General features: G+C 38.4%; 58 protein-coding genes, 6 tRNA genes, 2 rRNA genes and 1 other annotated feature (1 of these 67 running past the window's edge). Of the genes, 61 read left to right on the plus strand and 5 right to left on the minus strand.

Annotation, left to right across the window (positions count from 1 at the left end):
- The 12 genes from FFM62_RS03425 to FFM62_RS03480 form a co-directional block, all read left to right on the plus strand.
- A 23S ribosomal RNA gene (locus FFM62_RS03425) occupies positions 1-151 on the plus strand; the annotation flags it as partial.
- Between the two features lie 78 nt (positions 152-229).
- Positions 230-346 (plus strand): 5S ribosomal RNA (gene rrf / locus FFM62_RS03430).
- Positions 347-352: 6 nt separating this feature from the next.
- A tRNA-Val gene (locus FFM62_RS03435) sits at positions 353-425 on the plus strand.
- 2 nt (positions 426-427) lie between these two features.
- Positions 428-500, plus strand: a tRNA-Lys gene (locus FFM62_RS03440).
- A gap of 12 nt (positions 501-512) precedes the next feature.
- Positions 513-586 (plus strand) — tRNA-Arg (locus tag FFM62_RS03445).
- Between the two features lie 28 nt (positions 587-614).
- Positions 615-688: transfer RNA gene (locus FFM62_RS03450), tRNA-Pro, on the plus strand.
- Between the two features lie 8 nt (positions 689-696).
- Positions 697-770: transfer RNA gene (locus tag FFM62_RS03455), tRNA-Met, on the plus strand.
- 10 nt (positions 771-780) lie between these two features.
- Positions 781-852, plus strand: a tRNA-Gly gene (locus FFM62_RS03460).
- 177 nt (positions 853-1,029) lie between these two features.
- On the plus strand, positions 1,030-1,659 hold the full coding sequence (locus FFM62_RS03465) for an HAD family hydrolase (RefSeq protein WP_115470762.1): 630 nt from the start codon (positions 1,030-1,032) through the stop codon (positions 1,657-1,659).
- A 63-nt stretch (positions 1,660-1,722) separates the two neighbouring features.
- The gene (gene murI / locus FFM62_RS03470; protein WP_115470763.1) at positions 1,723-2,556 is read left to right on the plus strand and encodes a glutamate racemase; all 834 of its coding nucleotides are present in this window, start codon (positions 1,723-1,725) and stop codon (positions 2,554-2,556) included.
- A 24-nt stretch (positions 2,557-2,580) separates the two neighbouring features.
- Entirely contained in the window at positions 2,581-3,177 is a 597-nt protein-coding gene (locus FFM62_RS03475) for an XTP/dITP diphosphatase (RefSeq protein WP_115470764.1), read from the plus strand.
- Between the two features lie 2 nt (positions 3,178-3,179).
- Entirely contained in the window at positions 3,180-3,698 is a 519-nt protein-coding gene (locus tag FFM62_RS03480) for a YfcE family phosphodiesterase (protein ID WP_115470765.1), read from the plus strand.
- 137 nt (positions 3,699-3,835) lie between these two features.
- Here FFM62_RS03480 and FFM62_RS03485 read toward each other — a convergent pair whose 3' ends face one another.
- Complete coding sequence (locus tag FFM62_RS03485) at positions 3,836-4,447, minus strand: DsbA family protein (protein WP_165845884.1); 612 nt, start codon at positions 4,445-4,447, stop codon at positions 3,836-3,838.
- A gap of 385 nt (positions 4,448-4,832) precedes the next feature.
- On the opposite strand from FFM62_RS03485, the gene FFM62_RS03490 reads away from it, so the two are divergent.
- From FFM62_RS03490 to FFM62_RS03615, 26 genes are all read left to right on the plus strand, one after another.
- Positions 4,833-5,447: a GTP pyrophosphokinase gene (locus FFM62_RS03490; protein ID WP_115470767.1), complete on the plus strand. Its 615-nt coding sequence runs from the start codon at positions 4,833-4,835 to the stop codon at positions 5,445-5,447.
- A gap of 19 nt (positions 5,448-5,466) precedes the next feature.
- Positions 5,467-6,285, plus strand: coding sequence for an NAD kinase (locus tag FFM62_RS03495; RefSeq protein WP_115470768.1), 819 nt, complete (start codon positions 5,467-5,469; stop codon positions 6,283-6,285).
- On the plus strand, positions 6,286-7,203 hold the full coding sequence (locus FFM62_RS03500; protein WP_115470769.1) for an RluA family pseudouridine synthase: 918 nt from the start codon (positions 6,286-6,288) through the stop codon (positions 7,201-7,203). It begins immediately after the preceding gene.
- A gap of 13 nt (positions 7,204-7,216) precedes the next feature.
- A complete protein-coding gene (gene mgtE / locus FFM62_RS03505; protein WP_371851236.1) occupies positions 7,217-8,602 on the plus strand; it encodes a magnesium transporter in 1,386 nt (461 codons plus the stop codon).
- A gap of 161 nt (positions 8,603-8,763) precedes the next feature.
- Positions 8,764-9,450 (plus strand): ribosome maturation factor RimP, encoded by a 687-nt coding sequence (locus tag FFM62_RS03510; protein ID WP_115470770.1) that lies wholly within the window; start codon positions 8,764-8,766, stop codon positions 9,448-9,450.
- A gap of 18 nt (positions 9,451-9,468) precedes the next feature.
- Complete coding sequence (nusA, locus tag FFM62_RS03515) at positions 9,469-10,602, plus strand: transcription termination factor NusA (RefSeq protein ID WP_115470771.1); 1,134 nt, start codon at positions 9,469-9,471, stop codon at positions 10,600-10,602.
- A gap of 12 nt (positions 10,603-10,614) precedes the next feature.
- Positions 10,615-10,914, plus strand: a complete 300-nt coding sequence (gene rnpM, locus FFM62_RS03520) for an RNase P modulator RnpM (RefSeq protein WP_115470772.1) — start codon at positions 10,615-10,617, stop codon at positions 10,912-10,914.
- Positions 10,904-11,209 (plus strand): YlxQ-related RNA-binding protein, encoded by a 306-nt coding sequence (locus tag FFM62_RS03525; protein ID WP_075269853.1) that lies wholly within the window; start codon positions 10,904-10,906, stop codon positions 11,207-11,209. The genes rnpM and FFM62_RS03525 overlap by 11 nt, the downstream gene beginning before the upstream one ends.
- 11 nt (positions 11,210-11,220) lie before the next feature.
- Positions 11,221-13,452: a translation initiation factor IF-2 gene (infB, locus tag FFM62_RS03530; protein ID WP_115470773.1), complete on the plus strand. Its 2,232-nt coding sequence runs from the start codon at positions 11,221-11,223 to the stop codon at positions 13,450-13,452.
- Positions 13,453-13,489: 37 nt separating this feature from the next.
- Positions 13,490-13,843 carry a 30S ribosome-binding factor RbfA gene (rbfA, locus tag FFM62_RS03535; RefSeq protein WP_075269851.1) on the plus strand — a complete coding sequence of 118 codons (354 nt, stop codon included), beginning with the start codon at positions 13,490-13,492 and terminating at the stop codon, positions 13,841-13,843.
- Positions 13,844-13,964: 121 nt separating this feature from the next.
- A complete protein-coding gene (truB, locus tag FFM62_RS03540; RefSeq protein WP_115470774.1) occupies positions 13,965-14,876 on the plus strand; it encodes a tRNA pseudouridine(55) synthase TruB in 912 nt (303 codons plus the stop codon).
- 67 nt (positions 14,877-14,943) lie between these two features.
- Entirely contained in the window at positions 14,944-15,879 is a 936-nt protein-coding gene (ribF, locus tag FFM62_RS03545) for a riboflavin biosynthesis protein RibF (protein ID WP_115470775.1), read from the plus strand.
- Between the two features lie 24 nt (positions 15,880-15,903).
- A complete protein-coding gene (locus FFM62_RS03550; RefSeq protein WP_115470776.1) occupies positions 15,904-17,598 on the plus strand; it encodes an NFACT RNA binding domain-containing protein in 1,695 nt (564 codons plus the stop codon).
- Between the two features lie 139 nt (positions 17,599-17,737).
- Complete coding sequence (locus FFM62_RS03555; protein ID WP_115470777.1) at positions 17,738-18,403, plus strand: copper homeostasis protein CutC; 666 nt, start codon at positions 17,738-17,740, stop codon at positions 18,401-18,403.
- Between the two features lie 12 nt (positions 18,404-18,415).
- Positions 18,416-18,832 (plus strand): MarR family winged helix-turn-helix transcriptional regulator, encoded by a 417-nt coding sequence (locus tag FFM62_RS03560; protein ID WP_165845885.1) that lies wholly within the window; start codon positions 18,416-18,418, stop codon positions 18,830-18,832.
- Between the two features lie 181 nt (positions 18,833-19,013).
- Entirely contained in the window at positions 19,014-19,880 is an 867-nt protein-coding gene (locus FFM62_RS03565) for a DegV family protein (protein ID WP_115470779.1), read from the plus strand.
- A gap of 141 nt (positions 19,881-20,021) precedes the next feature.
- Entirely contained in the window at positions 20,022-20,867 is an 846-nt protein-coding gene (locus FFM62_RS03570) for a DegV family protein (protein WP_115470780.1), read from the plus strand.
- Positions 20,868-21,002: 135 nt separating this feature from the next.
- Positions 21,003-21,875, plus strand: a complete 873-nt coding sequence (locus FFM62_RS03575; RefSeq protein WP_115470781.1) for a GDSL-type esterase/lipase family protein — start codon at positions 21,003-21,005, stop codon at positions 21,873-21,875.
- Position 21,876: 1 nt separating this feature from the next.
- Positions 21,877-22,494 (plus strand): YpmS family protein, encoded by a 618-nt coding sequence (locus tag FFM62_RS03580; RefSeq protein WP_115470782.1) that lies wholly within the window; start codon positions 21,877-21,879, stop codon positions 22,492-22,494.
- Entirely contained in the window at positions 22,491-22,712 is a 222-nt protein-coding gene (locus FFM62_RS03585) for a YozE family protein (protein ID WP_075269841.1), read from the plus strand. Before FFM62_RS03580 ends, FFM62_RS03585 begins: the two co-directional genes overlap by 4 nt.
- Before the next feature lie 21 nt (positions 22,713-22,733).
- Positions 22,734-23,606 (plus strand): ribosome biogenesis GTPase YlqF, encoded by an 873-nt coding sequence (gene ylqF / locus FFM62_RS03590; RefSeq protein WP_115470783.1) that lies wholly within the window; start codon positions 22,734-22,736, stop codon positions 23,604-23,606.
- Positions 23,599-24,363 (plus strand): ribonuclease HII, encoded by a 765-nt coding sequence (gene rnhB, locus FFM62_RS03595; protein WP_115470784.1) that lies wholly within the window; start codon positions 23,599-23,601, stop codon positions 24,361-24,363. The genes ylqF and rnhB overlap by 8 nt, the downstream gene beginning before the upstream one ends.
- 48 nt (positions 24,364-24,411) lie before the next feature.
- Positions 24,412-25,278: a DNA-processing protein DprA gene (gene dprA / locus FFM62_RS03600; protein WP_115470785.1), complete on the plus strand. Its 867-nt coding sequence runs from the start codon at positions 24,412-24,414 to the stop codon at positions 25,276-25,278.
- 128 nt (positions 25,279-25,406) lie between these two features.
- Complete coding sequence (gene topA, locus FFM62_RS03605) at positions 25,407-27,560, plus strand: type I DNA topoisomerase (RefSeq protein ID WP_210727696.1); 2,154 nt, start codon at positions 25,407-25,409, stop codon at positions 27,558-27,560.
- Between the two features lie 26 nt (positions 27,561-27,586).
- Positions 27,587-28,513, plus strand: coding sequence for a tyrosine recombinase XerC (gene xerC / locus FFM62_RS03610; RefSeq protein ID WP_115470786.1), 927 nt, complete (start codon positions 27,587-27,589; stop codon positions 28,511-28,513).
- Between the two features lie 72 nt (positions 28,514-28,585).
- Positions 28,586-29,467, plus strand: coding sequence for an aldose 1-epimerase family protein (locus FFM62_RS03615; protein ID WP_115470787.1), 882 nt, complete (start codon positions 28,586-28,588; stop codon positions 29,465-29,467).
- Positions 29,468-29,567: 100 nt separating this feature from the next.
- On the opposite strand, the gene plsY is transcribed toward FFM62_RS03615, so the two are convergent.
- Positions 29,568-30,191, minus strand: a complete 624-nt coding sequence (gene plsY / locus FFM62_RS03620; RefSeq protein WP_115470788.1) for a glycerol-3-phosphate 1-O-acyltransferase PlsY — start codon at positions 30,189-30,191, stop codon at positions 29,568-29,570.
- 195 nt (positions 30,192-30,386) lie between these two features.
- Between plsY and parE the strand changes: the two genes are divergently transcribed.
- The 3 genes from parE (at position 30,387) to FFM62_RS03635 (ending at position 35,888) form a co-directional block, all read left to right on the plus strand.
- A complete protein-coding gene (gene parE / locus FFM62_RS03625; protein WP_115470789.1) occupies positions 30,387-32,414 on the plus strand; it encodes a DNA topoisomerase IV subunit B in 2,028 nt (675 codons plus the stop codon).
- A 6-nt stretch (positions 32,415-32,420) separates the two neighbouring features.
- Positions 32,421-34,880 carry a DNA topoisomerase IV subunit A gene (gene parC / locus FFM62_RS03630; RefSeq protein WP_115470790.1) on the plus strand — a complete coding sequence of 820 codons (2,460 nt, stop codon included), beginning with the start codon at positions 32,421-32,423 and terminating at the stop codon, positions 34,878-34,880.
- Between the two features lie 81 nt (positions 34,881-34,961).
- Entirely contained in the window at positions 34,962-35,888 is a 927-nt protein-coding gene (locus tag FFM62_RS03635; RefSeq protein ID WP_075269832.1) for a manganese-dependent inorganic pyrophosphatase, read from the plus strand.
- An 84-nt stretch (positions 35,889-35,972) separates the two neighbouring features.
- Here the strand turns inward: FFM62_RS03635 and FFM62_RS03640 are convergent, their stop codons facing one another.
- On the minus strand, positions 35,973-36,590 hold the full coding sequence (locus FFM62_RS03640) for a GntR family transcriptional regulator (RefSeq protein WP_115470791.1): 618 nt from the start codon (positions 36,588-36,590) through the stop codon (positions 35,973-35,975).
- Between the two features lie 245 nt (positions 36,591-36,835).
- Between FFM62_RS03640 and FFM62_RS03645 the strand changes: the two genes are divergently transcribed.
- The 7 genes from FFM62_RS03645 to FFM62_RS03670 all read left to right on the plus strand — a co-directional run bounded on the left by FFM62_RS03645 (position 36,836) and on the right by FFM62_RS03670 (position 44,402).
- Complete coding sequence (locus FFM62_RS03645) at positions 36,836-38,098, plus strand: quaternary amine ABC transporter ATP-binding protein (protein WP_115470792.1); 1,263 nt, start codon at positions 36,836-36,838, stop codon at positions 38,096-38,098.
- A gap of 1 nt (position 38,099) precedes the next feature.
- Positions 38,100-39,833, plus strand: a complete 1,734-nt coding sequence (locus FFM62_RS03650) for an ABC transporter permease/substrate binding protein (RefSeq protein WP_137604533.1) — start codon at positions 38,100-38,102, stop codon at positions 39,831-39,833.
- A 17-nt stretch (positions 39,834-39,850) separates the two neighbouring features.
- Positions 39,851-40,021, plus strand: a complete 171-nt coding sequence (locus FFM62_RS10100; protein WP_165845883.1) for a hypothetical protein — start codon at positions 39,851-39,853, stop codon at positions 40,019-40,021.
- Between the two features lie 259 nt (positions 40,022-40,280).
- The gene (locus tag FFM62_RS03655; RefSeq protein WP_115470794.1) at positions 40,281-41,624 is read left to right on the plus strand and encodes an FAD-dependent oxidoreductase; all 1,344 of its coding nucleotides are present in this window, start codon (positions 40,281-40,283) and stop codon (positions 41,622-41,624) included.
- A gap of 70 nt (positions 41,625-41,694) precedes the next feature.
- Positions 41,695-41,960 (plus strand) — a binding site (T-box leader).
- A gap of 38 nt (positions 41,961-41,998) precedes the next feature.
- Entirely contained in the window at positions 41,999-42,844 is an 846-nt protein-coding gene (locus tag FFM62_RS03660) for a MetQ/NlpA family ABC transporter substrate-binding protein (protein ID WP_115470795.1), read from the plus strand.
- A gap of 12 nt (positions 42,845-42,856) precedes the next feature.
- Positions 42,857-43,387 (plus strand): peptide-methionine (S)-S-oxide reductase MsrA, encoded by a 531-nt coding sequence (gene msrA / locus FFM62_RS03665; RefSeq protein ID WP_115470796.1) that lies wholly within the window; start codon positions 42,857-42,859, stop codon positions 43,385-43,387.
- Positions 43,388-43,460: 73 nt separating this feature from the next.
- Positions 43,461-44,402 (plus strand): diacylglycerol/lipid kinase family protein, encoded by a 942-nt coding sequence (locus FFM62_RS03670; RefSeq protein ID WP_165845886.1) that lies wholly within the window; start codon positions 43,461-43,463, stop codon positions 44,400-44,402.
- A gap of 47 nt (positions 44,403-44,449) precedes the next feature.
- On the opposite strand, the gene rnjA is transcribed toward FFM62_RS03670, so the two are convergent.
- Both rnjA and FFM62_RS03680 read right to left on the minus strand, forming a co-directional pair.
- Positions 44,450-46,129, minus strand: a complete 1,680-nt coding sequence (gene rnjA / locus FFM62_RS03675; protein ID WP_115470798.1) for a ribonuclease J1 — start codon at positions 46,127-46,129, stop codon at positions 44,450-44,452.
- A gap of 3 nt (positions 46,130-46,132) precedes the next feature.
- The gene (locus FFM62_RS03680; protein ID WP_115470799.1) at positions 46,133-46,345 is read right to left on the minus strand and encodes a DNA-directed RNA polymerase subunit epsilon; all 213 of its coding nucleotides are present in this window, start codon (positions 46,343-46,345) and stop codon (positions 46,133-46,135) included.
- A 257-nt stretch (positions 46,346-46,602) separates the two neighbouring features.
- On the opposite strand from FFM62_RS03680, the gene FFM62_RS03685 reads away from it, so the two are divergent.
- From FFM62_RS03685 to FFM62_RS03745, 13 genes are all read left to right on the plus strand, one after another.
- Entirely contained in the window at positions 46,603-47,085 is a 483-nt protein-coding gene (locus FFM62_RS03685; protein WP_115470800.1) for a hypothetical protein, read from the plus strand.
- Positions 47,086-47,129: 44 nt separating this feature from the next.
- The gene (gene def, locus FFM62_RS03690; RefSeq protein ID WP_115470801.1) at positions 47,130-47,717 is read left to right on the plus strand and encodes a peptide deformylase; all 588 of its coding nucleotides are present in this window, start codon (positions 47,130-47,132) and stop codon (positions 47,715-47,717) included.
- 5 nt (positions 47,718-47,722) lie between these two features.
- A complete protein-coding gene (locus FFM62_RS03695; RefSeq protein WP_115470802.1) occupies positions 47,723-48,010 on the plus strand; it encodes a UPF0223 family protein in 288 nt (95 codons plus the stop codon).
- A gap of 5 nt (positions 48,011-48,015) precedes the next feature.
- A complete protein-coding gene (locus FFM62_RS03700; RefSeq protein ID WP_115470803.1) occupies positions 48,016-48,801 on the plus strand; it encodes an inositol monophosphatase family protein in 786 nt (261 codons plus the stop codon).
- Between the two features lie 74 nt (positions 48,802-48,875).
- Positions 48,876-50,720: a translational GTPase TypA gene (gene typA, locus FFM62_RS03705; RefSeq protein ID WP_115470804.1), complete on the plus strand. Its 1,845-nt coding sequence runs from the start codon at positions 48,876-48,878 to the stop codon at positions 50,718-50,720.
- Between the two features lie 163 nt (positions 50,721-50,883).
- On the plus strand, positions 50,884-52,095 hold the full coding sequence (locus FFM62_RS03710; protein ID WP_115470805.1) for an FtsW/RodA/SpoVE family cell cycle protein: 1,212 nt from the start codon (positions 50,884-50,886) through the stop codon (positions 52,093-52,095).
- Positions 52,096-52,407 (plus strand): YlbG family protein, encoded by a 312-nt coding sequence (locus tag FFM62_RS03715; RefSeq protein WP_115470806.1) that lies wholly within the window; start codon positions 52,096-52,098, stop codon positions 52,405-52,407.
- Complete coding sequence (gene rsmD / locus FFM62_RS03720) at positions 52,407-52,961, plus strand: 16S rRNA (guanine(966)-N(2))-methyltransferase RsmD (RefSeq protein WP_115470807.1); 555 nt, start codon at positions 52,407-52,409, stop codon at positions 52,959-52,961. The genes FFM62_RS03715 and rsmD overlap by 1 nt, the downstream gene beginning before the upstream one ends.
- A 3-nt stretch (positions 52,962-52,964) precedes the next feature.
- Positions 52,965-53,441 carry a pantetheine-phosphate adenylyltransferase gene (gene coaD, locus FFM62_RS03725; protein WP_115470808.1) on the plus strand — a complete coding sequence of 159 codons (477 nt, stop codon included), beginning with the start codon at positions 52,965-52,967 and terminating at the stop codon, positions 53,439-53,441.
- Position 53,442: 1 nt separating this feature from the next.
- Entirely contained in the window at positions 53,443-54,501 is a 1,059-nt protein-coding gene (locus FFM62_RS03730; protein WP_115470809.1) for a SepM family pheromone-processing serine protease, read from the plus strand.
- 268 nt (positions 54,502-54,769) lie between these two features.
- On the plus strand, positions 54,770-55,768 hold the full coding sequence (gene lplA / locus FFM62_RS03735) for a lipoate--protein ligase (protein WP_115470810.1): 999 nt from the start codon (positions 54,770-54,772) through the stop codon (positions 55,766-55,768).
- Positions 55,769-55,784: 16 nt separating this feature from the next.
- On the plus strand, positions 55,785-56,921 hold the full coding sequence (locus FFM62_RS03740) for a thiamine pyrophosphate-dependent dehydrogenase E1 component subunit alpha (protein WP_115470811.1): 1,137 nt from the start codon (positions 55,785-55,787) through the stop codon (positions 56,919-56,921).
- Positions 56,922-56,923: 2 nt separating this feature from the next.
- Positions 56,924-57,671 carry the 5' portion of an alpha-ketoacid dehydrogenase subunit beta gene (locus FFM62_RS03745; RefSeq protein WP_115470812.1) on the plus strand. It continues 233 nt past the right edge of the window, so the window shows 748 of its 981 coding nt (coding positions 1-748); its start codon is at positions 56,924-56,926; its stop codon lies off the right edge, out of view.

The raw sequence follows: 57,671 nt of genomic DNA on the forward strand, positions 1-57,671 counted from the left end.
AAGCATCTAAGTGTGAAACTCGCCTCGAGATGAGATTTCCCATTCAGAAATGAAGTAAGACCCCTCAGAGATGATGAGGTAGATAGGCTAGAAGTGGACATGTGGTGACACATGGAGCGGACTAGTACTAATGGTTCGAGGACTTAACCAAGTAGCAAGTGGTGTAAGGCAAGAAAAATAAGTAATTATGATTCAGTTTTGAGGGAACTAAGTTCACTCAATAAAAACGTGTCGTGATGATGGCACTGAGGTCACACCTGTTCCGATACCGAACACAGCAGTTAAGCTCAGTAGCGCCAAAAGTAGTTGGAGGATCGCCTCCTGCGAGGATAGGACATCGCGATGCAGTAATGGACGTTTAGCTCAGCTGGGAGAGCACCTGCCTTACAAGCAGGGGGTCACAGGTTCGATCCCTGTAACGTCCATTGGGTCGTTAGCTCAGTTGGTAGAGCAGTGGACTTTTAATTCATGGGTCCTGGGTTCGAGCCCCAGACGACCCATAGGAATTTATTGCACCTATAGCGCAACTGGATAGAGTGTCTGACTACGAATCAGAAGGTTGAAGGTTCGAATCCTTCTAGGTGCATTTAACAATTTAATATTTATTGTTATTTCGGGACGTAGCTCAGTTTGGTAGAGCACCTGGTTTGGGACCAGGGGGTCGCAGGTTCGAATCCTGTCGTCCCGATATTTATTCGCGGTGTAGCTCAGCTGGCTAGAGCGTCCGGTTCATACCCGGGAGGTCGAGGGTTCGATTCCCCCCGCCGCGATTAGCACAATGCGGATGTAGTACAACGGCTAGTGCTCCAGCCTTCCAAGCTGGGAATGCGGGTTCGATTCCCGTCGTCCGCTTACATAATAATCTCCAATGAATGCTTTTAATTAGTGTTTGTTGGGGATTATTTTATTTATGTAGGCCTGTTGGTTTTAATAAATTTTTCAAATGATCTGCAATGTTTTATTTAGGTTGATGCATGAACCTTATGAGTGTTATATACTAGACAGTATAAATATTTTTAGGGGAAAACTATGAAGACGGTTATTTTTGATGTTGATGGTACGTTGTTAAGTACAGAGAGTATGTATATGCAGTCTCTTATTCAAACTTTCCGTGATAGAGGGATTGAAAAATCGTATGAAGAAGTATATAAGATTTTTGGATTACCATCATTAGACGGCTTAATTAAATTAGGTGTACAAAATCCTGAAGAAATGCAACTAGCTTGGCAAAGCCATTATCATGATTTTTGGCATGAGGTCAATTTATTTGATGGCATTACGGAAATGTTGGCACAACTTAATTTAAATAGTAAACAACTTGGTATTGTTACTTCAAATACGCCAGAGGAGTTTGCTAACCATAGTAGTGATTTTGATTTCGTGAAGTATTTTGATGATTTTGTGTTTGCAGGTCAAACACCTAATATGAAACCAGCGGCTGACCCGATTTTAAAGTCATTAGAAAACCTCGATGCCGATGGTACAACGGCAATGTATATTGGTGATTCTGTCCACGATATGCAGGCTGCCCATAATGCAGGCATTAAATTTGGTATGGCAGCTTGGGGTGTTCGTGATCAGTCTGTCTTTAACAATCAGGCAGACGTGATATTTGACACCCCGTCTGCACTAGTGACCTATGTGTTAGAAAGTAAATAGATGATACTAAAGTGAAATAGCATCATATAATTTACGATAATATTTTGAAAGAAGTGAAAAAATATGGATAATCGTGCAATCGGATATTTAGATTCAGGTATTGGAGGTTTATCCGTCGTTAAGCAGGCTCTAAAACAATTGCCAAATGAACAAGTTTATTATATTGGTGATACTGCACGGATGCCTTATGGTCCTAGAACACCAGAGGAAGTTAAAAAGTTTACTTGGCAGTTAGTAGATTTTTTGATGGAGCAGGACATTAAATTATTAGTTATTGCTTGTAATACCGCTACTGCAGCCGCTTTAGACGATTTAACAAAACAATTACCAATTCCAGTGGTCGGTGTTATTCAACCAGGAATCGACGCTGCTAGTCAAGCAACAAGTATAAATAATATTGGTATTGTTGCTACGCAGGGAACGGTAAATTCGTTAGCCTACTATAATGGTCTTAAGAAAATTAATCGTAATTTTCATATCCTACAATTGGCCGCCCCAACTTTAGTGAAAATTGCTGAGCAACCCCAAAAAGATGATGCAACCGTTCAGCGATTGGTGACAAATATTTTGTCACCAATTAAAAATAGTGATGTTGATACATTAGTATTGGGATGTACTCATTTTCCATTACTTGCCAAATTTATTCAAGAAGCCGTGGGGGAACAAGTCAAGTTAGTCGATGCGGGGGCAGCTGCTGTTAATGTTGTAGAGCAAACCCTTGATAATTTTGCTATTAAACATGAAAATGATAATAGGCAGATAAGAAATACGGATAAGTATTTTACCACTGGTGATCCAGAAACTTTTGATCAGCTTGCTAAAAATTGGCTACAGATTTCTAGTTTGAGCGTACAACATGTAGACATTTGGGATGGTAAGTTAATAACTGTAGAGTAAACGAATCCTTGGAGGAATAAAAAGATGACTAAATTAATTTTTGCATCAAAGAATAAGGGGAAAATACATGAATTTCGTGAATTTTTATCACCATTTGGTGTAGAAGTTATTTCATTGAATGATTTAGATGATGTACCTGAAATTGATGAGAATGGATTGACGTTCTCTGATAATGCAACTATTAAGGCAAAAACTATTGCAGCAGCATATCAACTGCCAGTCGTTGCAGAAGATTCCGGGTTAAGTGTTGATGCATTAAATGGTGCACCTGGTGTTCATTCGGCGCGTTATGCAGGTGATCATGATGATTTGGCTAATAATAACAAATTGTTGACTGAATTAGCTAATGTTGAGAAGGAAAATCGAACAGCGACATTTCATACGGTGATTGTTGGTTTGAAACCAACAGGAGAAAAAATTGAAGCTGATGGTGCAGTTACAGGAAGTATTTTGTTCAAAGGACAGGGAACAGACGGATTTGGCTACGATCCATTGTTTTATTATGAGTCTTTGCACAAAAGTTTTGCCGAGCTGACGGCTACAGAAAAAAATAGCATTTCACATAGAGGAAATGCTTTGAGAAAATTTATGACGCTATTTAAAGATTGGTGGGAGGATTAATTATGGATTATTTAATTGTATCTGATACACACGGTGATCGACAAATTCTAGCTGATATTATTGCTCATTATAAGGGACACGTGCAGGCAATGTTTTATAATGGTGATTCTGAATTGCAACGTTCAGATGAATTATTTGATACGTTACTACCAGTAATTGGAAATATGGATGATGATTCAATGTTTCCAGATGATCGTGACTATGAAGACGAGTTTATTAAAATTTATCAAACGCACGGTCATTTAGTGCATACTGAACTATCACTCAATCAATTAAGAGAAGTTGTATCAAATAAAGATGTCGAGGTTGTTACTTCAGGCCATACACATATGCTTGGTGCTGAAAAGATTGATGGGAAGCTATTTATTAATCCTGGATCAATTTCACTACCTAAGGGACCTTATGCTTATCTCAAAGGGACATATGCAATTCTGACAGTACAACCAGAAAAATTTATCGTGCAATTTTACACACGTGATTTACAACCTGTACCAGGGTTAAAATTTGAATTTGATCGGTAATGTAAAAGATATAGTTGAAGTAAGTAGACATCCTATAAAAGTAAAGCAGTAATAAAAAAATCACGACAAAACAGTCTAACTAAAACTGTTTTATCGTGATCTTTTTATGTGTCTTTAAGTATTAGCCTTTTGGCATCCTAATTACTACCTTCTTCATAACTAACTAAGTGGAGAGCGGCATTGTTTGTATTTTGGGTGACAGATGAACTAAAGATATTTGCCAGACCTTGTGATGAAAAATCTGTGGTTTGAAGGGCATACTTATTGTCAGCTGAATCATAGACAACCATTGTTGGATAAGTATTGATTCCCATATTTGCAGCAATATTTTGATCGTCTCTTAATGAAGACAGAGTAGCTGCTGTATGATAATCTTCTAAAAAAAGTGATTTGTCTAAATTTAACTCTGCAATCGTTGATAGAACTAATTTTTCAGAATAAGGCTCATTAGCTAATAGCTGTTCTTGCATTTTTAAATAAAAAGATCGTGCAGCTTTCCGTCCTTGCGATTGGATAGCTTTTGTATCTAATACTAATTGTGATAAATTATTTGCAACAGTTGCGTAATTAGTTTTTACGGCACTGCTCTTTAATTCGTGATACGTATCTCGTACTGATTGCATGGTGACGATTGGAATCATTTTATAGGAAACGAATTGTTTCATTTCTTCAAAATAACTCATAATCAGCTTCTCTGATGTGATACTTTCAGCCGAGAGTGGTGTGACGAAGTGGTACACTTCTAACATAACAAGCGACAACCTCCAAAAAACGTTTTTATGCATACCCGTTAATAGTACGCTATCATTGCTAGTGTGTCTACATGATTTTCTTTTTTATAACAGAACTAAGAATAACCCTTTTAGTGAAAAATTGCATAAATTGAGTTTTCAAATGCGGATTATTTATTAAATAGTACTGGTAAGAACTCTTTAGTAATTGTAAAATTAAAGCATTGTGTTATTTGTTGTATCAAGCTGATTTGATTATATAATGTTCACAGCGAATACGATAATATTTTGCTTATGTCATCGATTAATGTATTCTATGGTAGTGGTTACATCAGGTTGGTTTGATTTTTGGTGACGAGACACAAATAACAGGGATACTAATGAAATTTTTGGGGGAACTAAAATGACACAAGATGAGTGGGAAAAACTACTACAACCTTATGTTCAAACAGTTGACGAATTAAAGGTTAAATTGCGTGGCATGCGCCAAGAATTTGAATTACAAGGGGTACAGACACCAGTTGAATTTGTGACAGGACGTGTGAAAACTGTCCCCGCTATTGAGGAAAAACTTGTTCGACGCCATATTAGTATGGACCGAATCGAACAGGACATGGAAGACCTGGCGGGCGTTCGAATCATGACACAGTTTACTGAAGATATTTATCGTGTCGTGGATATATTGCGTAAACGAAAAGACATGGTAATTTTGGAAGAACGAGATTACGTGACAAATGAAAAGCCATCCGGATATCGATCATATCATATTGTTATCGAGTATCCAGTGCAGTTAATTACTGGTGAAAAAAAGGTATTAGCAGAAATTCAAGTTCGAACGATGCAAATGAACGTATGGGCAACTATTGAACATGCAATTAACTATAAGTACGATGGTGAATATAGTGAAGAAATGCAAGAAAAGTTGAAAGATGCTGCGGCACTAAGCATTAAAGTAGATGAATTGTTTTCTGAACTCCATAATGGTTTATCAGAGAATTCAACAAATAATAATGTATAGAAAAAAGAAAGGCTGCTAAATGAAAATCGCTGTATATAGTAATAACGTACCACATTCTAGAGCAGTAGTTTCCTTACTAAAAGAAAAATTAATTGCTCGAAGTGAAGGGCGTGTCATCTTTGACAATGAGAAGCCTGAAGTGGTCATCACAGTTGGTGGCGATGGGACATTACTAGGTGCTTTTCATCATTACACTGATCAATTGGATACAATTCGTTTTATTGGGGTGCACACTGGGCACCTTGGCTTTTATGCAGACTGGCAATATTTTGAGTTAGATGAATTAGTAGAAAGCCTGGTCAATCAAGAAACAACTCCTAAGACGGTTAAATATCCGCTTTTGCATGCTAAAATTCATTATACTGATGGACATGAAGAAAATGTGCTAGCTTTGAATGAGGCGGCAATTAAACGTCCGCTTGGTACATTGGTTGCAGATGTTTATATCCAGAATGAATTGTTTGAACGTTTCCGTGGAGATGGTTTAACGGCATCGACACCAACAGGATCAACTGCATACAATAAAGCAATTGGTGGTGCGGTTATGCATCCTAGTCTGCAAGCCATTCAACTAGCTGAAATAGCTTCAATTAATAGTCGTGTTTTTCGAACGCTAGGATCACCGTTGATTATCGGTAATCATGAGGTTATCAAAGTGCAGTTAGAAAATGATGGTTCAGCAGTTACTTTTAGTTATGATCATTTAAATAAAATATCTTCCAATATAGATTGGATCTCTTTCCAGGTTGCTGATCAGAAAATCCAATTTGCGGAGTATCGTCATATGCACTTTTGGCATCGTGTGCAAAGCAGCTTTATTGGAACGGAGGTAAGGTAAGTGGCTCATTTTAGTTGGAAAAATCAAGGTGATAGGACACTACGAATAAAAGCATTTTTAGCACAACGAGGTGTGTCACACCGTATGTTTGCGATTATTAAGCGTGGCGGCGGACAAGTTTTGCTTAACCACAAACCAGTTAGAACTATTGATGATGTCGCGCCGGGTGATTTGGTTGAGGTAAAGATGCCTGCTGAACAGTCAAATGCAGTTGTCGCAGTTTCTAATTTACCTATTTCAGTTTTATATGAAGATGAAAATTGGTTAGTTGTTGATAAAGAAGCCGGTCTAACATCTGTACCAGGTAAAGCTGATCGGGAAACCACCATGGTTAATCGTGTCAAAGGATATTTAATGTCTGAAGGTGCAGAGGATCTTGTACCTCACGTTGTGACACGACTAGATAGATTTACGTCTGGTGTTGCGTTATTAGCAAAGCATCGATTTGCTCATGGTTTATTAGACAAGCAATTACAGACACACACAGTGGATAAGCGTTATTATGCGATTGTTGATGGGATTATTCCAGACGATCATGGTTTTATTGATGCACCGATAGGACGAATGGATGATGATTTTATTAGACGTGAAGTTCGTCCGGATGGTCGGTCATCACAAACGGAATATTGGGTAATTAATCGTATGCCTAATCAAACTTTAGTTAAAGTTCAATTACATACTGGGCGTACGCACCAAATTCGAGTGCATTTTAAATATATTGATCACCCCTTAATTGGCGATGAAATATATGGTGGGCCAATGGACCGAGGTATCAGCCGCCAAGCATTACATGCTTATTGGCTAGAATTTTATGATCCATTTAGTGAAATACAAAGACATATACAGAGTCCGTTACCTGAAGATTTAAAGCAAATTTTAACTGAAAATGCCACGGCAGACGTGGTAAGTAAGTCTTAGAATGTGGTGAATGATGGAGGAAACTTTACAAGAATTAACAGAAGACATGCGTGATGAATTATCAGAACAAGCCCGTTATTTAGTTCATTATATTGAAAATAATGACAAAGATGCTTTTTTAGATAGTTTCGATGAATTGCATACATTTGACCAGGCAATCTTTTACGTTTCATTGACAACACAGTTAAGACGGCAAATTATTGATTGGTTGAAGCCAGTTGAGTTAGCGGATATTTTTGATGAGATAGATCCTGAAGATGTTGATTTTAATGACCTGTTATCTGAAATGTCACCACATTATGCGGCAGAAATGTTAGCTGAAATGTATACCGATAATGCTGTTGATTTGATGTCCGACTTGGATACAAAGCAACTAGCGATGTACCTATCGTTAATGCCTAAAGACAGCGCTGAAGAAATTAAGCGCCTTTTGAAGTATGAAGATGATACAGCCGGCTCTTTGATGAGTACGGAATTTATCGCTATTAATCAACGGCTAACCATTAGTCAAGCCATGGTAGAGGTAAAGAAAGCTGCTCAAGAGGCAGAGCAAATCAACTACATCTATATCCTTGATGATGATGGTGTATTGGTTGGTGTTATCTCTCTAAAGTCGTTAATTGTGTGGCCAGATGCAGCGATGATTTCTGAAGTGATGGATACAAATCTAATTACCGTAGGCCCTGCTGATGATCAGGAAGAGGTCGCCAAAATTATGGCTGATTATAATTTCGTTGCTATTCCAGTAGTCGTTAAGGAAAAAATGATTGGAATGATTACTGTTGATGATATTGTTGACGTTATTGATGAAGAGGCAGCCGAAGATTATTCACGACTTGCTGGTGTTGACGTTGTTAATATAGAAGATAATCCGATTAAATCCGCAGTGAAACGGTTGCCTTGGTTGATTGGCCTGATTTTTTTGGGGATGGGAACAGCTTCTGTCATCGATGGTTATAATTATTTGGTTGCAGAGACCTCAGTATTAGCTGTTTTTATTTCATTGATAACAGGTACTGCCGGAAATGCGGGTACCCAATCATTAGCCGTTGCAGTGCGGCGAATTGCTTTGCAAGAAAAACAGTCGACATTGAAATCGCTACTATTTGAGATTTTGATTGGTGCTTTGATTGGTGTGCTTGCCGGAGTGACCATTTTCTTGGTTATCTTGGTTTGGAAAAACAACTTGTTGTTGGGCATTGCTGTTGGTTTGGCAATGGGAGTTGCTATTTTAGTCGCTAATGTAGCTGGTGCTTTTATTCCGTTGATTATGGATAAGATTGGTGTCGATCCTGCGGTTGCATCAGGACCATTTATTTCAACATTGTCCGATTTAACATCCGTTGTTGTTTATTTCAATGTTGCTAAAATTTTTATTGATCACTTTATGATGCACTAAAGTAGGATGTGCAGTTACTTGCCTATAGCACAGATTCATGTTACTATTAGGTTTGTTAATGAATATGCTCTTAATTGAGTGGCCGGATTTTTCTCGGCCGCTCATTTTTTTAAGGAGTTTATTAAATCGAGCGAATATTGTTGTGTGAAGGGAGGGTTAAAATGGCAAAAGTTACAGAGAATGTACAAGAAATTTTAAAACCCGTATTGGCTACAAAGGGTTTTGATCTTTGGGATGTTTTGTATGAAAAGCAGGACAGCGATTTTGTTCTTCGTGTACTTGTAGACCGTGTTGACGGAGAAATTAATATGGATGATTTAGTAATGTTAACCGAGTTGATTGGTAACGAACTAGATAAGATTACTCCAGATCCATTCCCACAGGCTTATCTTCTTGATGTTTCATCTCCAGGTGCTGACAGAAAATTACAGCAACCAGCAAACTTTAAATGGGCAGTTGGTAGATTTATTGAGGTGGATTTGAATAATCCGATTGCAGGATTTGAGAAGTTCACTGGTCAGTTAATTTCATTTGCGGATGATATATTGACAATGGACGTACTGTTAAAAACAAAACATCAATTAATTGAAGTTGATTTAGACAACATTCAACAAGCTCATTTATCTATTAGTCAAGATCGTATTTTGACTAGCGAAGAAGATTATGAATGGGCTCACCATAAGCTGGTTCATATTTCGACCTATCAGAAGATTGATGGTCGTAAAGAGTTTTTTGGGGAATTGAGTGATTTTACACCAGAAAGTTTAATCATCACTGATGAGTCTGATAATGAATTGACTATTCCACGTCGCGCAGTTGCACAAGCACGACAATCGAATGATTTTTAAAAATACGGAGAAACAAAAATGAGTAAGGAATTAGTATCAGCTCTTGATGCACTTGAAGAAGAAAAAGGTATCAAAGCCGAAGTTTTAATTGAAGCACTTGAAGAAGCCTTGAAGAAGGCATATGAAAAGAATTACGACGAGTCTGAAAACGTCGAAGTACAATTTGATAAGAAAAAAGGTAGCATTAAGGTGTTTGCTGTTAAGAAAGTTGTAGCTGAAATTGAAGAACCATATGAACAAATTAGTTTAGAAGAAGCGTTAGAATTAAATAAAGCCTATGAAGTTGGTGATGAAATTCGCTTTGAAGTTACACCAAAAGATTTTGGCCGACTAGCTGCACAGACTGCAAAACAAATTATTATGCAAAAAGTACGCGAAGCTGAGCGTGGTGTTGTATATGATAATTTTGTTGGATATGAAGATGAAATCATCACTGGAGAAGTAGAGCGAGAAGACTCACGTTACTTGTACATCATTTTGCCTGGTAATCAAATGGCAGCAATGAAACCAAATGATCAGATGCCTAGTGAAAACTACCAAATGGGTGATAAAATTAAGGTATTGGTTTCACAAGTACAAAATGAGCAAAAGGGTCCACAAGTCTTTGTTTCTCGTACTCATCCAGATCTTGTTAAGCGACTATTTGAAGCAGAAGTTCCTGAAGTTTTTGATGGCACTGTAGAGATTAAGTCAATTGCTCGTGAGGCGGGTGACCGATCAAAAATTGCTGTTTATTCTCATAATGAGAACCTAGATGCAGTTGGAACGATGGTTGGACAACGTGGTGCTCGTGTGCAGTCTGTTGTCACTGAATTATCTGGTGAAAACATGGATATTGTTGAATGGACTGAAGATGCAGCTGAGTTTATTAAGAATTCATTGAACCCAGCAGAAGTCGTTGAGGTTATTTTTGATCCAAATAACGACCGCGCAGCAACGGTTTTGGTTCCAGATTATCAATTATCATTAGCTATTGGTAAGCGTGGACAAAATGCACGCTTAGCAGCCCGATTAACTGGATTCAAAATTGATATTAAACCAGAGTCAGCACGTGAAGAAGCAATTGCTGAAATGGAAAATCAATCAGCAGAGACTGTTACTGATGAAAATGATGATGAAGAAATTGAATTAGACGATAATTCAGAAGAATAGGAGGTAACGCATATGAAGCCACGTAAAGTACCAATGCGTAAAGATATTGTTACTGGTGAAATGGTACCTAAAAAGGAACTTGTGCGTATTGTACGGACACCTGAAGGCGATGTCATCTTAGATCCATCCAATCGAGCAAATGGACGTGGTGCGTACATCTCTCTATCTGTCGAAGTGGCAGAGACCGCTAAGAAAAAACGTATTTTTGATAAAGTATTTGAAACCAAGCTTGAAGAACAGTTTTATGATGATTTGATTGCATATGTTGATCATCAAGCAGCACGTAAGGAGCTTTTTGGCGATGCAAAGTAAGCAAAAATTATTAAACTTATTAGGTCTTGCTAGGCGTGCAGGCAAATTAGTTACTGGTGAAGCATTAGTTTTGAATGCAATTCGTTCTGGCAAAGTAAGTTTAGTTTTTTTTGCATCAGATGGTGGTCAAACAAGTAAAAAGAAATTTACGGATAAAACAACGAGTTACAACGTTGCATTCTCAACAACACTAACTCGTCAAGAATTGGCAGATGCAACTGGATTAGCACGAACAGTGATTGGCATAGCTGATCAAGGATTTGCTAAAAAAATGCGAGAATACTTAGATAATTAGGAGGAAGTTATATGACCAAGCGAATTTATGAGTTGGCAAAGGACTTAAATGTTTCATCAAAGGATTTAGTGTCAATTGCAAATAAAGCAAACATGTCGGTTAAAAACCACATGTCTACACTAGATGATAAAGCAGTTAAGACATTGACTAATGCTGTTAAAAAGAACAATGGGTCAGCAAAGGCCAAGACAACTGAACACAAAGCACCGAAAAAGGGTGCAAACCATAATAACAACGAAAAGCAAGTAGATAATAAATCTTCTCGTCCGCAACATAATAAGCAAAAGCCACAACAAAATAATGCTAATGACGGCAATGGCGGACGTAATAATAATCGTAATTCACAAAACAAAAACCGTCGTTTCAACAATAATAACGGGAACAACCGCAACAATCGTAATAATCGACGCGGCAAGAAAAATCAAGGACGTAATCGTAATAACAACGAGCATCGCCCAGCACCAACAGTACGTAAGGATCAACCATTACCAGAGAAGCTAGTTTATTCAGTTGGAATGAACGTGCAAGATATTGCTAAATTAATTCATCGTGATGCGACTGAAATTATTAAGAAGTTATTTATGTTAGGTGTCATGGTTAATCAAAACCAGTCATTGGATGCTGACACGATTGAACTATTAGCTGCTGATTACGGTATTGATGTTGAACAAAAGGTTGAAGTAGATATTGCTGACTTGGATAAATTCTTCGAAGTTGAAGAAGAAGACAGTGAAGATATGGAAGCTCGTGCACCAGTTGTGACAATCATGGGTCACGTTGATCATGGTAAGACAACTTTGCTAGATTACCTACGTAATTCACACGTTACAGAAGGTGAAGCTGGTGGTATTACGCAACATATTGGTGCTTACCAAGCCAAGTTAAATGATCGTGTTGTGACATTCTTGGATACACCAGGTCACGCAGCCTTTACTGCAATGCGTGCACGTGGAGCGGATATTACCGATATTACTGTTTTGGTAGTCGCTGCTGATGATGGTGTGATGCCACAAACGGTTGAAGCCATTAACCACGCTAAGGCCGCCGGAACACCAATTATTGTTGCTGTTAATAAGATTGATAAGCCTGGTGCACAACCAGAAAATGTTATCAACCAGTTAATGCAATATGAGTTGGTTCCTGAAGAGTATGGTGGAGATACCATCTTTGTTAATATTTCAGCTAAGTTTGGACAAAATATTGATGAATTACTAGAGATGATTCTTTTGACAGCCGATGTTTTGGAATTGAAGGCAAATCCTAACAAGCGTGCAGCTGGTTCTGTTGTTGAAGCTCGTCTTGATAAAGGACGTGGAACGGTTGCAACCGTATTGGTACAACAAGGAACAATGCATGTCGGTGACCCAATTGTTGTTGGTAACACTTACGGACGCGTTCGAACAATGACTAATGATCGTGGACGTCGTGTTAAGTCAGCTTTGCCATCTACTCCTGTGGAAATTACAGGATTAAATGAAGTGCCATCAGCCGGAGACCACTTTGTGGTCTTTGAAGATGAAAAAACCGCGCGTGCAGCTGGTGAGGAACGTGCTAAGCGTGCTGTGATTGCAGAACGTAATCGTAATAATATTGTTTCTGTGTCTGATTTGTTTAATAAGATGGCTGAGAAGCAAATGAAGTCTGTTCCAGTCATTATTAAGGCTGATGTTCAAGGTTCAGTGGAAGCGTTAGCTGGTTCATTCCGTAAAATTGATGTGGAAGGTGTTAAGGTTGACATTATTCACACTGCCGTTGGAGCTATTAATGAATCAGATGTTACACTTGCCGAAGCATCTGGTGCGATTATTGTCGGGTTTAACGTACGTCCAACACCACAAGCAAAGCAACAAGCTGATACAGACAAGGTTGAGATTCGTTTGCACAGTGTCATTTACAATGCCATTGACGAAATTGAAGCTGCAATGAAGGGACAACTAGATCCTGAATTTGAAGAAAAAGTTGTCGGTACTGCCGAAGTCCGTGATTTGTTCAAGGTATCAAAGGTCGGTACAATTGTTGGTGGTATGGTAATGTCTGGAAAGATTACTCGCAATGCATCAGTTCGTTTGATTCGTGACGGAATTGTTATTTTTGATGGTAAGATTGGTTCATTACGTCGTTACAAGGACGATGTTAAGGAAGTCAAGAATGGCTATGACTTTGGTCTAACGATTGAAAAGTACAATGATGAAAAAGTTGGTGATACGATTGAAGCGTACGAAATGGTTGAAATTCCACGCTAATTGATTTCACAATGCATATTGATGGGAGGAAATTAATATGGCACAACAAAATTTTCGAGTTGGTCGTTTAGAACAAGAAATTCAGCGCGAAGTTAATGATTTATTATTAAAGCGAATTCGTGATCCACGTATTGAGGGAGTTACTGTTACTGGTGTAGAGGTGACGGGTGACTTACAACAAGCAAAAGTCTTTTATAGTGTGTTATCAGAACTAGCTTCAGTTAACAAAAAAGCTGCGGAAGGTCTTGATGCGGCAACCGGCTTAATTCGTAAAGAATTAGGGTCTCGTTTACGTATTTATAAAACACCAGAGCTAAAGTTTGTTAAAGATGAATCTATTCAATATGGTAATAAAATTGATGATTTGATTCGTCAATTACACCAAGACTAATCATACTTATAACCAATACGTATGAGAATAATTAATGAAAGGGCGTTTTTTACCAGTAAATTTTTGGTACGAAACCCCTTTTTATATACATATAATTAATCCACAATAGAGGGGCGGAAATATGGACGGAATTTTACCAATTTATAAAGAAGCAGGGATGACTTCACATGATGTTGTTTCTAAACTACGGCGTATTTTAAATATGAAAAAAATTGGCCACGCCGGAACCCTCGATCCAAGTGTTGATGGTGTTTTGCCAATCGCACTGGGTAAGGCTACAAAAACAATAGAATTTTTACAAGAAACGGGGAAAACGTACACCGGTGAAATTACATTTGGTATTGCAACAACTACTGAGGATATGGATGGTGAAGTTATCGAGACACAGCAACTCACAACGCCATTTCCTTCTGATAAAATACTTGCGGGAATGCACGAGTTAACTGGGCACATCACGCAAGTACCACCAATGTATTCTGCTGTGAAAGTGAATGGACGCCGTTTATATGATTATGCGCGGGCGGGTGAAACAGTTGAACGTCCAAAGCGTGAAGCAACAATTTATGAATTTGAAATGACTTCAGACCCAGTTTTTGATGAAAAGAAAGGAACCCAGACGTTTTCATTTTTAGCCAAGGTATCTAAAGGGACTTATATCAGAACGCTAGCTGTTGACCTAGGGAAGCAATTACAAGTGCCTTCAGTGATGAGCCAATTAACAAGGGTCAGTGCCGGAGGATATGATATTAAACAAGCCCGTCATTTAGAAGATATTGCACAACGTATGGTAGAAGAAGGTACTTTAGGTGACTGGTTAATGCCCCTGTCAACAGCCGTTGAACAATATCCACACGTGGCCTTAACTGATGCACAATGGGATCGAATAAAGCACGGTATTGGACAACCGGCTAGTTTATTCGAACCAATTACAGAAAAGATTGTTTTGACATATCAAGGTGATGTAAAATCTGTTTTTGCTTGGCGACCTGATAAAAACCAATATCGGGCTTATCGAACTTTTTCAATAGAATAATCTATACTTATCATAATATGCGTGTGTAATGTATACACTAAAAAACAAAGAGAAGAAGGATTTAATGATGGAAGTTATTTATTTGCATCATCCATATGAGGCAAGTCAAATAAAAAAAGAACCAGTTGTTTTAGCAATGGGCTTTTTTGACGGTGTGCACGCTGGTCATCGTACGGTTATCAAACGTGCAGCCGATGAAGCTAAAAAAAGGGGAACTAAGTTAGCAGTTTTAACTTATGATCATCATCCATCGATTGCATTTAAAACATATAATAAGCCTCTGACTTATTTAACTAGATTACCTAAAAAATTGGAATTATTAGCAGAACTTGGTGTGGAGTTAACTTATGTCGTTAACTTTACATCCGAATTTGCGCAATTAAAGCCACAAGATTTTGTCGACCAATATATGGTAGGATTGCACGCTCAGGCGGTTGTTGCCGGATTTGATCATACCTATGGGCCTGAAAATTCGGACATGAAACATTTACCACAGTATGCTCAAAACCGTTTTGATGTTATTGAGGTGCAACAGGTTAATGTAGACGGTAAAGAAAGTGCCTCAACGCTTGCACGAAAGCTGGTTGATGACGGTCGTTTAGACACGCTAAAACATATATTATTGCGCCCATACGAAACGACGGGGGTAATTGTGCATGGAGAAGCACGTGGACGTGAACTCGGATTTCCAACAGCCAATGTTGAAACAACACCAGGCGAGAGATTGCCGGCGGTTGGCGTATATGTAGTAGAAATGAAGATTGGTCAAACATGGTATCCTGGGATGGCCTCGATTGGGTATAATGTGACTTTTGGTGAAAATAGACCGAAGACCGTTGAAATTAATTTATTTAATTTTAGTCGTGCCATTTATGGTGAAAATGTTCAAGTTCGTTGGCATCATTATTTGCGCGGTGAAGTAAAATTTGATAATGTGCAAGATCTTATTGACCAATTGGCTGAAGATGAAAAACAATCACAAGTACTCTTATCAAAGCTATAGTCTGAAAGGGGATTGATAACTAATATGTCATTCGATGGACTTTTTACACACGCAATGGTGCAAGAATTAAATGAGACTTTGGCTGGTGGCCGAATAATGAAAATTCATCAACCATATGCTAATGAAATATTTTTAATAGTTCGACATAATCGACAAAATTTTCCAGTCTTACTGAGTGCCCATCCAGCATTTGCCCGGGCTCAAATTTCAAGAATCAAATATACTAATCCACAAACTGCACCAAACTTTGCTATGATGCTTCGTAAGCATCTTGAAGGTTCAAGACTAATCAAAGTTGAGCAGGTTGAAAATGATCGTATTATTAGACTAGTTACTTCAGGCCGTGATGAACTAGGGGATGAAGAACAAACAACATTGATTTTAGAGATGATGGGCCGTCATTCAAATTTATTTCTGGTTGATGAAAAAACACAGCGCATTATTGACCTAATCAAGCATGTACCAGCTGATCAGAATCGCGTGCGTACATTGATGCCTGGTGGAACCTATGTTTTACCACCTAAACAAAATGTTATTAATCCATTCAAGAGTTTAGATGGTTTAGCTAACGTTATTTTAGATAATCCGAAAGTTGACGATTTAGCTAAAAATATTCAACAGCAGTTTCAAGGATTTGCCCGTGACTCAGCAAATGAATTAGCCCATGTTTTACAACAATCAGGTGATGCATTGGCACTAGCAACAGCTTGGTTAGACCAGTTTAATAAGCCAAAGCCAGAATTGATCACGACGGACCGTGGGGTTACCTTTACGCCATTTAATTGGATAACAGTTTCTGGTAATACAACCACATATGACTCATTGAGCGAGCTATTAGATGCTTATTTTGCGGAAAAGTCTGAACATGATCGTGTGCAGCAACAAGCGGTCATTGTTTTAAGGACCGTCCGTAATGAATTGAAAAAGAATAAGAAAAAAATTGAGAAGCAAAATAATGAATTGTTGAAAGCTGATCACGCTGACGAATATCGTGTAAAAGGTGAGCTATTAACCACGTACATGTCTCAAATTAAGCGTGGGATGACGGAAATAACCTTACCTAATTATTATGATGATAATAAATCATTAAAAATAACTTTGTCTAATCAAATTGGTCCATCTCAGAATGCTCAAAAGTATTTTACAAAGTATAATAAGCTAAAGAATTCTGTGAAATATTTGAATTCACAGATTGCGCTAGCGCAACAGGAAGTTGATTATTTCGAAACCTTATTGGCACAGATTGATATTGCTTCACCTAAGGATATAGCTGAAATTAGGGAAGAATTAACACAAGAAGGTTATTTGCGTGTGCAACATAAGAAGAAGCAGAAGCCAAAGGTTAGTCAACCTGAAAAGTTCTACGCTACAGATGGTACATTGATTGAAGTTGGTAAAAATAATTTGCAAAATGAACGGTTGTCTATGAAGACTGCAGCAAAATCTGATATTTGGTTGCACACAAAAGATATTCCGGGATCACACGTTATCATTCATGATAATGAACCGACAGAACAAACTTTGTATGAGGGTGCGATGCTGGCAGCTTATTTTTCAAAAGCACGAGAATCAGCTAATGTCCCGGTAGATTACTTACCAGTCAGACGATTAAGAAAACCAAATGGTTCGAAACCAGGATTCGTTATTTTTGAAGGACAAACAACGATGACAGTTACACCAGAACTGCAATTAGTGCAAAAATTACGACAAAATAATTAAGAAAGACTTTAGGGTCAGGTTAACCACGTGTATTAGCCTGACTTTTTTAGTATCTTATTTATAAAAAGTATCTCGTTAAAGTACGCAGATACATGAACAATTATTAAATGATATGTTGAACTAGTAGTGGAGGGGCATAATGGAAAAAGAAATTGCATTGGCCGATATACCAACAATGGAGGCTGCAATTAATGCTGGTGTGAATCGAGTTGAGTTAAATGCCAATCTTGAAGTGGGTGGTTTAACGCCAGATCCTGATACTGTTGCTAGAGCTGTTCAGTTAGCTGCAAAGTCTGATATTGATTTGGTTGTCATGATTCGCCCTCGAGCTGGTAATTTCAATTATAACTATGATGAAATTGAAACAATGCGGCAATCTATCCTAACTTTTAAAAGTTTAGGTGTACAAACGGTTACTTTTGGGATTGTCGATGAAAAAGGGCGCCTAGCGCGTCACCATATGTTGAAATTACTTGAGGCATCAAAGCCGATGAAAGTTGTTTGTCACATGGCCTTTGACGCCATTGACTCGACTTGTCAGTTACAGGCTTTGCAGTGGCTACATCAATATGGCGTTATTCGTGTATTAACGCATGGTGGTGCTTTACAGGCGGGTATCCAGGAGACGTTGCCCCATTTACAAGAAATTGTTGCAATGGCGCCTAATGGACTAACTATTATGCCTGGTGGTGGTGTATCCTATATGAATGCAACTGAGATAGCAACTGTTCTTGGAGTAAAAGATGTTCATGGCTCAAAAATTGTGAGATTGCCACGAGTTAAAGATCGGCAAGCTTGCAATTAAATGGAGGTTAAAATGAAAACGATTCTTGAAGCGCTAAGGCATACTGAAAAACAATATAAAACGGTTTTAACAAAAATCACTAAAGATAGTGGGATAACTATTGCCGAATGGCAATTATTGCAGCATCTAGATGATGCAATTGATACACAGGATAAATTATCTATCGATATGGGCTTAGATAATTCAACCTTGTCGCGACAGTTGCATTCGTTAATTAAAAAAGAATTGATTGCCAGTGAAGCGATTGGCAAAGACCACAGACAGTTGATATATAAGCTTACCTTACTTGGTTCAGATACTTTGCATGAAATTAATGAACAACATAAATCTTTTCAGGATAATGTCTTTCAATTATGGTCAGATGAGGAAACTAGTATGCTCCAAATTTTGTTGAATCGACTCAGCAAATCAATGAATAAGCCCTTTTAAATGGATAATAACTGGCACAGAATGAAAACCTGGCTGATTTGTGGTATGATTTTACGAGTACTTAAGTCATTATATATACAAGAATAAGTTCTTAGCCTAGTTAATTACATATAAAAAGACTACGAAGAACACATAGGATGGTAATTTACGTGTCCGATGACTTTGAAAGGATTGAATTAAGATGAAACTTGCAGTCGTAACTGATTCAACAGCATATCTGGATCAAGAAGAAATTGATAAATATGATATTAAGGTTGTTTCAATACCAGTTATAATCGATGGTGTAACTTACCATGAGGGTATTGATATCACAACTGAAGAGTTTTATGAAAAATTAGCCGCATCTTCAGAATTTCCGACAACGTCACAACCAGCTGTTGGTGATTGGCTATCATTATTTGATTCATTAAAACTTGAGGGTTATGAAGGTGCTATTGTGATTAACTTAGCAGCCACTATTTCGGGAACTGTGAATACAGTTGCCGGTTTGGACAACATGGTTGATGATTTTAAAGTTTATGGTTATGATTCAAAGATAACAGTCCGTTTAATGGGCCACTTAGTAATGAAGGCTGCCCAATTGGCTCAAAAGGATGAACCAATCGATAACATACTTAAGAAGTTGGATGAACTATCAGCAACAATTGATGAGTGCTTTATTGTTGATGATTTGCAAAACTTGGTTCGAGGTGGTCGCTTGTCTAATGCTTCTGCATTTATCGGAACCATGTTAAAAATTAAGCCCTTACTAACTTTTGATGATGAAACCAATCACATTGTGCCATTTGAGAAAGTACGTTCAATGAAAAAGGCCATGCAACGGGCTGAAGTGTTGTTTGCACAGGCAAAAGAAACGGCTGATTATCCAATACGGGCAATGGTTATTCAAGGAAATGATAAAGAAGCTGGCCAGGCATGGCATGATAAGTTGCAAAAGGAATACCCAGATATCCGTATTGAGTTTAGTTATATTGGTCCAGTTATTGGTGCGCATCTAGGAAAGGGTGCTCTCGCATTGGCATGGCTACGAGAACCAGATTCGTTATAAAATAATTGGTAAACTATCAAATTTTTGATTTAGTTATAAAGACCAGATTAACAGTTTTTGTATATCAGTTAATTGAAAAACAATTAAAAAAATGAGATAATTAGTCATAATGAATTACAAGAAAACGGGGAATTAAATACTATGGCCCAAGTAAAAATTGTCACTGATTCGACAGCGATGTTATTGCCAGATGAAATTGAAAAGTACGATATAAAAGTTATTCCATTAACAATTACAATAGATGATGTCACTTATCAAGACGGCATTACTATTTCACCAGTTGAGTTTATGGATAAGATGGCGGCATCTAAAAACTTACCACAGACTTCTCAACCGGCTTTAGGTGTTTTCACTGAAATTTATGAACCACTAGTTGCTGACGGTTCGTCAGTCATTTCAATTCATTTAACGAAGGGATTGTCTGGTTCTGTTGATGCAGCCAGACAAGCTGCCATGATGGTCGATGGTGACGTGACTGTCATTGATTCAGATTTGATTGACCGTTCATTGGGGATGGTTGTCTTGGCAGCTGCTGAGAAGGCCGCTACAGGAGCAAGTCGTGATGAAGTGTTAGCTGAAATCAATGCGGTAAAGGCAAAGACTGAACAATACGTACTTGTTTCAAAACTTGATAATTTAGTTGCTGGTGGACGTTTGTCAAAGACAGCTGGTCTATTGGCAGGTATGTTAAACATTCATATTGGTGCTCACGTTGTTAAAGGGAATATCAACGTTGAGACAAAAGGGCGTGGTGTTAAGTCAACCAAAGCGTACTTACGAAAGATTATAGAAATATTGCAGGCTGCACCAAATGGGGTCCATGCTATTGGTATTTCGACCGCAGGTATCCCTGACAAAAGAGAAGCATTAGGCGAACAATTACGAAAGCTTTTCCCAGGGGTAGAAATTGTTTTGCAACAGACGACACCGGTAGTTGCAACGCACACAGGTGATGATGCAATTGGCTTTAGTTACCAATTAAATTAATCGATTAATAATAGATTTTAAGTATAAAGAGAGGTTGGGACAATAAACGTTCCAACCTTTTTGTGTGGTTGTAAAATATGGTAAAATGATTAGTTAGGTTATTATTAATCACTGACTAGAAAGGAGTCACCTGTTATGCAAAGAAAGATGTATTTATTTTTAGCCAGTTTATTTGCTTTTTTTATTGTTGGTATAGGTACCGTAAACGCAGATAATAAAGAAAAAATTAATTTAGTTGCTGTCGGTGACTCATTAACTGAAGGAATTGGGGATACAACCAAGCAGCAGGGATATACTAAGAGGACTGCAAAGAAACTTACCAAAAAGTATGATGTGGATGTTAATACGTCAAATTATGGAAAAGCTGGTGATCGTTCTGACCAAATTTTGGCACGAATCAAAGCAAATTCTCAAGCAAAAAAAAATATTAAGCAGGCCGATGCTATTGTTTTAACGGTTGGTGGTAATGATTTGCAGCAGACCCTATTTAAGGCAGTCTTTTCTAAATCTCAATCTGCAGTGACGAAACATGTTGAACAGGCTATGCCGGATTATACCGAACATCTGACTGAACTAACTGATTTTCTAAAAAAACAAAATAAAGATGCACCGATATATTTATTTGGTAACTATAATCCGTTATACGTTTACCTAGCAAATCGAGAAGACTTAAATGATGACGTCAAGATATATAATGATATCAATGCAAATTTGGCGTCTGTGGATGATCGCATTTATTATGTATCCACATTTAAAACATTGACTTTCGGGCAATATAAGACGAAAGCGTCTCGTGAAAAATTACGGAAAACATCTCAGAATGCTAATCGTGGTTCATTAAACAATAAAGTTGTAACCAAAACATTAACTGCTGAGAAAAATGTCGAACTAAATCGATATATCACGACACAAGATCACTACCATCCAAATAACTTAGGTTATGATAAAATGAGTACACTATTGGTTAAAAAAATGTCAGGAAATAAACAGGACTGGTTGAAGAAATAATATGAAACAAGACAATGTACGGTCTAATATAGACGAGATTGTTCGTCAATCACAAAAACGAGGTTTCTTAAAAGGTGTATTAGGTACACTGCTGGTATTAGTTATTTTGAGTGCAGTGCTACTTTTTATTCCGCAGAATCATCAACATGTGACGGACACGCAGCCAGAAATTGGCCAGGCGTCATTCGAAGTTAGTGTGAGTCGTCAGGAGCTAAATGCCCTTGTTGAAAAATATATTAATGCTGATCCATCTTTGAGTCATCAATTTCGATTTGAAATGCAAAAGAAGGGTATGATGTTGTATGGTACGTACAAGCTCTTTGGCCAATCCGTTGATTTTGGTATGCGAATGACACCAGAAGTTACTAAGAATGGTGGTATCCTACTTCATGCAAACTCAGTTGCTGTGGGCCAATTGCCGTTACCAGTGAAATATGTCATGAATTACTTTGGAAAAAAGGTCGATTTACCTAATTGGCTAACATTAGATGCACAGAAAAAAACATTGTTAATTGATTTAGGAAAGGCACCAAAAGTACAGGGTGTTCGTGTAAAAGCAGTTCAAATTAATCCTGAAAAGGATAAATTTGTATTTAAAGGAGGATTTTCAGATAAATGAGACGCCCTTTTTTTCAATGGTTAATGACTCAACGAAATCCAACAACGGCTGATGAAGTCGAAAATTTTGCGAATGCAGCATTTTATGATACGCAGTTTCCCAAACAGTCAGATAATTTTGATTTGATTTCAAGGTATTTGGAAGAAAATGCCACCTATTTACACAGTATGTCCATATTCGATCAAGCATGGTCGATGTATCAGGCATCAGAAGAATAATTGAACGCGAAGGAGTATACAATGTCTCAAATCATACAATGGTTTCCAGGTCATATGGCTAAAGCTTTCCGTCTCATGCGTGAGAATCTAAAACATGTCGATATTGTTTTTGAGTTAGTTGACGCACGTATACCATTGTCATCGCGAAACCCAGAATTAGATGAGGTTCTTGGTGAGAAACCACGTTTGTTAATTATGACGAAAACAGATTTGGCCGATCCTGAGCGTACTAGCATCTGGCGCGACTATTTTGAATCCCAAGGATTAACAGTCGTATCTTTGGATACACGAGGTAATAAAACACCACAAATGATTACAAAAGCAGCCCGTTCTGTGCTAGCAGATAAGTGGCGTAATTTGGAAGAAAAGGGTGTTCAAGATAAAGCAATTCGTGCGTTAGTAGCAGGTATACCAAATGTGGGTAAGTCCACTTTGTTAAACCACTTGGTAATGAAGAATGTGGCGATAACTGGTGATCGTCCAGGTGTTACCAAAAAACTACAATGGTTAAAGACACCCACAAATCTTGAATTGCTGGATACACCAGGTGTTTTATGGCCTAAATTTACTGATCAACGGGTAGGTCAACATTTAGCAATGACTGGCGCTATCAAAGATCAGCTGATCAATTTGGATGATATTGCGTTGACGACATTAAAATTCTTTAGAGACTATCACCCCGAAGCGATTACCACACGTTATCATCTAAGTGAATCAGTTTGGGATGAAAAATCTGATGTTGTTATTTTGTTATTGATAACTGAAAAACTGGGCTTTAAAGATGACTATGATCGTGCATCTGAGCGGTTATTACTTGACTTACGGCGTGGTAAATTAGGACGTTATACAGTAGAACTACCAGATGATCATATCGGTGAGGTAGTCGATGGGTAAGTTAGAGACGATTTCCGAAATAAAACATCTATTATTAAACCAGCCATCTGCCGAAGATCTGCTACGTTGGCAGTCTGATAGCCGGATTGGTGTTCAAAAGTTATTAAGTCGATATAAAAAACAACAAGAAAAATTACTAGCACAACAACAGGCTTTTGATAATCGACTAACTTTTGAAAAAAATGCCTGGCAAAAAGGTCAGATTGTTGCTGGTATTGATGAAGTTGGTCGGGGACCATTAGCTGGTCCCGTAGTCGCAGCGGCGGTTGTGATTGATGAAACTTTTGATATGACGCTTGTCCATGACTCAAAACAGCTTTCTGCCAAAACACGTGAGGCACTTGATGTAGAATTACGTGAAAAGGTAGTTGACTTCGCATTTGGAGTTGTTGATGCAGCAGAGATTGATCGCTTAAATATTTATGAGGCATCCCGAGTTGCGATGCGGCAAGCGGTGGAAGGCTTGACAGCCCATGTCGACAAATTATTAATTGATGCGATGACGGTCGATTTAGAAATACCCCAAGAAAAGTTAATCAAAGGTGATGATCGAAGCATTTCAATTGGGGCTGCATCTATTTTAGCTAAAAATTATCGAGATAATTTGATGAAAGATTTTGCACAACAATTTCCAGGTTATGGTTTTGAACATAATGCAGGATATGGAACAGCAGAACACTTAGCAGGATTAAATACATTTGGAATTACACCAATTCATCGTACGACATTTGCGCCAGTCAGAAAATTTTTAAATTGATGAACAAATCACGTTGCTAATCGTCCTTTTTTAGAAAGGAGATATATTATGGCACAACGTGATTTTTTATTGTGGTTATTAATGGTTCCGGGGCTGAGTATCAAAGGACGGTATCGTATTTGGATTTATTTGCGTGACAATAAATTATTAAAATTACCATGGCAACAAATTCTAATAATTAGTAAAATGCGTCAACCGAAACGAGATGCAGCAACTTTTTGGTTTAAGCAAACCAAGTGGCAAGTTGACTGGCAACGATTACGGAAGCAAAAATTCATCGCAATTTGTGATAAAGAATATCCGATATATCTCTATGAATGTATTGATGCGCCCATTTGTTTATTTTACAAAGGTGATTTATCATTACTTTCACAACCATTAGTAGCTATTGTAGGCTCTAGGCAAGCAACAAAGTATGGGCAAGGCGTCTTGTCATCATGGATTCCAGATTTGGCGGGTGCTGGTCTGGTAACGGTTTCTGGACTGGCTGCCGGAATTGATGAATTAACACACCGTGAAACGCTCAAAGTAAAGGGCAAAACAGTTGCCGTTACCGGAACAGGACTTGATAAAATTTATCCCAAACGTTCTGATCAACTTCAAGATATTATTGCCCATGAGGGATTACTATTATCGGAATATTTACCTTGGCAAGGACCAAAACGACAACATTTTCCAGCAAGAAATCGTATTATCTCAGGACTATCTCAAGTTTGCTTGGTTATTGAGGCTAAAAAAAGGTCTGGTTCACTCATTACAGCGATGCTAGCATTGGACCAAAATCGTACGGTTATGGCACTACCTGGTCGGGTTGATGTCCCAACTTCTAGGGGAACAAATGAATTGATTTTGGCAGGGGCAATTCCCGTTTTGTCTGTAGAACAAATCATTTTAGAATTTGCCAATTTTTACTAATTTGTTGCTTGTATCATACAATGGGCATTTGGCAAAGCTTTGCTGTATAGTGTATAGTACAATATTGTTAGGAACTTAAGCTAATGAAAATAATAAAAAATAAACTATAAGAAAAGAGGTGCACGCAATTGGCTTCACAGACAGCTGTTAAAGAAAAAAAGGCGCGTGCGGTGAAATCAACAAAAACACAAACTAAATCTCGAGCGAAGAAAAAAACGAAGCAAAAAAAGAATTTAGTGATTGTTGAATCACCATCAAAGGCAAAAACGATTGAAAAGTATCTTGGACGCAACTACAAGGTTGTCGCTAGTATTGGTCATATTCGTGATTTGCCTAAGTCAACGATGGGGGTTGATATCGAAAATGACTATCAACCAAAGTACATTAATATACGCGGTAAAGGCGATATTATTAAATCATTAAAAAAAGATGCCAAAGCAGCTAAACATGTTTATTTAGCATCTGACCCGGATCGAGAAGGAGAGGCAATCGCTTGGCATTTATCACATATTTTGGATCTTGATTTGGATTCTAGTGATAATCGTGTTGTATTTAATGAAATAACAAAGGATGCCGTGAAGGATGCTTTTAAACATCCAAGAAAAATTGACATGGATCTTGTTGATGCGCAACAGGCTCGTCGTATCTTAGATCGGTTAGTTGGCTATTCGTTATCACCTATTCTATGGAAGAAAGTGAAAAAAGGATTGTCAGCTGGTCGTGTGCAATCAATTGCTTTGGGACTCGTTATCAAACGAGAGCAAGAAATACAAGCGTTTGAACCTGATGAATATTGGTCACTAGACACAATGTTTAAAAAGAGCCGGACGAAATTTAAAGCTGCATTTTATGGCCTGGAGGGTAAAAAGACGTCCTTGCCTGATAATGACGCTGTTCAAGAAGTTTTAAAAAAGATGGATCGCACAGCACCATTTAATGTGACTAATGTTGTGACGAAGGATCGTAAGCGTAATCCACAGCCACCATTTACAACTTCAACTATGCAACAAGCAGCCAATACGCAGTTAAACTTTAAAACTCGTAAAACGATGATGGCGGCGCAACAGTTATATGAAGGTATCAATCTAGGTGGTAAAAATGGTACTGTTGGATTGATAACATATATGCGTACGGATTCGGTTCGTTTGTCTGACACTGCTAAGGCAGAGGCATCAACGTTTATTAATGATGAATACGGCTCGGAGTATGCGGCTGTAAAACCAGTAGAAGGTAAACAACAGGAAGGGGCACAAGATGCCCATGAGGCTATTCGACCAACCTCAGTATTCCGAACGCCAGCATCTATTAAAGATAAGTTAACGAATGAGCAGTTTAAACTATATCAATTAATTTGGTCACGCTTTGTTGCTAGTCAAATGACCCCAGAAATTTTAGCAACCATGGCAGTAACCATTGAACAAAACGGGGTGACTTTCCGTGCAAACGGGTCACAAACAAAGTTTGCTGGATTTACAAAGGCTTACCCAGCGGCAAAGAATAAAGATAACAAGCTGCCTAGCTTGGCAACTGGTGACGTTGTTGATATGGTATCAATGTCACCCGAGCAACATTTTACGCAACCGCCTGCTCGATATACCGAGGCAACTTTGGTGAGAGCATTAGAAGAAAACGGGGTCGGTCGTCCATCAACCTACGCAGCTACGATTGAGACAATTCAACGTCGTGCGTATGTCCGACTGGATACAAAAAAATTTGTACCAACCGAATTAGGGGAGCTTGTCCAAAATACGGTGCAGGAATTCTTCCCAGATGTTACGAATATCAAATTTACTGCCAAAGTGGAGACTGACTTAGACAACGTTGAAGCTGGTCAAAAATATTGGGTTAAAGTTGTCGATGATTTCTTTACACCTTTTTCAAAAGAGCTAGAGACAGCTGAAAAAGAAATGGAAAAGATTGTCCTAAAAGACGAATTAGCCGGATTTGATTGTGATATTTGTGGTGCACCAATGCTTAAAAAATTAGGCCGTTATGGTAAGTTTTATGCTTGTTCACGGTTCCCAGATTGTCGCAATACACAAACGATTGTTGAAGAAATTGGCTTACTTTGTCCTAAATGTAAAACGGGACAAATCGTTGAACGTAAAACAAAACTTGGTCGTAAGTTTTATGGTTGTTCACGTTATCCAGAGTGTGATTTTGTGTCATGGGAAAAGCCAACTGAGAAAACGTTACCAGATGGTACAACGCCTAAAGATGAGACTGATGACGATAACAAAAATCAAGAAAATACTGAAGAAACATCAAAGTCTTCAAAATGATAGTGTATTTAGTGAAAGGTTGAGTTGTGACAGTAAGTGAAGCTGAAAATGAAAAACAACTTTTTTTAGACTATCTTCGTATTGAGAGACAATATTCGGATGACACACAAAAGGCTTATCAAGGAGATATTTCGGAGTTCCTGACATTTTTGTCTCGAACGCAATCTACTAAAGAGATTGTTTTAGCAGATATTACATCGTTTGATGTACGTGTGTTTTTATCCGAACTATATGAAAAAGGTGATGAGTCACGGACCATTGCGCGGAAAGTTAGCTCTTTACGTAGTTTTTACCGATTTTTAGTTAATAATGAATTAGTGAGCGACAATCCCTTTGTAGGTATCGTTTTAAAGAAGCCAGGCCAACATTTACCACGTTATTTTTATCAGAAGGAATTAAATAGCATGTTTGATGTGGCGGCAAAGGACAAGTCCGCACTTGGACTTAGAAATCAATTGTTACTAGAAATGCTTTACGGCACAGGGGCACGTGTTTCAGAAATTGCCAATATGACCTTACAGAATGTTGATAGTAAGGCACGTGTTGCGACAATTATTGGAAAAGGTAATAAGACACGTATTGTACCATTTGGGCGTTATGCGGCTGATGCCTTAGCAACTTACTTAGAGGCAGGTAGACCTGTACTAGCAAGTAAGCAGGATGAGCCTTTTAATAAATTATTCTTGAATCAACGTGGGGCACCAGTCACTACGGCAGGAATTGAGTATATTTTGAAACAAATTGGTAAAAAAGCAGGTTTGACCCAAGATGTGACTGCTCACATGTTTAGACATACATTTGCGACTGATCTTTTAAACAATCAGGCTGATTTAAGAACCGTACAACAGCTGTTAGGACATAGCAGTTTAAGCACAACCCAAATTTATACACACGTAACAACGGAAAATTTGCAGAAAAGTTATCGTAATTTTTTTCCAAGAGCTTCAGACTAGCATATAATAAATTGGTAAAGACCAATTTTATTTGCTATCATTATGGTAGTATCTAGTTATTTTGGAGGGGTTATGTCAGTTAAACTTGAAAATGAAAATATAATTGTTAAGATATCGGAAATGGGTGCGGAACTTACAAGTGTTACGAGACGTGACACCGGCCTGGAATACATGTGGACAGCAGACCCAAATTTTTGGGGTCGCCATGCGCCTAATTTGTTTCCAATTGTTGGTCGTCTAAAGGGAGATCGCTATAAATACCGTGATAAAACTTATTTTATGACACAACATGGTTTTGCCCGTGATAATGAATTTGATTTGGTAGAGAAAACTAGTACAATGGCTAGGCTTCGCCTAGTAGATTCAGAAGAAACACAATCAATCTATCCATTCCATTTTCAGTTTGATATTATTTTTCGATTAACTGATCAAGATATGTTGGGAATCACTTATGTTGTTACCAATACTGACACGCATGACATTTATTTTTCCGTTGGTGGTCATCCGGGTTTCCGTGTTCCACTTGAAGAAGGAGAGAAATTTACCGACTATTATGTCAATGTCGATCCAACTCGTAAATATTCACGCTCAAAGTTAGTCGGGCCGTATCTAGATAATAATTTAGACACGACGTTTAATTCGGACATTCCCTTACGTTTACGCTATGATGATTATAAAAATGATGCCATTATCTTACGACTAGATAGCAATCCTGTATCGGTTGTCTTGGCTAAGCTACATGAGTCTCACGGAATTACCATGCACGTACAGGATGCAAAATATCTGGGTATTTGGACGCCTTATGGTAAAGATGCGCCCTTTGTCTGCTTAGAGCCTTGGTGGGGAATAGCTGATACTGTCGATGCGGACGGTATTATCAATCATAAGTATGCGATTAATAATTTAGCACCAGCACAAACATTTACTGGCTCATACTCACTATCCTTCTTTTAAAGTTAAAAAGATAATAAATAAAAAAACTCTCTCAGAGTAAGTTAGATGTTGATAACCTGTAAAAGTTATCACTGCCAACCTTCTGAGAGAGTTTTATTTATTATTTTTTTGATAACCAATAGCCCAGCCCAAATGGGACTTTTGATTCAGTACCATTAAAGATTCGCTTAATATTACCACGGTGTCGGTAAAATACGAATATTGTTAGTGCGAGGGCAATCGTTGTTAGTAACCAATCATGCAACCAAAATGCTGATAGTAAGGTGACAACAGTAAAACCAAGCATTGAACCAATTGAGACCATACTAGTAAGCAAAATGGATGAAATAAAGGCAATGACAGCAGCTAGGAACATAGAAGGGCTATATAGTAGCAAGACACCAACAGAGGTGGCAACTGCTTTACCACCTTTAAAGCCAATCCACATAGAAAATGTGTGACCTAAGATGGCACCTAAACCGACAACCATGAAAGCCCATTGGGGTGCTGGCCCCCAGATACTAGCCATCAAAGCGCCTAGTATTCCCTTACATAAGTCGATAATTAAGACGATTGTGCCCGGTACTGGACCTAATGTTCTAAAAGTATTAGTGGTGCCGATATTTCCCGAACCTAATTCTAATATATTCTTCTTATAAAAGATCTTTCCAATCCAATATCCTGTTGGAATAGACCCAAATAAGTAAGCCAAGATAAAACTAATAATAAAATGAAAAATCGTCACAACGATATCTCCTTAAATGTATTTTAATAATTGCATGGTTCTATTGAATTACAGAACGATATCTATTCTAGCATGTTTCTAAAGGTTGAGACTTTAAATTTTTTTAATAGTATTGCGTCAGAGGTTAGTTTTGAGCTATTATGAAATCTGAAACGCATTAAATTGCAAGTTAAATTATATGAAAGGGAAACGTCCATGGCAAAGAAAAATGATTATTCGGATGATTCCATTACAGTTTTAGAAGGACTCGAGGCAGTTCGTAAACGACCGGGGATGTATATTGGATCAACAGATGGAAAAGGTCTCCATCATTTAGTGTACGAGATTTTTGATAATGCTGTTGATGAGGCATTGGCCGGTTACGGTGATGAAATCAATGTAACCATTCATGAAAATAATGCCATTACAGTGGTAGATCATGGTCGTGGTATGCCCGTGGGTATGCATTCATCTGGTAAACCAACACCAGAGGTTATTTTGACAGTTTTGCATGCTGGTGGAAAATTTGGCCAGGGTGGTTATAAGACGTCAGGAGGCCTTCATGGTGTCGGCTCTTCGGTTGTTAATGCATTATCTAGTGACTTAGTTGTTACGATTGTACGAGATGGTGTGAAGTATCAGGAACATTTTATAAACGGTGGTCATCCTGATGGCACATTAAAGAAGATTGGTAAAACAAAGGAAGCTTCTGGGACAACGATTACTTTTAAACCAGATCCTCAAGTTTTTTCAACAACAATTTATAATTTTAATACGTTGGCCGAAAGATTACGTGAGTCGGCATTTCTGCTTAGTGATGTCAAAATCACCTTAACTGATGAACGGTCAGGACAAGAACAAACTGAAACGTATCATTTTCCAGAAGGGATTAAGGCTTTCGTCACTTATTTGAACGAAGATAAGGATACTTTAGGTGACATCATGTATTTTGATGGCACTGCGCAAGGAGTTGAAGTTGAAGTATCCGCACAATATAATGACGGCTTTTCGGAAACGATGATGTCTTTCGTTAACAATGTGCGAACGCCAGATGGTGGTACTCATGAAGCGGGTTTGAGAGCAGCCTGGACTAAAGCATTTAACGACTATGCCCGACGCGTAAACTTGCTAAAAGATAAGGACAAGAATCTTGAGGGCTCGGATGTTCGCGAGGGATTGTCAGCGGTAATTTCATTGCGAATTCCAGAAAATATTCTTCAGTTTGAAGGTCAAACAAAGGAGAAGCTAGGAACACCTGAGGCCAGGACAATTGTTGATAACATTATCACTGAGCAACTTGGATTCTATTTAATGGAAAATGGTGAATTTTCTCAGAACTTAATTCGAAAGTCTCTTCGTGCTAGGGAAGCGCGTGAGGCAGCCAGAAAAGCCCGGGATGAGGCTCGTTCTGGTAAAAAGAAAGGTAAAAGTGAACGCCTACTATCTGGAAAATTAACGCCTGCCCAATCGAAAAATGCTAATAAAAATGAACTTTTCTTAGTGGAGGGTGACTCCGCCGGTGGTTCTGCTAAACAAGGTCGTAATCGTAAATTCCAAGCAATCTTACCGTTACGTGGTAAAGTGTTGAATACTGAAAAAGCCAAATTGCCCGATATTATGAAGAATGAAGAGATATCGACAATTATTTATACCATTGGTGCGGGTGTTGGACCTGAGTTTAAAGTGGCCGATGCAAATTACGATAAAATTATTATTATGACCGATGCGGACGATGATGGGGCCCATATTCAAACGCTGTTACTGACTTTCTTTTATAAGTATATGCGTCCATTAATTGATGAGGGTAAGGTTTATATTGCTTTGCCACCGTTGTACATGTTACGTAAAGGTAAGGGCAAACAACAACAAATCGAGTATGCCTGGACCGATGATCAATTAGTTGAAGCTGAAGAAGAAATTGGTCGGGGATACACATTACAACGCTTTAAGGGGCTTGGTGAAATGAATGCTGAGCAACTTTGGGCGACAACAATGGACCCAACACAGCGTACCTTGATTCGGGTTAAGGTTGATGATGCAATGCTAGCTGAGAAACGGGTTACCACGTTGATGGGTGACAAGGTTGAACCTCGTCGTAAATGGATTGAAAGTAATGTTGCCTTTAACTTAGTCGAAGAGGGTGATACCCTCCTTGAGGAGGCGGTTCAAAATGAAGAGCTCAGTTCACAAAGTAAAGAATTTGTCACGCCAGTTATTGAAAGTTGGCAAGACAAAAAGGAGTAAGATTGAATGGTAGAAATTGGCAATATTCAAGAATTAAGCCTTGAAGCAGTTATGGGTGACCGCTTTGGGCGTTATTCGAAGTACATCATTCAAGAGCGTGCATTACCAGATATTCGTGATGGGTTGAAGCCCGTACAACGCCGTATTTTGTACGCCATGAATAAGGATGGTAATACTTTTGATAAACAATTCCGTAAATCTGCAAAATCAGTTGGAAATGTTATGGGTAACTTCCACCCACACGGTGACTCTTCAATTTATGAGGCACTCGTACGCATGTCTCAGGACTGGAAATTACGGGCACCTCTCGTTGAAATGCACGGAAACAATGGATCAATCGATAATGATCCACCAGCAGCTATGCGTTATACAGAGGCACGTTTGTCGAAATTAGCTGGTGAAATGTTACGTGATTTGGAAAAAGATACTGTTGATATGGTATTGAATTTTGACGATACCGAATATGAACCAACAGTCTTACCGGCTCATTTTCCTAATCTGTTAGTAAATGGAGCGACTGGAATTTCTGCCGGATATGCAACAGATATCCCCCCTCATAACCTGGGCGAAGTAATTGATGCATTGATTTATCTATTGGCGCATCCAAAAGCGAGTTTAGAAGATTTGATGGGATTTGTTCAGGGACCTGATTTCCCCACTGGAGGGATTATAGAAGGTGTGGAAGGCATTAAATCCGCCTATAAAAATGGGCGTGGTCGCATTGTAGTCCGCTCAAAAACTGAAATTGTTAGTTTAAAGGGTGGTAAATCACAAATTCAAGTTAGCGAGATTCCGTATGAAGTCAACAAAGCAAACTTAGTTAAAAAGATCGATGAGTTGCGCTTAAATAAAGATGTATCAGGAATCGTTGAAGTGCGTGATGAATCTGATCGTGATGGGTTATCAATTGCTATTGAATTAAGCAAAGATGCAAATGACCAAGGTATTTTAGCTTATTTGTTAAAGAAAACTGATTTGCAAGTTACTTATAATTTTAATATGGTAGCGATTCATGATCTACGTCCAGAACGAGTGGGACTAAAAACCGCTTTACAGGCATTTTTAGACCATCAAGTTGAAATTATTACTAAGCGAACGGAGTATGATTTACGTAAAGCGAAGGAACGTCAACATATTGTTACTGGTTTAATCAAAGCACTGTCAATCCTTGATGAAGTGATTGCAACGATTCGTAGTTCGGAAAATCGTAAAAGTGCTAAGCAGAATTTAGTTGATCAATATGATTTTTCTCTCGAGCAGGCGGAAGCAATCGTTACTTTGCAATTGTATCGATTAACGAATACTGATGTGACACAATTACAAGCAGAATTTGAAGAATTATCTAACCAAATCATGCACTTTAATGCTATTTTGTCAGAACCTAAAGTATTACGCCAAGAATTACGTCAAGAACTAAAAACCATTAAAAAGAATTATAGTACACCACGACTAACAGCTATTGAAACAGATGTTCAAGAATTGAAGTATGATTCGACTGTGACCGTTGCTGACGAGGATGTTGCCGTGCTTGTATCGAAAATGGGATATGTTAAGCGCTCATCATTGCGTTCGTATAAAGCGTCAGGAGATGAAAACGGGCTGCGTGATGATGATCAGACGTTATTTGTCGATCGTGTCAATACGCTACAACATATGTTTATCTTTACTAACAAGGGACATGTTATTTATCGCCCTATTCACGAGTTACCTGAATTCAAGTGGAAAGAACCTGGTGAACATTTATCACAATCAATAAGTGGTTTTGTTGCTGATGAGGAGATTATCCGTGTTGAGGTTGTGGACGATATTAATTCATTAGAAGGTACTTGGCTAAGTGCGACAAACGATGGTTATATTAAACAATTTAGTTTTGAAGATTTAACGCCTCGAAGTACGTACAAAAAGCGCAGTACCGTCTATATGAAGTTGAAGGCTGATGATGCAGTCATAGTTGGCCTGGAGTATCTACCTGTAGGAGCAACCAGTAATCGTACTGTCGTCCTAACGACGAGACATGCAATTGGCTTGCGTTATGATGTCAATGAAGTACCAACGTCTGGTAATCGTACGGCAGGTGTAAAGGCAATGAACCTAGCTGCTGATGATATCATCGTTGGTATGGCAACGGTAACGGCAAAGCAAGCAGTGGTTATCATTACGCACCGGGGTGCCTTTAAATGGATGTCAGTTGACGAAATACCTGTGACGAGTCGTGCTCGCAAAGGGGTTGCTATTATGAGGGAGTTAAAGAAGGATTCCCATGAAATCGTGGCAACTATCATTGTTGATCAGCAGGCACCAGCACCATTATCGATTTTTACGAGTCGTGGCAAACAGTTTGACGTGTCACCTAAGGATCACGGTTTGAGTCAACGATACAGTAATGGTAGTTTTATTATTGATGTTGCAACTGATGGACAACCCGTAAGTATCCGTTTATATGATGAAACAAAAGTAGAAAATTAAAGTTTTCTGGATGTTTCATCATTAAAAATGGTGTATTATTAATTGTAATGATAAAGAAATAATGAATTGGAGAATTATCTGATGACTAAGACGTTGGTTTTTGGACACCAAAATCCTGATACAGACACAATTGCATCTGCTGTTTCTGCAGCTTACTTTTTAAATAAAGCTTATCAAGTTGATACAGAAGCTGCTGCTTTGGGAACACCCAATGCAGAGACTGAATATGCATTAAACTATTTTAAATTAGAAGCACCTCGTGTTATTGAGCAAGCCGACACAGAAGAAGTCGTTTTGGTTGACCACAATGAGGCAAGCCAATCAGTTGCTAATTTAGCTGATGTTACCGTAGCTGGTGTATATGATCACCACAAGATCAATTTCACTTCAGCTGCCCCATTATGGTTCATTAATAAGCCATTAGGCTCAGTTGCCACTTTGCTTTATTATGAATACAAAGACGCTGGTATTGAAATTCCAGCCAAGATTGCTGGTTTAATGCTTTCAGCAATTATTTCGGACACGCTTTTGCTAAAGAGCCCAACGACAACATCTGCCGATAAGCCAGCATTAGAAGGACTAGCTAAGATTGCTGGTTTGGACGATTATGAAGCTTATGGTTTGGAAATGTTGAAGGCCGGAACGGACCTATCAACTAAGTCAGCAAAGGACTTAATTGATGGGGATGCTAAGTCATTTGAGCTAGCTGGACAAACTGTACGTATTGGTCAAGTTAACACAGTGGATGTTAATGATGTGTTTGCTCGCCGCGATGAAATCGCAGCTGCAATTGAAACTGAATTAGCAGAAGATGGTTATAGCACATTTGTATTCGTTGTTACTAATATTTTGGATTCAGACTCAGACATTCTTGTTTTGGGTGAAAACCAAGACAAGGTAGCAGCTGCATTTGGGGTAACATTAACCGACGGTCGTGCATCATTACCAGGTGTTGTTTCACGTAAGAAGCAGGTTGTGCCACCATTAACAACAGCCTTTGAAGGATAATAAAAAAGAATTGCTGAATAACAAATTTCTACTAGTAAGGAATTTGAATCAGCAATTCTTTTTTGTATATTTTTAACTGAACGCTTATTCATAAAAAAGATGATAGACATTTTGTACGCTTAATTCGTTACCAACAAAGTAAAGTGTGTCATCTTTTTCTATTTTGGCGTATGGACCAGGTGATAGTGTCAAGCGGTTTTCATGGAGAATACCAACTAGAGTTGTACCAGTTCGATGCCAAAAGTTTAATTCACTAACAGTTTTATCAAACATTGGCGAATCATTGTTTAACTTTAATTCATAAGGCCTAAATGGATTGTGCTCTTTATAATATTGGGTTTGTTCAATAAAAGCATTTAGTGATTGTGTTAGGGTTTCTAATCCTGCCTCTTGATTCGCAATTTGCTTAACCAAATCAGTCTGTAAGTTTTGTAGGTTTTGTGCATCGCTTTCTGAATTAATAAATTCTTGTGCTTTTTCGCGAGAAATGATGATAGCACCACTGCCATGATGGGTTTCAACAATACCTAAATCTTCTAAAATGCTAATTGCCCGACGAGCAGTTTCTGAAGATACGCCATAATTAGTTGCGAGTGTTGATCGCGCATGAATTTTTTTACCGACTTGTAGTTGACCATTACTAATCTGTTCAGCAATTCGTAAAGCGATTCTTCGATAGCGAGGTTGCTTAATGGTTGGCATAAAATCCTCCTAAAATTAGTCATATACTTACAGAATATCATATAATGCGCTAAACGTCCGCTTTTAGCAATTATAAAAAATAATTGGTACGGTTATTTAATTAACTAATGGCACAACAACCTTAACATTTGCATAACATTGGTATAGATGGTATAATTTGACCAAAGTGACAACCTTATGTTTAAAATAGAATTGTCACTTAGCGAGAGCAGTATGTCTTTCGAACAAGTAGGAGGAGAAAATATATGTCAAAGGTAAAAATTGAACACCTGACTAAGATTTTCGGAAAGCGTGTTAAGCCAGCACTACAGTTGGTTGAACAACATGAATCAAAGACTGAAATCTTAAAGAAGACAGGATCAACTGTTGGTGTATATGACGCTAACTTATCTGTCGAAGAGGGTGAAATCTTTGTTATCATGGGACTTTCTGGTTCAGGTAAATCAACGTTGATTCGACTATTGAATCGGTTAATTGAACCAACATCAGGTCATATTTATATTGACGACGAAGATGTTTCGGGACTCAATAAGGAAAAATTGCTTGATGTTCGACGGAAAAAAATGAGCATGGTTTTCCAAAGTTTTGGATTATTTCCACACCGCACTATTTTACAAAATACCGAATATGGTCTTGAAGTAAAGGGTGTACCTAAGTCTGAACGACGTGAAAAAGCTGAAAAGGCATTAGATAATGCCGATTTGTTAGCGTTTAAGGATCAATATCCAAGTCAGTTATCTGGAGGTATGCAACAGCGTGTTGGGTTAGCGCGTGCATTGGCCAATGATCCGGAAATACTACTAATGGATGAGGCTTTCTCAGCCTTAGATCCATTGATTCGTCGTGATATGCAAGATGAGTTATTAGATTTGCAAGAGCAATACCAAAAGACGATTATTTTTATTTCCCACGACTTGAATGAGGCTCTTCGTATTGGTGATCGTATCGCTATTATGAAGGACGGGGAAGTTGTTCAAGTAGGTACTGGAGAAGAAATCGTTACGCAACCTGCTAACGATTATGTTCGTGCCTTCGTTGAAGACGTTGATCGTTCAAAGGTTTTGACGGCTGAAAACATCATGATCAATCCATTCTTCACTAATATTGAAGTCGATGGACCTAACGTTGCATTGAAGAAGATGCGTACTGAAGAGGTTTCAGGATTGATTGCTGTTGATCGTCGCCGTCAATTCCAGGGTTACATTACCAGTGAGGATGCTATCCGAGCACGTACAGAAGGATTAAAGTTAGCAGATGTTGCTAAGCAGATTCCAACTGTTGAGCCAGATATGTTAGTCATGGATATTATGCCACTGATTTATGACTCACCAACGCCATTGGCTGTTGTTGAAAATGGTCGCTTACGTGGTATCTTAATTCGTGGTCGTGTGCTTGAAGCCTTGGCTGCAAATGGGCAATCAGATGAAGCTGAAGCTGTTGAAGCTGAGGTTGAAAAGAAACATGCTGAATCCGAGTCAAAGCAAGTAGACGTAAAGGAGGAAGTATAAAATGTTTGTTCTAGCAGATTTATTTCCTAAGTTGCCTTTAGGTCCTTGGGTTGACTCAGGAATTGATTGGCTAACGGATCATTTGAGTGGTCTGTTCGATGCTATTCAAAGCGGTGGAAATGTTGTGATGGATACAATGACGGGTGCGCTATCAGCGATTCCAGTTTGGCTATTCATTATTGGTGTGACAATCTTTTCAATCTTGATGTTTGGTAAGAAGTGGGGAGTGCCATTCTTTACATTCATCGGTTTGTTGATTGTTGAAAATCAAGGTCTCTGGTCAGACTTGATGAGTACGTTTACCTTGGTTATTATTTCTAGTTTGATATCAGTTATTATTGGTGTCCCACTTGGAATTTGGATGGCTAAGAATGAAACGGTTAATAAAATCATTCAGCCAATCTTAGACTTTATGCAAACAATGCCCGCCTTTGTTTATTTGATTCCGGCGGTTGCATTCTTTGGTATCGGAGTTGTTCCTGGTGTATTTGCGTCAGTTATCTTCGCATTGCCACCAACAGTTCGTATGTCAAACTTGGGTATCCGTCAAGTACCTAATGACTTAGTTGAAGCAGCTGATTCATTTGGATCAACTGGAAAGCAAAAGTTATTTAAGGTCGAGTTACCACTTGCGCAAGGAACTATCTTCTCTGGAATTAACCAAACGTTGATGCTAGCACTTTCAATGGTTGTTATCGCATCAATGATCGGTGCGCCAGGACTAGGACGTGGTGTCCTATCAGCCGTACAAAATGCTGATATTGGTAAAGGATTTGTTAATGGATTCTCATTAGTTGTTTTGGCAATTATTATTGATCGCTTTACACAAAAACTTAACCGTACACCTGCAGATAAGGCGGCAGCGGAACCAGCTAAGCATCACTGGAAGGGTTGGACAGCCCTTGCTGTAGTGGTCGCTATGATTGGTGGTGGTGTGGTTACATCATTAACTTCTGGTAGTTCACAGAAGGAATCAATCAAGTTGGTTTATGTGCAATGGGACTCAGAGGTTGCATCAAGCAATGTTTTGGCCCAAGCAATGCGTCAACATGGTTATGAAGTTGATTTAACACCACTTGATAATTCAATCATGTGGCAATCAGTTGCTAATGGTCAGGCAGACGCATCTGTATCTGCTTGGTTACCAACAACTCACGGTGCGCAATATAAGAAATATAAGGATGACCTTGATATAGCTGGTACTAACTTGAAAGGTGCTAAAACTGGTTTAGTTGTACCAAAGTATATGGATGTTGATTCAATTGCTGATTTGCAAGATCAAGCCGGTAAGAAGGTTACAGCCATTGAGCCAGGTGCTGGTGTTACTAAGGGTGCTGAAAAAGCCCTTAAGGATTACGGCATCGGTGATCAAGGTTGGCAAGTTACTCCTTCATCATCTGGTGCGATGACTGTTGCCTTAGGTAAAGCAATTAAAGCAAAGCAAGATATTGTTGTTACTGGATGGGAACCACACTGGATGTTCCAAAAGTATGATTTGAAGTACTTGAAGGATCCAAAGCAATCATTTGGTAGTACCGAATCATTAAAGACGATGACTCGTAAAGATTTGAAGCAGGACAAGCCTGATGCATACAAGGTTCTAAAGAACTTTAAGTGGACCAAGGAAGACATGGGTGAAGTTATGCTTGATATCGAAGATGGTAAGTCAGCCAAGAAGGCTGCAAACACTTGGATTAAGAATAACCAATCAAAGGTTGATGCTTGGTTCAAGTAAGGGAGAAAATATAGTATATGTTGACCGAACAAATTGAAGATGCCTGTATTTATTTCATAGTCATCGTATTAGCGCTTGTTGTTAGTGTGACGATTATGGCAGACAAATCGTTATTTGCTCAAATCATGCTGATGCTAGGTACAATTACTAGTACAGTAATGTTAGTAAAGCAGTGGCGAAACAATTGATGAGGTTGTAACCATGGTGACTTATAGTCACCATGGTTTTTTTATGGTCACCATGGTTTTTTTATGGTCTAAATTTGAATTTTCATTGACTTTATTGTGAAATAAGTTACAATATTAATTGTGAAACACGTAACTAATAGCTACCGTTAGATGGTGTATTTAGATCATGAATATTAATTTAACAGTGTTTTTAATTTGTGAATAGAATGTTTTTTGTAATTAGCGAGTGTCTGATGAGAGGAATTTTGGTGAAGTTATGATGAAAGTTGCAATTATTGGTAGTACACATGCAGGTACTTTTTCAGCGATTCAAGTTAAACAGCAACATCCAGATGCCGAGATAACGGTATTCGAGCAACATACAACTGTCTCATTTTTGTCATGTGGTATCGCCCTGTGGTTGGGTGACCATGTTTCTGACGAACAACGTATGTTCTATGAAACACCAGCGACGATGACAGAAAAAGGTATCATTATGAAGATGCAGCATGAAGTGGTTGCCGTGAACTTAGCTGAAAAATCCGTGCAGGCTAAAGACTTATTGACTGGGAAAATCTCTTCGGAAATATTTGACAAAATTGTTATCACGACTGGATCAAAACCGCTAATTCCTAAGATTAGTGGCATCGACAGTGACCGTATCTATATGGTTAAGTCATGGGAAGATGCTCAGAAAATAAAAGCTGTGGCTAGTGATGTAAAACGTGTGGTTGTGATTGGTGCTGGCTATATTGGTGCTGAAATTGCCGAGCAGTTTTCGGTGACAGACAAAAAGGTGACTTTAGTTGATGGCTTTGACCGTGTATTGCCGAAAAACTTTAGCCCAGTCATTTCAAACCGTTTGGCGCAATCATTTCAAGAACATGGTGTGAAGCTGGCTCTAAATCAGATGGTGACCTCATTCGAGGATTTGCCTGATGGCGGCATTCGGGTCAATACGGATAAAGGTAGTTATGAAGCTGATATTGCTGTCTTAGGGATTGGCTTTTTGCCTAATACGCAGTTGTTTGCCGGGCAGATTGATATGCTTGATAACGGGGCTATTATTACTAACAAATACATGGAAACCAGCATGCCTGATGTTTATGCTGCTGGAGATGCAACGACGGTTTATTATAATCCAACACACGAATATGATTATTTACCACTAGCTACAAATGCGATTCGCCAAGGCATGTTAGTTGGTAAGAATATTGATGGTCATCATTTACCTTATAGTGGTACTCAGGGTACGTCAGCCGTTGAATTATATGGATTTGCCATGTCAGCAACTGGTTTGAATAAGGCAACTGCAGAACAACATGGTTTAGAAGTGGAGGAAACAATCTACGAAGAGAATTATCGGCCTGAATTTATGCTATCAACAACACCAGTATTATCAACCTTAACTTGGGAAAAGGAAACACGGCGTATCGTTGGTGCAGCGTTTATGTCAAAACATGATATTTCTCAAGCTGCTAACGTTGTTTCTTTGGCAATTCAAAATAATATGACGATTGATGATTTGGCAATGGCTGACTTCTTTTTCCAACCTAATTTTACACAACCGATAAATTTTGTTGGTGCAACAGCTTTGCAAGCCGTTAATGATAGTGATGATTAGCATAAGATTTATAAAACTATTGACTTAAAAATTAGAATCATCTAATATATATTTCATACGTAAAACATTTTTAAACAAGTTGATCAGGAAAGTACATGATAATGCGATGTATAGAGAGCTGCAGTTAGCTGAAAAGCAGTCTGAGGAATATGATGGAAAATGGCCTGTGATTGGGTATTATAAATGGCAAGTTCATGAATAGTACACGGGATGGTCTTCGTTATTAGACACACGTATAAGCAATGCATCATTTCGCACCCTGCTTGCACGTTCAGAGTTTTTATTGAGTAATCATTAGAAAAAATTAGAATGGTAACACGAGTCGTCGTTTCTAGGTTTAGGTCCTAGGAACGACTTTTTTTATGGAGGAAAGTATGAATAAAAGAAAAATACGGCTTGTATCAACAATTATAGGTGCATTAAGTGTATCTGTGTTGGTGACGAATACAGCTGATCAAGAAGTCTCAGCAAATAGTAAGGCTAAGACTGTCACAGCTGGGCTTGTGGGGGATTCTGATCGACAACTCTGGGAGTATGTTAAAAAAGATGCGGCCAAGAAGTATAATATTAATGTCAAATTAAAGGTATTTACTGACTATGTAAAGCCTAATCAAGCCCTGGTAGATAAATCAATTGATTTAAATGCCATGCAAACAATTGATTATTTTAAAGAACAGAATAAACACTTAGGTAAAAAATTGGTGCCAATTGGTAAGACTTATGTGACACCAATTAGGATTTATTCCGAAAAATACAAAAACTTAGAAGATTTACCTAAAAATGCAACCATTATTGTGCCAAATGATGGTTCTAACGAAAAAAGAGCACTAGATGTTCTAGAGTCAGTAAAATTGATCAAATACAATCATGATAAGAAAGTCCCTGGTGTTAAGGACATTACCACCAATAAGAAGAATTTTAAGGTAAAAGAAGTGAATTCTGAACAAACAGCATCAGCATTAAAGGGGGTCGATGCTGGAGTAGTCAATACGAATTATGCATTGGATGCAAAGTTAGATATTGATAAAGCGTTGTATACAGAACCAGTTAATGAGGCAAACAAGGGTTATATCAATATTATTGTCTCACGAAAAGATAAACAGAATAAAAAGATATATCGTCAAGTTGTAAAAACTTATCAAACAGATAAGACGAAAGCACATATGAAAGATTTATATGGTTCGGCTGAAAAGGCAGCTTGGGATATTAAACTTAAATAAGGAGATATAGTTATGGCTAAAGAGACAGCAATTTTTGCAGGGGGATGTTTTTGGTTCATGGTTGAACCATTCGAAACGCTTCCGGGTATTTCAAAAGTTCGTTCAGGATACACAGGTGGATTTGTAGATAATCCAACTTACGAACAAGTAAAGGCCCATAAAACGGGGCACACTGAAGCGGTTAAAGTGTGGTTTGATAATGACGTCGTGACTTATAAAAATCTTGTTGATTTATATTGGCAAACAGCTGACCCCACAGATGCTATGGGTCAATTTCAAGATCGTGGTGATAATTACCGGCCAGTTATTTTTGTAAATTCTGAAGAGCAAGCAAAGATTGCTGAGCAATCTAAAGAAGCTTTGGCAGCATCAAGTATTTTTGGAGATGATCCGATTGTCACGAAAATTGAAAAATCTGGTGTTTTCTGGGATGCTGAAGATGAGCATCAACAGTTTTATAAAAAACATGTTGAGACTTATGCAGAAGAAAAGCAGGCACGTGATGCCTATAAAGCAGAGTATTGGGGGATTAATAAAAAATAAGAGTGCCATAGGAAAAATTTGATTAACTCGTTATACTAATAGTTAACGATTATATGAAGGGATGACTGTCAAAATGGCATATAGTTTTTTGGTTAACCCAATTGCTGGTAATGGCGTTGCGAAACAGAAATGGCAAAAATTGCAAAGATATCTAAATGAACAATCAATTGCTTACCGTGTGTTTTATTCTGATGGTCCAGGAGGTATTGAAAATAAACTGTTTCAAAGTACCCTTGATCAAGCACCAGTGATTGTTATTGGTGGCGATGGGACACTTCATGAAGCGTTGAATGGTTTGCTAAAAAATAAGGCACTAAACCGAACTAGGCCGATTGCCTATATTTCGGCTGGATCTGGTAACGATTTTGCTAGAAGCCATCAATTATCAGATTATCCAATTCAAGCGTTTAAACGAATTAACCATCAGATAGAGCAAAATTACGTCACATTATTAGATATTGGCAAATGTCTTGATGAACAAACTAGTGAGATATCCTATTTTGTCAACAATCTTGGTATTGGTATCGATGCTACGACCGTTGCCTTTGCTAATCAGTCAAAAATTAAGCAGTGGTTGAATCGATACCATCTAGGTGGATTCAGTTATTTTTTAGCTATTTTTCAAAGCTTGCAGCAACAAGATGCTTTTGATGCTGAAGTGGTATTACAAGATCAAAAGGAAAGTTATTGCACTAATAATGCCTTTTTAATAACAGTGTCGAATCAACCTTATTTTGGCGGGGGAATTAAAATATTGCCTGATGCTAGTTCAGTTGATGGTCTCTTTGATATTGTTTTGGTGGATCGTCCGAAAAGCTTAGGCCGTTTAATTTGGTTAATTGGTGCCTTGTTAAGAGGTAACCATTATCGATATTCGGAGGTACATCATTTGAAGTCAGCGCGGATTGGATTGAGATCCGAGATAAAAGAATATAGTCATTTAGATGGCGAGGTCATTCCTGCTAGAAAAAATGTCCTACAACTAAGCACTATAAAATATCCTTTCTATATATAAAAAATAAGGCGCCACCTAAGATCAGGTGGCGCCTTATTTTTTATATTTTAAATCATAATGAACATAGGTAAAATCAGTGGTCGACGTTTTGTTTGTTCGAATAGGAAACGTTGTAATTGTGAAACAACTGCGTTTCGAATACTATGTTCGTTGGCAGTTGGTTCGTGCATAGCAGATAAGATTGCGTGGAATATTACCTTGCGACCTTCGTTTATTAATTCTTCAGACTCACGCATATAGATAAAACCACGTGATAGTATATCTGGTCCAGCAGTGATTTCTTTATTTTTTAAATCAATCGTTGCAACAACAACGACTAGACCATCTTCAGAGAGCATTTGGCGGTCACGCAATACGGCCGTACCAACATCACCGATACCGTTACCATCAACATAAGTATCTTGAGCTGGCACATGACCAGCAACTTTGGCTTCATCTGGTGATACTGCAAGTACGTCACCATTGTCCAAAACAAAAGTGTTCTCTTCAGGAACGCCAACATCATGACCAAGTCCTTCATGGACTTTCAGCATTCTGTATTCACCGTGAATTGGCATAAAGAATTTTGGCTTCATGAGTGAAAGCATTAACTTTTGTTCTTCTTGACCACCGTGACCTGAGGCGTGAATGTTATTGATTTTACCATGAATAACATTTGCACCAGCTTCTTCTAATTCATTAATAACGCGGTTCACAGATTGTGTGTTACCAGGAATTGGTGAACTAGAAAAGATGACCGTATCATTTGGCTGGATTGATATCTGTCGGTGGGTACCGTTGGCAATCCGGGCTAGGGCAGCCATTGGTTCACCTTGAGAACCAGTTGACATAATGAGAACTTCTTCTGGTGGTAAACGATTGATCTCGTGAGCATCTACTAACATATCTTCAGGAATATCAAGGTATCCAAGGGCTAGGCCATTATTGACGGCGCTTTCCATTGAACGACCAAAGATGGCAATTTTGCGACCATGTTCAATTGCCGCTTGGGTTGCCATTTGAATTCGAGACATATTTGATGCAAAGGTTGCAAAAATAATTCTGCCATCAATTTCGTTGAACAATTTGTCAATGGTTTTCCCAACCCAACGCTCAGACTTTGAAAATTCTGGGCGTTCGGCATTGGTTGAATCTGACATCAATAATAGTACACCTTCAGAACCAATGCGAGCCATCTTTTGTAGATTAGGTGCTTGTTTAGTCGTTGGTGTTAAATCAAATTTAAAATCACCTGTTTCAACAATGGTTCCAGAAGGGGTGTGGACGGCCACACCAAAAGTGTCAGGGATAGAATGAGTTGTACGGAAAAATTCAACACTCATTTTATCGAATTTAAGAACGGTGTCTTCATTTATTTCATGTAGCTCTGTACTATTTAAAAGACCGTGTTCGTCTAATTTATTTTTGATCAGGGCCATTGCTAAGGGTCCTGCATATACAGGAACATTGACGGCATTCAAAAAGAAATGAATGGCACCAATGTGGTCTTCGTGCCCATGAGTAATGACGAGCGCTTTAATTTTGTCTTTATTTTCTTTGAGGTAGGTATAATCGGGAATAACGTAGTCAACTCCGAGAAGATCATCTTCAGGGAATTTAACACCAGCATCAACAACGATAATTTCATCGCCAAACTCAATACCGTAAGTGTTCTTTCCGATTTCACCTAAACCACCCAAAGCATAGACTGCTGTCTCCTCAGGCCGAATAGTTAAATCAGTTTTCATATATTAAAACTCCGTCAACTTAAAATCTGGGCTCTGTTGCTCGTATGCAAGAGCCTTTTCTGACAGTTGTTCAATATGTTCGACATTGTACTCAGTATTTGATTCAACAGCTAAACGAGCAGCTGGTAAATCTGTTGCATCCAAGTATAGAGAATGTGTATTTTCACGTTCAGGACTTTGGAAGGTGTTAGGTTGATAGTAAACTTTAAAAATCATAGTAATAAAGTATCTCCTTATTTTTTTATTCCGATTCTTTGTATATAGCTAGTTTAGCAGAAAAAGGCATTATCTGCTACTAACGTAAAAGTTATCCTTTACAATGTTATACATAAGGTATAATATTCGCGCGTATTTCGGTTATTAATAAATGTTGCAGTATTGCCGTCTAATCAATCGTTTTTTACTTGGAATTCAGGTACACTAAATATAATGATTATTAAAGAGATATGTAATTTTTTTGAAGGGAGACTATAATGTGGATTCTATGGGTTCTGGTAGTTATAATAAGTGTTATTATTGCAATAACAATTTATCGACGATATGGGCGACGTTTGACTGAACGACAAATTATTGCATCACAACAAATAGTGAATAAAGGTTTAACATATGCTCTGGGTGATTTAGGGGATGCACTTTACTTGAATTCTGATAAATATATTTCTTCAACTTTGGTAGCAAATATTTGGGGTCATGAAGTGATGGCTTTTGAGTTTGTCTTACCAGTATCAGGAGTGCAAGAAGTTGTTGTGGTGAGACAAGCAGTTAACAATGCTTTAAGAGAATATGCTGAAAAAAATAATTTGCAGAGTGCTTCAGAAACAGATATGGCATTATTAGTAACAGATGTTTGGTATGATACGCGTATACCGGAATTACATATTGATATTGCACACATTATTAACCAAGAAACGGCCGCTTATATTAGAGATTTAAGGAAATTGAATCAACCCGTTTAGAATTTGGTATACTAAAATTAACTTAAAAATAGGAGATTCTGAAGATGTATTTGATGAATGAAATTACACGTGATGGTAATAAGGTTTTACGTGAACGTGCAGCTAAGGTTGAATTTCCTTTGTCTGATGAAGTAAAAGAAGCGTCAAAAAATATGATGGAGTATCTGGTTGTCAGCCAGGACGAAAAAAGGAATGAGAAATATGGTTTACGACCAGGTGTTGGCTTAGCTGCACCTCAAGTAGGTATTTCACAACAATTCTCATCAATCTTAATTCCTACGGATGATGTAGAAGAACTACAAGATCAAAAAGAAACTGGTGATGATTACTTCTTTAAAGGAACGATTTATAATCCAGTTATTACCCGTCAATCAGTAAAAAAGGGTGCTTTATCAATGGGTGAGGGTTGCTTATCTGTGGATAATGACTTACCTGGTTATGTTGCACGATCATACCGAATTACCGTAAAGTTTCAAGATGAAACTGGCGAAAAGCAAGAGTTGCGTCTTGAGGGTTATCCTGCGATTGTATTCCAACATGAGATCGACCATTTACACGGTACGTTGTATTATGACCATATTAATAAAACTGATCCATGGGCCGAAACTGACAATACACGTTATTTAGGGTGATTTATATGGCAAACTCAGATAAAAATTTTACTTACCCAATTCTATCTGCTTGGAATAAAGATGACATTATCAACGCCAGTAAGTTATATTCGGCGGTGGCTAATGCCTATGAAATTGGTATTGATCGCCAAACCTTATTGGATGCCTATGCTGCTTTTAAAACAGTCGTCCCCAGTAAAAGTGAAGAAAAACAAATTGGGCGTGAATTCGAAAGTACATCGGGCTACAGTATATACAAAACTGTGAAATTAGCGCGTCAGACGGAGAGCCATCATCTTAAAATGGAGGACTAGCGTTTATGAATCAGGCACAATTACAAAAGATGGATGAAACGGTGCTCGGTTGGTTAGATGATGTTAGTGACATTGTCATGAAACGAGTTTGTCAACGAATGCAAATCGAGACAAAGTCCAGTCATCGAGATTTAGTTACCAATGTTGATCGAGAAGTTGAACAGTATTATGTGCAACATATTAGAACATTTGATCCGGAAGCACAGATTCTAGGTGAAGAAGGATTTGGGGATGCTGTAAAATCGACAGAAGGTCGAATTTGGTATGTTGACCCGATTGATGGTACGATGAACTTTGTCAAACAACAAGATGAATTTGCTACCATGATAGCTGTTTATGAAGATGGTGAACCTGTTATGGCATGGATTATGGATATCACCAATCATGATGTCGTTCATGGTGGTCCTGATTTTGGTGTTTTTCATAATGAAAAACCATTGCAAGCACCAGCAGATATGCCATTGAAAGATGGTCTTATTATTCTATCAGGTGCCCGACTATTATATGAAGAAAAGGGTTTTCCAGAGTTAGCTAAATCGGCGATTGGATATCGTGTCTACGGCTCAGCAGGCATTTCCTATTTGCATGTGCTAACAGGGAAAGCGGTTGCTTACCTCAGTCGCATGCGACCATGGGATTTTGCTGCTGGTGTTGTTCTGGCAAAATCTTTAGGTTTAAAGGTTGGAACAATTGACGAACACCCTTTGAATATGTTACTATCAGGTTCAGTGCTTGTGGCAACAGAGAAGACATACGATGATATTAAAGAAATTCAAAAGGAATGGACTTAATGTTGTTGGATTGATTGTCGATTGTTACACCGATTACAGAAACAAGTGACGTATGCGTCAAGGAGAATAGAATTTTGGCAAAACGCGAAAACATCCGCAATATTGCAATTATTGCTCACGTCGATCACGGAAAGACAACGTTGGTTAACGAATTATTAAAGCAGTCTGATACGCTAGACATGCGTACAGAACTAGGCGACCGTGCGATGGACACAAACGATCTAGAAAAAGAACGTGGTATCACAATCTTGTCAAAGAATACGGCTGTCAAGGTTGGAGACAAGCAAATCAACATCATGGATACCCCAGGACACGCTGACTTCGGTGGTGAAGTTGAGCGTATTATGGGAATGGTTGATGGTGTTTTGCTTGTGGTTGATGCCTTTGAAGGTACAATGCCACAAACTCGTTTTGTTTTGAAGAAAGCCTTTGAACAAAACTTGACACCAATCGTTATTGTCAACAAGGTTGACCGTCCAGGTGCTCGTCCATCAGAAGTTGTTGATGAGGTTTTGGACTTGTTTATCGAGCTTGGTGCCGATGAAGAACAATTGGACTTCCCAGTTATCTATGCTTCAGCTATGAATGGAACATCATCATATGAGCCAGAAGTTGAAACACAAGAGCACACTATGGAACCTGTCTTTAAGACTGTCTTTGAGACAATTCCTGCTCCTGCTGATACTGCTGACGAACCACTACAATTCCAAGTTTCACTACTAGACTACAATGACTTTGTGGGTCGTATTGGAATTGGTCGTGTGTTTAATGGAAGAATCAAAGTCGGTGATTCAGTGGCCGTTATGAAGGTCGATGGATCAGTGAAGAACTTCCGTGTAACAAAGTTATTTGGTTACATTGGATTGGATCGTATTGAGATCGAAGAAGCTCAAGCTGGTGATTTGATTGCTATTTCAGGAATGGAAGACATCTCTGTTGGTGAGACAGTTGTTGACCCTGCACATCCTGAAGCATTACCATTACTTCGTATTGATGAGCCAACTTTGCAAATGACTTTCCGTATCAATGATTCACCATTTGCCGGACGTGAAGGTAAGTTTGTGACGGCTCGTCAGATTCAAGACCGTTTGAATCGTGAATTACATACTGATGTGTCATTGCGAGTTGCTGAAACTGATGAAGCCGGTGTTTGGTTGGTCTCAGGACGTGGTGAGTTACACTTATCAATCTTAATTGAAAACTTGCGTCGTGAAGGATTTGAACTTCAAGTTTCACGTCCAAAGGTTATTATGAAGGAAATTGATGGCGTACAGTCAGAGCCATTTGAGGCCGTTCAAATCGATACACCTGATGAGTATTCTGGAGCAGTGATTGATTCATTGAACCAACGTAAGGGTGAAATGCGTAATATGGAACCAACTGGTACAGGAACTACACGTTTGGACTTCCTTGTACCTTCACGTGGTTTGATTGGTTATTCAACTGAGTTTATGTCATTGACTCGTGGATATGGTATCTACAACCACACATATGAGGCATATGGTCCGGTTGTTAAGAACTGGAACCCTGGTCGTCGTAATGGAACACTTGTTTCAATTAACCAAGGCCAAGCCACAACGTATGCAATCATGGGTGTTGAAGATCGTGGAACGATGTTCATCCATCCTACTGATGACATTTATGAAGGTATGGTTGTTGGTATGAATAGCCGTGACAATGACATTTCAGTTAATGTTACTAAGGCTAAGAACCAAACTAACGTGCGTTCATCTAACAAGGACCAAACAGCTTCAATCAAGACGCCACGTGATATGACGCTTGAAGAATCAATGGAATTCTTGGATGATGATGAATACGCTGAGGTAACGCCAGAAAACGTTCGTATTCGTAAGCAAATTTTGAATACAAGTGAGCGTGAAAAGGCTGCTAGGCGTCGCAAGATGTCAACACAAGGTTAATATAAAAAATTATTTTTAATAAAACGGTTGTTGCCCAATTATGGGGAACAACCGTTTTTGTTATTTATGCTGAAAAATAAAATAATCTGCCTTAAGAATAAGGTATTCAGGTAATTAGATGTGATAAAATGGAAAAAGCTATTTATAAAAGGAGCTCAATGATATGGAAGCAATAGATACTCATCAGCATAGTGGTGGGAAAAAACATCTGGGCTTAATGGGACGAATAAAAAATAAGTTTCGTTATTTAGATTTATGGTTATTAATACCAATTATCGCCATAATGATTTTTGGCGATGCAATGGTTTACACCGCAAGTACCAATATGGCTATTGGGTCTGCTAGTAGCTTTCTAATTAAACAAGCTGTATTTGGTCTCATGAGCTTAATCATCATGCTGGTTATTTTTGCATTGAAAATTAATTGGCAATCAAAATTTGTGATTCGATCTATTTTGGGTATTAATGTTATTTTGCTGATAAGCTTGGCATATACACTGTTATTCGGTCAAGTCACTTCAGGAGCAAAGGGTTGGATTTATATTGGCTCTTTTGGTATTCAACCAGTTGAGTATTTTAAGATCAGTATGATTTTATATATTGCTCATCGTTTTTCTAGAAAGAAACCAGATAAAAATAGTTGGTTTCCTAAAATTAAAATGCAGGATTTGTTGATTCCTTTTGCAGGAATGACACTAGTCTTTTTGATGCCTGATTTTGGTGGAATTGTTATTTTATTGTTAATCTTTTTGATTGTTCTAATGATGGCTGGAGTTAGAATGCGCAGTCTTTTAACTTTAGTAGGACTTGTTTTAGCATCTTATGTTGCAATTCCGTTTTCATTACCATTATTAGGAAAATTACCATTTTTCCAGTATCAAATTGCTCGATTTGAAGCGTATGTTAATCCATGGGTGGCTGGTGATTCTGGTCATCAATTAATTAATTCATATTATGCTATTAGCAATGGTGGTTTGTTTGGCCGTGGCTTAGGAAATAGTATTCAAAAAACGGGTTATTTACCGGAACCAAATACGGATTTTATTATGGCAGTAGTTGGTGAAGAACTTGGTGCAATTACAATTTGGGCTGTTCTAATCGTATTTGCTGTTATCATTTGCCGACTGATAGTCATGGGGATTCGTGCACGACATATGCAACAAAGACTAGTACTCTATGGTATTGGGACATACGTTGTTGTCCAGATATTGATCAATCTAGGTGGTGTCGTTGGTATTCTACCGATTACAGGGGTAACATTCCCGTTAGTTTCTTATGGTGGATCTTCTTTGATTTCTTGGGGAATAACATTTGGTGTGGCTCTAAATATTGTTGGCCAGATAAAATACAGTACTGAGTTAGAAGAGGTGAATTAAATGACATTTGTTGTAAAGCCAAGGCGCAGCGTCATTGTCTATTTAAAAAATGTTCGGCAGGCACGCCAGTTACGTCGTTTTGGTGTTGTTAATTATATATCTGATAAAATGAAATATGCAGTTATTTATATGGATGAAGATGATATTGAAACAAAGACAAAGCTAATTGAAAGATTGGGCTTCGTCTCTTCTGTTAGTTTGTCACACTGGCCTGAAGTTGATACCACTGTGGGTAGTGATGGTGAATCATTTGAATTGATGATTGACCCCGATGAATTATCAGATGAACCAATTGATGAAGAGGAATTGTGATGCGGATAGTAAGTGGTGATTTTGGTGGACGACCTTTAAAAGCTGTTCCAGGTAATGCAACGAGACCAACAACTGACAAAGTCAAAGAAGCGCTGTTTAATATGATTGATCCCTATTTTGATGGTGGCCGTTCTTTGGATCTATATGCAGGGTCAGGTGGATTAAGCATCGAAGGTGTGTCTAGAGGAATTGATGAGGCCGTTTTAGTTGATAGACAATATGCTGCAATCAAAACGATCAAAGAAAATATTGCTGTAACAAAACAGCCAGAGAAATTTCATGTGATTAAAAGTACTGCTGAAGCAGCCATTCATCGATTACAAAACACGATACCCTTTGATATTTTGTATTTTGATCCACCATATGCAAAGCAAACAATCGTTAAGGATCTTGAAGCGTTGGTTAACGCGAATCTTGTTGCAGCACAAGCCTTAGTCGTAGCAGAAACAGACCAATTCGCTGATTTACCAGAAATTTTACCCGGCTTTGAGCTAATTAAGCAGAAAGATTATGGCATTACGGTAATTACTTTATATCGTTACACAGGGAGGTAAAATATGGTAAAAGCATTATTTCCAGGTAGTTTTGATCCATTTACGAACGGCCACTTGGATATTGCCCGTCGTGCAGCAGGACTTTTTGATGAGGTTATTATTGGCGTTGGTACCAATTTGAGTAAGCATTATCTTTTTCAAACTTCTGAAAAGATTGCGCTAATTGAACAAGCAACTGCTCATTTAAAGAATGTGTCAGTTGTTGAGATGTCTGGTTTAACCGTAGATTTCATGACAAAGATTGATGCAAATGTATTAATTCGGGGTCTCAGAAACGAAAAAGATTACCAATATGAGCGAGATATTGCGCAGATGAATCAGGAATTAGGCGATGTTGAAACTGTATTTCTCTTAGCTAAACCAGATCATCAATTCTTATCGAGCTCGTTACTAAAAGAGGTGGCTAGCACTGGTACGGATATTTCAAAATATGTACCTAACAATATAGAAAAAGCTTTGAATGAAAAGTTAGGTAAATAATATGGGAACAAAAAAAGTAAATAAGAAGTATAAACGTTTAAAAATAGTTGGGATAATTAGTCTGGTTTTGGTTTTAATTGGGTTAGTTGTGCCATTACCACTATATGCGGAATCACCGGGCGAGGCAGATGATTTAAAATCATATATTAAAATAGATGGTAAAAAGCCCAAGGCTGACGGGAAATACATGATTACTGCCGTTTATTTGTCTAAAGTGAACGGACTGGGCGCAATCATTGCTGCTCTTAATCCAACGACAACATTGATGACTAGTCGTGAGGCCAATGGTGGTTCAAGTGCATCGGATAGTCAAGCCATTAATAAAATATATATGAATTCAGCTGTAAATGAGGCTAAAGCAGTTGCTTACAAAGAAGCAAAAGTACCTTATAAAAGGACGTTTAACGGTATTTACGTGATGTCTGTTCAGGAAAATTCGAATTTTAAGAATAAGCTACGTGTCGGTGATACGGTGACCGCTGTTGATAATAAACAATTTAGCTCTGCTAAAGGTTTTCAAAAGTATATTCGATCAAATAAAGTTGGAACCTCGATGACGATTACTTATAAGCAGAATGACAAACCTAAAACCGCTACGGGTAAGTCAGTGGCTTTAACTGGTACAAAAAAGCTGCCAGGTATTGGTATTGCTTTGACTGATTCAGTTGACGTTTCCTCACCACGTCAAATTTCAGCAAACATGGGAGAAATCAGTGGTCCTTCTGGTGGCTTGATGTTTGCCTTGCAGATGTATGATGGTCTGGCTTCAGAAAATTTGGCTAATGGTCGTAAGATTGCGGGAACTGGTACCATTGATAAAAATGGTCGTGTCGGTGAAATTGGCGGCATTGATAAAAAGGTTATTGTTGCTCATGATGCTGGGGCTAAAGTATTCTTTGCACCTTATATTAAACCGACTAAGCAAAATCTGAAATATGAACCTGATGGTAAAACAAATTATCAAGAAGCCGTTAAGGCGGCTAAAAAATATGCACCTAATATGAAAGTAGTACCAGTTAAAACATTTTCAGATGCACTAACATATTTACGCGCTCACTAAATTAGAAGTAGTTGCATATACGGTACACATAAAATATAAAAATAAATAAAAAAATGTCGCTATGATAACACATTTGCATGTGTTGATAGTGACTTTTTTTATTTAAAAAAATATTTTATATACGGTTTATAACATAAATAAAAATACTATATAAATGAATTGTCAACTTGTTCATAATATCACAAGGCTCTTTTGTAGGATAGGCAAATAGTGATATAATGAAACATGTAGAAAGATGCAAGCGCTTTCTTGGAGGGGGACATATGTATTGAGGTATATTAATTATTTAGGCACAGATGCCTACCAGAATATTGCTATGGATAGTTGGTTGTTATACAACCTTAAGCCAAAAGAGCCAGTATTCACACTATGGCAGAATAAAAAAGCTGTCATTGTGGGACAAAATCAAAACACTTTTGGGGAAGTTAATCAGGAGTATGTTGATCAAGAGGGGGTGCAAGTTGTTCGCCGAATGTCAGGTGGTGGCGCTGTCTACCACGACTTAGGGAATATTTGTTTCACGTTCTATGTGCCAGTTGAAAGTAGTAGTGAGGTCAACTTTAAACAATTCGTTGAGCCAATGTATGACGCACTACACGCAATTGGTATTGATGCCAAGATTACTGGTCGAAATGACTTAGAAGTAGATGGTAAGAAAGTCTCAGGTAATGCACAACGTTACGCAGGTGGTTATCTTATGCACCACGGTACGTTGATGTGGGACACTGACGTAGAGGCCATGGTTCGGTCGTTAAATGTTGCCGATGAAAAATTCATTTCAAAGGCAGCAAAGTCCGTGCGTGCACGGGTAGGTAACATTAAGAACTATGCGCCAGAAGGTCAAACTTTAGAAGACTTTATGGAAGCTTTACGTTACTATCTGACCGACGAGGGGAAAGATGGTGAATTGGTACTGACCGATGAGCAAATCGCTGACATTAAACGTTGGCGTGACGAGCGGTTCTCAACTTGGGACTGGAATTATGGTAAGAGTCCTGTGTTTGATTTCACGAATCACGCGAAATATGATGGCGGTAGTGTTGACGTTAAAGCGAATGTTAAGGAAGGTAAAATCCAAGATATTGATTTTACAGGGGATTTCTTAGGTGTTCGTGATTGGCGTGAAATTAAAGATAAGTTCATTGGTCAGGTATTCTCACCTGAGGCAATCCTTAAAGTCTTGAATTCTAATTCGGATGGCCAATACTTTGGTGGTATTACCAACGATGAGTTAGCGGTATTGTTTACTGGAGACAGTGATAAGTAGAAAGGGGCTACATGCAATGGCAAGTATCGCAGATGCAAACAAGAAGGTTTTAGATTTTGATGAGCAACTAGAAGCGCAAGATGAATTTTTTCCAACATTAAAACTGTTGGATAATGATGGAAAATTGTTGGATAAGGCAGCTTACAAGCGTTCTGAATTAACAGATGAAGATCTAGTTGAAATTATGAAGAAAATGTTATTCAGTCGTCAACTAGATATTCGTTCAACGAAATTAGCTAAGCAAGGTCGTTTTGGATTCTTCGCACCAACTGCTGGACAAGAAGCTTCACAAATGGCTTCAGCTTATGCTTTCGGTAAGGAAGATTGGCTATTTCCAGGATATCGTGATATTCCTGAAATTGTTGATAAGGGATGGCCAGTATGGAAGGCGATTCTTTGGTCACGTGGCCATGCTAAAGGAAATGAATTTACTACAGAAGATGGCGAACCAGTTAACTCATGGATGCCACAAATCATTATTGGTGCACAATATGTTGAAGCAGCTGGTGTTGCCTTAGGCTTGAAGAAGCGTAAGGAAGATGCTGTTGCCTATGCATACACAGGTGATGGTGGAACTTCACAAGGAGACTTCTATGAAGGTGTGAACTTCGCTTCAGCTTACAAGGCAAACGCTGTGTTCTTCGTACAAAATAATGGTTACGCTATTTCAACGCCTCGTGAGTTGCAAACAGCTGCACCACATTTGGCAGCTAAGGGTTGGGGATCAGGTATTCCTAGTTTAGTTGTTGATGGAATGGATCCATTGGCAATGTACTTGGCAGCTAAAGAAGCTCGTGCTTGGGCTGCTGCTGGTAATGGTCCTGTTTTGATTGAGACATTGACTAACCGTTTGGAGCCACACTCAACAGCCGGTGATGATCCACTACGTTATCGTACTAAGGAAGACATTGCTGAGTGGTGGAAGAAAGAGCCATTGATTCGTATGCGTAAGTTTATGAGTGAAAAGGGTATCTGGAACGACGAGAAGGAAGATGACTATATTGCTGAAGTAGATAGTTATATCGATGATCAAATTAAGATTGCTGATAACATTGACAAGCAAAAGATCTCTGATTTCCTAAAGAATACTTTGGAAGTTCCAGGACAAGTAATGAAGGAACAAATTGAGCACTTCGAGAGCGAGGGTAAGTAATTATGGCTAATAAAACATATATTGCAGCAATTCAGGATGCTTTAGATTTAGCTTTGGACAAAGATGAGAACACCCTAATTTTTGGTGAAGATGTTGGAGAAAATGGTGGTGTGTTCCGTGCTACTGATGGTTTGCAAGCAAAGTATAGTGAGGATCGCGTATTCAATACGCCTTTGGCAGAATCAGGAATTGGTGGTTTAGCTATTGGATTAGCAGCCACTGGTTATCGACCAATCATGGAAATTCAATTCTTTGGTTTCTTATTCGAAGTAATGGATTCAATTGCTGGTCAAATGTCACGTGCACGTTTCCGTTTCAATGGTACACGTAATATGCCAATTGTTGTTCGTTCACCATATGGTGGTGGTACTAAGACACCTGAAATGCACGCGGATAATTTGGAGGGTATTGTGGCACAAGTTCCCGGACTTCGTGTTGTTATGCCAGCTAACCCAGCTGATGCAAAAGGTTTGCTATTAAGTTCAATTGAATCTGATGATCCGGTTGTTTACTTAGAGAATTTGCATTTGTACCGTTCAATGAAGGGTGAAGTTGCTGATGGTTATTATACAACACCATTGGATAAAGCAGCGATTGCTCGTGAAGGTTCTGATGTAACCATCGTTTCATATGGTGGTGCGGTGCCTGTATCCTTAAAGGCTGCTGATGAGCTAGCCAAGGAAGGCATTGAAGCAGAAGTTGTTGATCTTCGTACGGTGTCACCAATTGACATTGAAACAATTGGCGAAT

This window comes from Weissella thailandensis, from assembly GCF_005405465.1.
Lineage (GTDB): Bacteria > Bacillota > Bacilli > Lactobacillales > Lactobacillaceae > Weissella > Weissella thailandensis.

Coding starts and splice junctions, on each gene's coding strand:
- coaD (WP_115470808.1), top strand. CDS start 52,965: ATGGTAAAAGCATTATTTCCAGGTAGTTTTGATCCATTTACGAACGGC.
- nusA (WP_115470771.1), top strand. CDS start 9,469: ATGAGTAAGGAATTAGTATCAGCTCTTGATGCACTTGAAGAAGAAAAA.
- FFM62_RS03490 (WP_115470767.1), top strand. CDS start 4,833: ATGACACAAGATGAGTGGGAAAAACTACTACAACCTTATGTTCAAACA.
- FFM62_RS03525 (WP_075269853.1), top strand. CDS start 10,904: ATGCAAAGTAAGCAAAAATTATTAAACTTATTAGGTCTTGCTAGGCGT.
- dprA (WP_115470785.1), top strand. CDS start 24,412: ATGGCACAACGTGATTTTTTATTGTGGTTATTAATGGTTCCGGGGCTG.
- mgtE (WP_371851236.1), top strand. CDS start 7,217: ATGGAGGAAACTTTACAAGAATTAACAGAAGACATGCGTGATGAATTA.
- FFM62_RS03635 (WP_075269832.1), top strand. CDS start 34,962: ATGACTAAGACGTTGGTTTTTGGACACCAAAATCCTGATACAGACACA.
- rbfA (WP_075269851.1), top strand. CDS start 13,490: ATGGCACAACAAAATTTTCGAGTTGGTCGTTTAGAACAAGAAATTCAG.
- FFM62_RS03480 (WP_115470765.1), top strand. CDS start 3,180: ATGGATTATTTAATTGTATCTGATACACACGGTGATCGACAAATTCTA.
- FFM62_RS03580 (WP_115470782.1), top strand. CDS start 21,877: ATGAAACAAGACAATGTACGGTCTAATATAGACGAGATTGTTCGTCAA.
- truB (WP_115470774.1), top strand. CDS start 13,965: ATGGACGGAATTTTACCAATTTATAAAGAAGCAGGGATGACTTCACAT.
- infB (WP_115470773.1), top strand. CDS start 11,221: ATGACCAAGCGAATTTATGAGTTGGCAAAGGACTTAAATGTTTCATCA.
- FFM62_RS03740 (WP_115470811.1), top strand. CDS start 55,785: ATGGCAAGTATCGCAGATGCAAACAAGAAGGTTTTAGATTTTGATGAG.
- FFM62_RS03560 (WP_165845885.1), top strand. CDS start 18,416: ATGAAAACGATTCTTGAAGCGCTAAGGCATACTGAAAAACAATATAAA.
- rnpM (WP_115470772.1), top strand. CDS start 10,615: ATGAAGCCACGTAAAGTACCAATGCGTAAAGATATTGTTACTGGTGAA.
- FFM62_RS03555 (WP_115470777.1), top strand. CDS start 17,738: ATGGAAAAAGAAATTGCATTGGCCGATATACCAACAATGGAGGCTGCA.
- rnhB (WP_115470784.1), top strand. CDS start 23,599: ATGGGTAAGTTAGAGACGATTTCCGAAATAAAACATCTATTATTAAAC.
- parC (WP_115470790.1), top strand. CDS start 32,421: ATGGTAGAAATTGGCAATATTCAAGAATTAAGCCTTGAAGCAGTTATG.
- ylqF (WP_115470783.1), top strand. CDS start 22,734: ATGTCTCAAATCATACAATGGTTTCCAGGTCATATGGCTAAAGCTTTC.
- FFM62_RS03550 (WP_115470776.1), top strand. CDS start 15,904: ATGTCATTCGATGGACTTTTTACACACGCAATGGTGCAAGAATTAAAT.
- FFM62_RS03475 (WP_115470764.1), top strand. CDS start 2,581: ATGACTAAATTAATTTTTGCATCAAAGAATAAGGGGAAAATACATGAA.
- FFM62_RS03575 (WP_115470781.1), top strand. CDS start 21,003: ATGCAAAGAAAGATGTATTTATTTTTAGCCAGTTTATTTGCTTTTTTT.
- FFM62_RS03655 (WP_115470794.1), top strand. CDS start 40,281: ATGAAAGTTGCAATTATTGGTAGTACACATGCAGGTACTTTTTCAGCG.
- FFM62_RS03715 (WP_115470806.1), top strand. CDS start 52,096: ATGACATTTGTTGTAAAGCCAAGGCGCAGCGTCATTGTCTATTTAAAA.
- rsmD (WP_115470807.1), top strand. CDS start 52,407: ATGCGGATAGTAAGTGGTGATTTTGGTGGACGACCTTTAAAAGCTGTT.
- FFM62_RS03565 (WP_115470779.1), top strand. CDS start 19,014: ATGAAACTTGCAGTCGTAACTGATTCAACAGCATATCTGGATCAAGAA.
- FFM62_RS03570 (WP_115470780.1), top strand. CDS start 20,022: ATGGCCCAAGTAAAAATTGTCACTGATTCGACAGCGATGTTATTGCCA.
- FFM62_RS03680 (WP_115470799.1), bottom strand. CDS start 46,345: ATGATTTTTAAAGTTTACTATCAACCTAACACCTTCCAAAGTCCTGAA.
- FFM62_RS03730 (WP_115470809.1), top strand. CDS start 53,443: ATGGGAACAAAAAAAGTAAATAAGAAGTATAAACGTTTAAAAATAGTT.
- FFM62_RS03670 (WP_165845886.1), top strand. CDS start 43,461: ATGGCATATAGTTTTTTGGTTAACCCAATTGCTGGTAATGGCGTTGCG.
- msrA (WP_115470796.1), top strand. CDS start 42,857: ATGGCTAAAGAGACAGCAATTTTTGCAGGGGGATGTTTTTGGTTCATG.
- FFM62_RS03650 (WP_137604533.1), top strand. CDS start 38,100: ATGTTTGTTCTAGCAGATTTATTTCCTAAGTTGCCTTTAGGTCCTTGG.
- FFM62_RS03495 (WP_115470768.1), top strand. CDS start 5,467: ATGAAAATCGCTGTATATAGTAATAACGTACCACATTCTAGAGCAGTA.
- murI (WP_115470763.1), top strand. CDS start 1,723: ATGGATAATCGTGCAATCGGATATTTAGATTCAGGTATTGGAGGTTTA.
- FFM62_RS03685 (WP_115470800.1), top strand. CDS start 46,603: ATGTGGATTCTATGGGTTCTGGTAGTTATAATAAGTGTTATTATTGCA.
- FFM62_RS03660 (WP_115470795.1), top strand. CDS start 41,999: ATGAATAAAAGAAAAATACGGCTTGTATCAACAATTATAGGTGCATTA.
- FFM62_RS03510 (WP_115470770.1), top strand. CDS start 8,764: ATGGCAAAAGTTACAGAGAATGTACAAGAAATTTTAAAACCCGTATTG.
- FFM62_RS10100 (WP_165845883.1), top strand. CDS start 39,851: ATGTTGACCGAACAAATTGAAGATGCCTGTATTTATTTCATAGTCATC.
- rnjA (WP_115470798.1), bottom strand. CDS start 46,129: ATGAAAACTGATTTAACTATTCGGCCTGAGGAGACAGCAGTCTATGCT.
- parE (WP_115470789.1), top strand. CDS start 30,387: ATGGCAAAGAAAAATGATTATTCGGATGATTCCATTACAGTTTTAGAA.
- FFM62_RS03615 (WP_115470787.1), top strand. CDS start 28,586: ATGTCAGTTAAACTTGAAAATGAAAATATAATTGTTAAGATATCGGAA.
- FFM62_RS03710 (WP_115470805.1), top strand. CDS start 50,884: ATGGAAGCAATAGATACTCATCAGCATAGTGGTGGGAAAAAACATCTG.
- FFM62_RS03585 (WP_075269841.1), top strand. CDS start 22,491: ATGAGACGCCCTTTTTTTCAATGGTTAATGACTCAACGAAATCCAACA.
- ribF (WP_115470775.1), top strand. CDS start 14,944: ATGGAAGTTATTTATTTGCATCATCCATATGAGGCAAGTCAAATAAAA.
- FFM62_RS03640 (WP_115470791.1), bottom strand. CDS start 36,590: ATGCCAACCATTAAGCAACCTCGCTATCGAAGAATCGCTTTACGAATT.
- FFM62_RS03695 (WP_115470802.1), top strand. CDS start 47,723: ATGGCAAACTCAGATAAAAATTTTACTTACCCAATTCTATCTGCTTGG.
- FFM62_RS03465 (WP_115470762.1), top strand. CDS start 1,030: ATGAAGACGGTTATTTTTGATGTTGATGGTACGTTGTTAAGTACAGAG.
- FFM62_RS03485 (WP_165845884.1), bottom strand. CDS start 4,447: ATGTTAGAAGTGTACCACTTCGTCACACCACTCTCGGCTGAAAGTATC.
- FFM62_RS03700 (WP_115470803.1), top strand. CDS start 48,016: ATGAATCAGGCACAATTACAAAAGATGGATGAAACGGTGCTCGGTTGG.
- FFM62_RS03645 (WP_115470792.1), top strand. CDS start 36,836: ATGTCAAAGGTAAAAATTGAACACCTGACTAAGATTTTCGGAAAGCGT.
- def (WP_115470801.1), top strand. CDS start 47,130: ATGTATTTGATGAATGAAATTACACGTGATGGTAATAAGGTTTTACGT.